The following is a 57,671-nucleotide window of genomic DNA, read 5'->3' as shown; positions in this document are numbered from 1 at the left end:
GCAGTTTGTCGCGCGGTTCGCGGTCGAGGAATTGTTTTTCCAGCGGGTTATCCGCCGGCAATTGAATGCGCGGCACGATGAATTTGGCGTACAGCGGCCCGGCAATGATCGCGGTCGGAATGCCGATGGCAATCGCATACAGCAAGGTTTGCCCGACCGACGCCTGATAAGCCTGCACTGCCAACATCGCCGCCGGGTGCGGCGGCACCAGCGCATGCACCACCGACAGGCCGGCGACCATCGGCAAACCGACCATCAGAATCGACACGCCAACGCGCCGCGCCACGGTGAACGCAATCGGCACCAGCAACACAAAACCGACTTCGAAAAACAGCGGCAGCCCGACCAGAAAGGCGATGCAGACCATCGCCCAATGCGCGTTCTTCTCGCCGAACTTGTCAATCAGCGTACGCGCCATCTGCTCGGCGCCGCCGGACTCGGCCATCATCTTGCCGAGCATCGTCCCCAGCGCGACCACTAGCGCAATATGCCCCAGCGTCTTGCCCACCCCGGCCTCATACGCCCCCACCACACCCGACGGCGGCATCCCCGCGACCAGCGCAAGACCAATGGAAATCAGGGTGATGACGATGAACGGGTTGAGCCGGTAACGGGCAATCAACACGATCAGCGCAATGATGGCGACGGCAGCATAGACCAGCAGCCAATAGCCGAAGGAAGGTGTCATGCGGTACTCCTCGAAAGGGTCACGTTCGAATGGGTTTTGAAACTCATAAATCATTTCGAGATCGAGATTTCAAATTCCATGAAAGTAATTTTCGTGGAGAGGTAAGTCGTGTCGCTAATGAGTATGTTTTGTCGTGATTAATGAAAATCACACCCTGATATTTTCGTCAGCGAAACCTTTTATAAAAAATCAAGCAGACGATTCCAATGCATGTCTGGAAACAAACAACCAGCAAAAACCAGGCAAAGAACAATAAAGCCGAAGCAGAATAATCCTTTCAGAAGTTTACCTACCAACTACTTAGTTCAAATTTTTTCGCCTTACCTGCAATAGAGAAAATTCCTACAATTAGAACTCCCCGCAGTAAGTTATGTTCATTGCCCGAAAGAAACAATATTAACCGGAAAGCCAAACAATGAGCGACATAAAACTTAACAAACTCAAAATACTTACTGCCACTGCAGGCACTGCAAAAACTGCAACCCCTCAGACTTTTGAAATACATGACATAGCTATGGAATCCACTCTCAGCGTGGCTCAACTGTCCAGAGACCAATACAAGCAAATACAAGAAACCCCCGGTAAAAAGCTAAATGCCGAAATAGCTCACGACTACGCCAGCAGTCTTGCCCGGCAAATAACACGGGAGCAAATGGAGCGCCAGCTTCACAAGACAGATAAAAAACGCGATAAGCGCGCTCTAAATGGCGTTGCGCCAACTTATGAAAAACTATTTGAAGAAAATTGGAATAGTTTTTGCGCCCAAAACGATTTAAATGCTATCGACTCGCCAGCAGCTTATCTGCGCGCCCTGTACATTTTTTCGGGCCAGCTTGATTCGGAAGAAAAATACGCGCGCAGAATAAGCGCGATTCGTCCAGATATTGCCACTCAACAGATAGATGCTTCCAGTGTTTTTGAACCACTCCCGGCATTGCAACTCGTCAACAGGGTGCTGGGCGATAAAATAAAAAATCACCCAAAGCACGACAACGACAAGACGTCTCAGGAGATAATGTCCATACAGTCTAAACCTCTTTTCTTCCCCTACCATCACCCTCATCGACAATGTGTAGTAGCGCTCGCTGCGAAGAACCTTGGATTGGGCATTCTTGACTATAAATTGCAATTGCCAAATATGTTTTTTCAGGACTCTGACAAGGTAAACGTGGAACTGCTTTGTAAAGCTCAGATAAAGATGTCGAATCTGAGCGAAAGGCAAATCAAAATCCTGACGGCCAAGCTCGCGGAATATAGCAGTCCAACAGACACGGAGACAGGTGCTATACACAGCGTTGTAGATAGATCGATGATAAACGAAGGTCGCTACGACCTTAACCTGTTTGCCTCCCAAACCCATTGCTCGCCGTCGGAAATCAAACAATTCATTGATCTTCAAATTTCCAGATCATACCCATCAAGCGATAAGCACCTTGTAGTGGACAAAGCACCCGACAGCGAAGAAAAAATCATTTCGCTGACTTACGAAAATCCAGACGCACATATGTTTACTGCCCTTGATCGTGTCCAGCGCATGATACGTTTGCACAGGTGGAGCAACATTTCACCGGGGGAACTCGACACTCTGGTCTACAGTGCAATTTACAGCGATGGCAGTGACACATTTATTCCCAGGTCCACGCTGCGCGCCGTGGGTGTTTATCAATATCTCAATCAACATTATGGGATTGAGGCAGAGGAATTCGCAGCCCTTCTGTACCGCTTACCCACCCAGTCGGTCAACGGCCGGGCTTCTTTGTTTGATCGTGTTTTCCACCGCGATCTCCCGGCAGCCAATTTATTTAAACAAGAAGGAGGACTCCCTGAAATATCTGCCATCCGCCTTGCCGACGGTATGGATCTTCAAATTACGCAAGAGTCGCGCGACTTGTGCATAAAATTGGCCACAACCCACTTGAAAAGCCTGCATCAAAACTTACAGACCGCTTCATCTCTTTATCGTCAGGCACGCATAGCGCGGCTGTTTGGTTTATCCCCCCTTGAATGCACGGAGCTAGTCAATTTACTGGGGGGCAAAGCATTCGAGCGATTGCTGGTATCAGGAGAATTGAGCAGCAAATGCGAACCCGACATCCTCCATCTGTTGATGGCATTGGACGGGGTGATGACTTGGTTACGATCAGCCGGCCTTACAGTCGCACAACTGTTGCGCATGCTCAAACGCCACTTGCCTTCTGCTCGTGAAACACTTCCCGTGCATGTCGCTGCGATAAGTGCCATGCGAGATACCACCGCTGAAAAAGAACAGGCCCTTGCTGTGCACCAGTTGCTGCAGGACGTCGCAGGGCTTTCGGTGCAATACGTTCCGTGCGTCATGAAAATGGCCAATACCACCGAGCAAAAAATATGTGAGGAAATCAAGAAAGGAAAATCCCTGCTATTACGCGAGTCACTGGCCGCCGCTGAAATCTGCCAGGCATTAAACATAAGCAGCGAAATATTGCTCAACTTGCTGAGCGATTACAAACTAATCAAATCGGACTGGGGAAGCGCATTTAAACTGCAAGACCTCTATTGTCTCGAACGCTTCGCCAATTACAGCCGGCACAATCCAGGCGCGAGTCACGAGCTTCTCGGCTTACTAAAACTTTCCCGTACCAATGATTCAAAAACAGCCAACGACGCGTTGGCAAATTTTCTTGTTACCGAGCAATCCCTGACCACTCTGACCAAGGAGTTACCCACGGAGAAAGTTGAAAACATGCAGCAACTGGACTGGATCATCCGCCACCTTGAATTATCCAAAAACACGGGGCTTTCGTTGAAAAAACTGCGTGACATCTTGAAGTTGAACAGCGAAAGCTCAATGAATGAATGGCGTACCGTCGCTGCCGAACTTCTCCACAATGCAAATGTTTAAGGGAATAAACGTGAACAACATAGAAATTCAAAAGCAGTTGGAAGAGGGGCTGCGCGATGCCCAGGTAGCTTATTATCTCCACCTCGAAGTGTCTGCAAACCCCAAAACGGAAGTCAAGACTGCCGAAGCGCTTTACGATCACTGTTTGCTCGATGCACTCATCAGCAACGATGTTTCGGCGACGCCGGTCAGCTTTGCCATCTCCAGCCTTCAACATCACATCGAACTGATTTTTACTCGCGGTTCGTCCGGTTATTCAAAGAGCGAGGAGCAGCGCTCTTACTGGCACAATGTTTTGAGTCATTACCCGACTTGGGCAGCCCACCAGCAACTGATGTATTTCCCTTCGCTTTATCTTGATCCAGCATTGCGGGTCGATAAAAGCGAAAACTTTTGCCAACTGGAAAACGATTTGACACAGGGACGGATCGACTCAGCGACCGCGCAAAAAGCAATACTGGGTTATCTGACCCGGTTTGAAGAAGTGGCGAACCTGAGTATCCTCAATGGTTATATCGATGGTGATGACGTCGACAACGGTGTTCATTATGTGCTGGCCAAATCGCGCTCAGCTGATCGCTATTATTGGCGCTCGCTCGATATGTCGCAGCGGCCAGTGAGGCTCACCACTGAGGGAGCCGAGAAACTCAAGCGCCCTGATCCTCTAGCCTGGAGTCAATGGGAAAAAGCAGATGTTCCGATTTCACAAAATGCCATTCAACACACCATTCGGCCCGTTTGGTTCAACAATCGACTATATGTATTCTGGGCAGAGAGTCACCATCAGCATCCTGACCAGCTTACGGATAAAAACACAAGAGGACAAAGCAACCCACAACTTAAACTTATTTATGCGTGGCGTAAAATCGACGGCACCTGGAGCCTGCCAAAAACATGTCTCGAGGGCTTTTTCCAAGGTTACCCGAACACAAAAACCGAGGATTTTAATAAACGTGTCTCGATCTACGCTTATGAACAAGATAATCAGATCGCAATAGGCCTGTCACTGGGTGACGTTAGCCTGACTGGCCATATCGATAAGAATTTTTTTGTTAAAGCAGCGGATAGAAGTACCTTTACCAAAGCACAAACAGAGAAATTGAAGGCCCTTTTAGAGGCCGTTAACCCTCGACGCGTAATGACGAAAAACAATGAAAACACTTACTGGGATATCGTTGATGAAGACTCATCGCAACTATTAAAACGTACCGTTCAACCGGATGAAACGACTCTATCCCATGAGAACATGATCAGTCTCGACACCGGTTTTGCCGCCGAAATGATTCGCCGCGCGGAAAACAGTCTGGACGAACTGTTCAACCTCGACTCACCGACATCCGAACTGTCCGCGCCAGGTTCAGCCCACACGAGGGATAAGGCGCTGGATTTTCATGGCGCTTACGGACAGTACTTCACAGAACTGTTTTTGTACGTCCCATGGCTGCTCGCGAGTCGCTTGAATGCCGAGCACCGTTACGAAGAAGCGATAAAATGGGTCAGTTACCTCTTCGACCCTTGGGGCCAGGATAACAATGGCCAGCAACAACTCTGGAAATCAGAACCCCTGAATCCTGTCGAAGAGCCTTCCTATGCGCATAAAAACCCCTACGACCCGCATCAGATTGCGCTCAGCCATCGCGTGCATTTTCGCAAGGCGGTGTTTTTTCTCTATATCGACATTCTGCTCAATCGCGCTGACGAGGCTTATCGCCGCCTGACAACCGAGAGTCTTAACCAGGCGAAGTCGCTCTATCTGCAAGCGCGTCATCTGCTTGGCAATCGCCCGGTGATCAACGGGCGGAAAGACCTCTGGGAGCCGATCACACTTGAGACACTGGCAAACGATGACCTGACGGAGATGAAACAGCTTGAACAGGAGCTCATCAAGAAGGATGGCAACGTCCCGCTGCATCTGAACAGGCAAAAAAACCCGGTACAACTGCAGCTCCCGGCGATCAAACATCTGCGTATTCCATTCCATCCGGATTTACTCAAGCGTTGGGATCAGGTGGACAGTCGCCTGTATAACTTGAGGCATGGTCTGGACATCGCCGGTAAACGCCAGTCCGTTCGCTTGTTCGAATCGCCTCAAGACCCACGCACGCTGTTGCTGACAGCCAACTCCGGTGGCCAGAGCGGCACGCCTTCGGCCCTTGCCTCGACGCAAATCCCGCATTACCGCTTCAATGTGATGCATGGACAGGCGTTGAGCGCCGTTGACAGTCTGATTCAGTTCGGCTTTACGCTCCTCTCACTGATCGAGCGTCAGGAACAATCGCAATTTCAGGAAGTGCAGCAACAGCAGGCCTGGGCGCAGGCATCGCTGGCGGTTGACTTACAGACACAGGCATTGCGCGGCGAACAGCAGAATCTCAAAGCGTTGCAGGTGGGCAAAGCGATCGTGCAGCAGCGGTTTGAGCATTTTGAAACGTTGCTCAAACAGGACCTCAGTGCCGAGGAGACCAATGCCAGTCAGTTGTACTTGCGCAGCGGTGTAGCCGAACAACTGGCTTTAGCCTCCCAGGCCGGTGCCGGTGCCCTGATGCTGGCGCCGAACACTTTCGGCCTGGCCAATGGCGGCATGCGTTGGGAGGGCGCATTGCATGCCTTGAGCGCCATCGCCCAAGGGGGAGCGGCCGCTGACCGAACGGCCGCCAGCCACCTGGATCGTACGGCACAATTCACCCGGCGCCGTGAAGAATGGACACTTGCGCGTGATCAAGCCGCACTGGAGCTGACCCAGATCGACGCCCAGTTGAAATCGCTGGAGGAACAGCAGAAAGCCACAGAGCTATTGATGCGTCAGGCGCAAACAGCTTTGTCCCAGGCCAAGAGCAACTACGACTTCCTCAGCACGCGCTTCTCCCAGGCACAGTTGTATCAGTGGCTTGGCACTCAACTCGCCCCTATCTACAGTCAGGCTTACGACATGACCCTGGTACTGTGCAAGGCCGCCGAGGCAGCCTGGCAGTACGAGATTGCCGATTTCAGCACAGTCTTCCTGCCGCATGGCACGTGGCAAAATTCCCGGCGTGGGCTTGGAGCCGGGGGAGCCGCTAAAGCTGGCCTTGATGAAAATGCATGCAGACTACTTGCAGCGCAATTGCAGGGAACTGGAGATTCGCAAAACGGTATCGTTGCGTCAGCTCAAAGCCGCCAGCAATGAGGACTGGAGCAAAGTCCTGAGTGATTTCAAATCCACGGGCAAGTGCAATTTCGCCTTTACAAAAAAACTGTTCGAGCAGGATTACAAAAAGCACTATCTGCGCCGGATCAAAACCATCAGCGTTTCCTTCCCGGCAGTTCTCGCGCCGTATGAAAACGTTCGGGCGACCCTGATGCAGCTCTCCAGCGAAGTCCAGCTGACATCCGCACCGGACTCGCCAGCCCTGAAAAACCAACGGGTCAACGAAATGATCGCGCTGTCGACCGGCGTTGACGATAACGGCCTGTTCACTCTTAATTTCAACGACGAGCGCTACCTGCCATTCGAATTCACCGGCGCCATTTCCAGTTGGAGTCTGTGCCTTTCCAATCAACAAGAGCGAACGACTTTCATCGACTCGCTGACTGACGTGCTTGTTCACATCAGCTACACGGCCAGGTCGACGGGAGGCCAGCAATGAGTCGCCCTGAGTCCGTTTCCATCAATATTCCGGCGCTGCCCAAGGGTGGTGGTGCCATTCAAAGCGTGGGTAAAGGCTGGGGGCCTGTAGGACCGACCGGCGCTTCCAGTTTCCAGTTGGCGTTGCCGATCTCGACGGGGCGCGGGTTTGACCCGGCCATGACCCTGGGTTATTCGAGCTCGGCAGGCAACGGCGTGTTCGGCATCGGATGGAATCTGCCGACACCGGCAGTGACCCGCGTGACCGGCAAAGGGGCGCCCACTTACACCAGCGAAGACGAAGTTGCCGGCCCGGACGGCGTCGAGTGGTATCCGGCGCAGTCGAGCCGACACGACAAGTACAATAATCTTGATCTGAAAAAAAGCTACACGGTAACGCGCTATCTGGCTCGAGTGGAAAGCGCTTTCGACCGGATTGAACACTGGTCTACCGACGATGACCCCGCCGGTTTCTGGCTGGTTCATGCCGCCGATGGCACCCTTCACCTGTTCGGCCGCCAGGCCATTGCACGACGGGCCGACCCTGCGGATCTACAGCGCGTCGGCGAATGGCTGCTGCAAGAAAGCGTCAACGCTTCAGGCGAGCACATCTACTATGAATATCAGGCCGACGTTGCTGCTGGTAAAGCGACGGCACAGCGTTATCTGAGCCGTGTCTGCTACGGCAACGAAAAATCTCAGCAACACCTGTATCTGTGGCATCCGAAGCGCCTGGAGTCCGTGCGCTGGCATTTTGAACTGGTATTGGACTACGGCGGACGCGATACCGGGTACTCGCAAAAACCCGGATATGTCGCTGGCAATGCAGTCCATCGCGAAGATGAAGTTCTCAATTACGCTTACGGGTTTGAGTTGCGCACGAAGCGCTTGTGCCGGCAGATTCTGATGTTCCATTGGTTCCCCACCGAACTGGGAGACGACCCGCAGCTAGTCAGGCGCCTGCTGCTCGACTATCAGCAAACCGAGGCGGGTTACCATTTGCTGTCAGCCGCTCATCAGCAGGCATTCGACGCGGCGCCCGAGCCCGAAAGCCATCCGCCTGTTGAATTCAGCTACAGCGAATTCAATTCGCAACCATCGGCCTCTGCCTGGACATCCTTCAGCCAGATGCCCACGGTCGAGAGCCACCGCATGGAGTGGGTCGACCTGTATGGCGAAGGCTTGCCAGGGTTGCTCTACCGACACCAAGACCACTGGCGTTACCGTGAGCCGTTACGCGGCAAGCCGAACACCGACCACGTCGTGTACGGCGAAGGGCAGCTTCTGCCCGCCCTGCCAACGCTGAACAATGCATCCCGGCAATCGCTGTCCGACCTGACCGGCGACGGGCGTCTGGACTGGGTCATTGCGCAACCGGCCATGAGCGGTTTTTTCTCCATGTCGCCGAATCGGTCGTGGACCGACTTCAACGCTTTCAATGCGTTTCCTCTGGACTTCTTCAACAACAAGGCCCTTCAGGCCGATCTGATGCGGCGAAGGCTTGGCCGATCTGGCAATGATCGGGCCACGCAGCGTCCGGCTGTACGCCAACCAGAGGAGTGACGGGTTCAGCGCTGCACATGAAGTCGCCCGCTCCGATGACGAAGATAACCTTCCGATTTTCAGCGACTCGAAGCAGGAGCTGGTCGCGTTCAGCGATCTGCTTGGCAGCGGCCAGCAGCATCTGGTGCGCATCCGTCACGATGAAATCAAGGTGTGGCCGAACCTTGGTCGCGGGCGTTTTGGCACGGGCCGGGTTTTAACCTGGCCCGGTCTAGCGCGCGAAACTTTCGACGCTTCGCGCATTCGTCTTGCGGATCTGGACGGTTCGGGCGCCGCAGACCTGATTTACCTGACAGCTGAACACGCGATGATTTTCGTCAATCGCGCCGGCCACGGCTTCGATTCAGCAGTGACGTTGACCTGGCCCGAGACTTGGCGCTTCGACGATCTGTGCCGTGTCGATCTGGTCGACACCCGTGGTCTGGGCTGCTCCAGCCTGGTGCTCCATGCGCCCCGAAACTCCCCACATCACTGGCGCTATGACTTCGTCCCGCACAAGCCCTACCTGCTGACCACCTCAAACAACAACATGGGGCAGTCCACGAGCATTGTTTACCGCAGTTCCGCGCAGGAATGGCTGGACGAAAAAACCGAGCGCCTGAAGGGGAAAAAGGTCGACCTGACCTGCCACTTGCCCTTTGCCTTGCATCTGGTCAGGAGTCAGACGCAACGGGATGAAATCACTGAAAATCAGCTGACTCAACGCTTCAACTATCGCCAGGGCTACTACGACAGCAAGGAGCGGCAACTGCGCGGATTTGGGCTGCTGATCGAAAGCAGCAGCGAACGCTTGTCCAGTGCCGACCTCATGCCGCCGAGCAGAACCCGCCAGTGGTTTCATACCGGCCAGCCAAGCGAGCCATCTCGCCGCGGCTACGACATATCCGACAAACACGCGCGCCCCTTGGGCAATGTCTATGTGAGTCGGTATCAGGACGCAAAAGACCTCGCCGTCGAAGCGACCGATGAAGCCACCCGCCGGGCGATTGCCAGGGCCCTGTGCGGGCGCCTGTTGCGGCGCGAGGTCTTTGATCTCGGCGCAGGGTCGAAATTGCGCAAGCTGCTGCAGGTTGAAGAACACCGTTATCACGTGCGCCTGCTGACACCACAACAGGTTGCGCGAAACCACGTCCGTGTACTGCCTCTGGAACTCGAATCGATTAATTACAACTACGACGGCTTCGTTGCAGATCCGCAATGCCTGCACACGATCAATGCCCGCCGGGACCGGTTCGGTGCCGTAGAGCAGAGTTTCCAGATCCATTACGCGCGACGCCTGACCGCCAGTGACACCGCCCCCTTCGATCAAGTCCATGAAAGCGACTGGTGGAAAGACGCCCATGACCCGGCGCAACAGCGCTTCTACATCAGTGAGCACTGTGCCGAATACATTCATCTCAGCGATGATCAGGGCTGGCGTCTCGGCCTGCCATGGCGCCAGCGCAGCCAGGCATACGAAGCAGGTAAGTCAACGGCAGTCGATGGGTTGAACCCAAGTGACATCAATTACGAAAAGTTCGCGAAATGGCTTGTCGACTCTGGCGTTGCGAAGACGGGAGTGTTGACCGGATTGTCTGTACAACGCTATCAAAACGCCCGGAGCGGCCTGGTATTGCCCGACGGCGTGGCTGAATTCGCCGGCATTGGCGCCTACGTCGAAACAGCTGAATTTGATCAATCAGCCCTGCGTGCCTTCGATACCCTGGCGCCCGATCTTCGGCCAGACGACGCGTTGCTGAGCCGTTTTGGCTATGAGCGCATGAGCGACTGGCTCGCGCCCGCCGGGGCGCAAAACACGTTCTGGTCGGTCAAGAGCGGCTTCGTGACCGTGGCCTCAGGAAAAGGCTTCCATAAACCTGAGTCCCTGCAAGCCACCGCACTCCAGAGTCGGGTGACCGTAGAGCATGATGCGTATCACTGCTGTGTGCTCGCCATTCGTCAGGAGGATGGCTGCACCACCCAGGCCAGATACGATTACCGTGTCATGGCACCAACGCAAATCACCGACGCCAATGGCAACATCAATGAAGTGCTGATGAACCCTTTCGGTCAGGTACTGGCCAGCAGTGTGCATGGAACCGAGCAGGGCCGACCGGTCGGATTCGCCAGGCTGAGCAGCTACCGACGACCGGACTCGCTCACACCGTCGAGCGCAATTGCCGATCCGCAGGGCGCACTGCAGAAAGCTGCAAGTGTCGCCGCCTACGATGTGTTCAGCTGGATGGGCCGCATTAAAGAAAACGCACGGCGCGATATCGAATGGCTGAAGCGCTGCGTAGCACAAGGTCTTCTGTTACCCGACGGCCACATCTGCACACGCGCCCGCGAACTTGCCGCCAGTGGCGCTCGGCTGAGCGGTGATGCGCAACAACTTGCAGCACTGATTCAGCAGGCACATCGCGAGCCCGTGCACACAGCCTTGTTGAGTGCGGACCGTTATCCCGACGATCAGCAGCAGATCCATATTTCCCTGAGCTGCCTTGATGGCTTCGGGCGGGAGTTGCAAAGCAAACAAAAGGTCGATCCGGGACTGGCATACCTCGTCGGCGACGACAACAGACTCGTCCTCGTTAACGACGTCGCGCACGAAAGCGCCACCACCACACGCTGGTGCGTCACCGGCAGGCAGGAATACAACAACAAGGGCCTGCCAATCCGCATCTATCGACCGTACTTCGCCGATCGTCACTGCTACGTCAAGGACACGTCGATGCGCACACTGGACCATTACGACCTCCAGCATTACGACGCACTGGGCAGACCGACCGAAACATTTCTGGCAAAACAGGGCGCGATTTCATACCTGCGTCGCCACCGTTATCACCCTTGGTATTCAGTCATGGAAGACGAGAACGACACCCTTGAAGAAGTCATGTCCGCCACCTCGAAAGGAGTGCAAGCATGAGCGCCCGCCTGCACAACAAGACACCTGACGTCAGCGTCATCGACAGCCGTGGACTGATGGTGCGCCACATCGCTTATTACCGCAGCAGTGAATCGGAGGTACCCGCAACCCCCAGGGTCACGCGGCATACCTACGACACTGCCGGACACCTGATCGAGCAGTGGGATGCCAGACAGGACGCACGAAAACTCGTGCCTAATCGCACGATGTCCTACTCGCTGGCCGGCACGCCATTGGGCGTGGTTTGTGTCGATTCCGGATGGAGCCTGTCACTGGCTCAGGCCACCGGCCAGCCTGGCAGGCGTTGGGATCAACGCGGCAACCTCTGGAACATGGAATATGATCGCCAGTTACGCCCGGTGAGGGTCGATGAACAATCGCCCGGTCAAGCCATGCGCGTTGCCGAACGCTTTACCTATGGCGACAGCTCTGTCGACTCGGCACAGCGCAATTGCTGCGCCCGACTGGTGCGTCACGATGACAGTGCGGGCACGTTGTCGAGCAATGCCTATGCGCTGTGCGGAGAACCGTCCGACCAAACACGGCAACTGTTAATCGCTGCACAATTGCCCGACTGGCCAGACACCGTCGAAAAACGTGACGCCCTGCTTGAGGATCGACGCCATACCACACATTGGCAGTACGACAGCAGCGGTACGATGCTCGAACAAACCGATGCGAAAGGCCACACCCAACGCTACAGCTTCAATGTCGCCGGGCAGCTCAAAACGCTGCACCTGAAGATCGCCGACCAGCCCGCCGAACGCGTGATCATCAGCGACATCGAGTACAACGCGTTTGGGCAGATCCAGTCCCAACGGGCCGCAAACGGCGTGATCAACCGCGCGAAGTACGATATGGCCAGCGGTCGTCTCTGTGAGCTGAGTGCCTCGAAGGCTGGCCGGGTCCTGCAGGATTTGCAGTATGTCTTCGACGCAGTGGGCAACGTCTTGTCCATTGCCGACAAGGCCCAGCCCGCCAGCTTCGCGAACAATCAACAGGTACAGGCCGTCAGCCGCTTCACGTATGACAGCCTTTACCAATTGACCAGCGCCACCGGCCGCGAGGCACAGGCAGCAATCACCCAGCCGAAACTGGTGCCCGCTGCCAGCATGACCATTGCGGTCGGAGAGTTGTTCAACTACACCCAGCAATTTTCTTACGACACGGGCGGCAATCTGACGACCTTGCGCCATGTTCGCGATGGCAATCAATACACGAGAAACCTGCACATTGCCGAAGACAGCAATCGTCTTGTTGCCTGGAACCAGAGCGATCCGGCCACCGACACGGCCATGGGCTGGGATGTCCATGGAAATCTGCTGACCTTGCAGCCCGGTCAGCCGCTGCAATGGAATGCCTTGAACCAATTGGCTGGCGTGACACTGGTCAGCCGTGCCAACGGCGCCAATGACGAGGAACGCTACACCTATGATGGCAGCGGTCAGCGGGTGCGCAAATCCCGCACGTTTCACGGCGGGACGCTCACCCATCGCGATGAGGTGGTTTATCTGCCGGGACTGGAATTGCGTTCGCAGAACAAGCAGCGTCTGGAAGTCATTACTCTGCAGGCCGGTCGATGCAACATCCGTTATCTGCACTGGACTGAGGGCAAACCTGCAGCCATGGGCTCCCGCCAGCAACTGCGCTATAGCCTGGACGAACCCTGTGGATCTTGCATGCTGGAACTTGATGACGACGCAAATCTGATCAGCCAGGAAGCGTACTACCCTTTTGGAGGCACGGCCTGGAGCGCCGCGCGGTCAGCAATCGAGGCGCAATACACAACGGTGCGCCACTCGGGCAAGGAACGCGACAGCAGCGGCCTGTATTACTACGGACACCGCTACTACGCCCCTTGGTTGCAACGCTGGATCAGCGCGGACCCAGCCGGAACCGTCGATGGCTTGAACCTGTTTTGCATGGTGGGCAACAACCCGATCAGATATAGCGATCAGGGCGGCTTGCAGAAGTACGAATCGTTGAACCATCTGGACATTCCAGCCAGCGCGATTGCAAGAGCCCCTTTCGCTCATTTGATAGATCAACCGAACACTTCCTACGGCAGGTTCTCGACAAAAACCCGGTGGCTGACCGGCACGCCAGCCGAAAATGCCATGCCCGAGCCCAAGGCTAAAGGCAAACCCAGGAGAAAAGCGCAAAAGCGGTCCGAGTCTGACCCTGGCCCGCCCAGCGGAAAAACTCTGAAACAGTACATCGCACATGCCAGTTACGTCATGCGCAGCGGTTCTTCAGAGATGACCACCTTCCATAACTTTCAAGGCAGCCCAGCGGGAAAAGATGTCTTTCTAGGCATTAACTCGTACCCGACAGAAAGATACCGGGAATTTCAAGTTCCAACTATGGAAGGCGCCAAGAAGAAGAAGGAAGACAGGATAGACAGTGACTTTCTGCCCCCGGGTGATTTGGGTACGTATACCGTGGCGTCGAGAAGACGATTCAAGAAGGGCCTGCGTGAAGAATACAGACGCAACGGGGTATTTCTGCATCCCGAAACAATGAAACTGATCATGAATCATGTTCGGGCACATTCCGAATTTCCGATCCGCGCAGGCGTTGCCGGCTTGCATGCTGACGTGCAGACCATCAACGACATTGCCAATAAATTGCCTCTCGATGATAAAGGTAAGTTCGATTCGATAGGCTTCAGGAATGCGTTGTCGGACACCGTCGTTTTTGTACACAAACTGACTAAACCTGGACTCAATCAGGCCTTCCCTGCCTGTGGCAACTGCACTGGCATCATCCCTGACACGGTCACTGTTGCTACCGGCATCCTGCCGTTAGGGCGCCATGCCGAGGGCTCTCGCCGAAGGCTTATATCTGGTTAATGCCTGAGCGTCCTGTACCGGTTCATACCATGGCGCAGGCGTCTGAGCAGCATCGGGCAGATTACTCTGCCCGATACGACTTACAGCGTCAGAGGAGCCGCTCATACCATCTCTTTACGAATCCATTCCACCACCGACGTACGCTTCGGCACCCAGCCCAGCAGTTCGCGGGCGTGTTTGCCGCGTACGCGGCTGTTGGAGCCGAGGCCATAGTTGGCCATTTCGTAGCCCCATTCGGCTTCAGCGTCTTTCAACGGCCAGTCTTTTGGTTGACCTAGGTTCAGGGCTTCGGCCATGGCGGTGGTCATGTCGATGAACGATGCTTCACCGCTTTCAACGAAGTAGAAAGTACCCGGAACGTTCTTGGTCAGCGCCAGCAGATACAGGGCGACGACGTCTTCGATGTGCACGTTGGACCAGATGTTCTGGCCTGTGCCGACATGGCGCACCACGTCACTTTTGCGTGCTTGCTTGAGTAGTCGCGGCAACTGCACGCTGTCGCGATTGACGCCCAGGCTATGGCCGTAGATCAGCGTGTTGCAGATGACGGCGGAGTTCACGCCGTCCTTCGCTGCTGCAAGGATCAGGTTGTCGATGGCCACACGTGCGGCCTTGTCGACGGTCGGTTCTGGCAGGTTGTCCTCAAAGTAGATGACATCGCTGGACTTGCCGCCCGAGGCATCGCCGACGATGCTCGAACCGCTGGTGTGCAGGAATACTTTATTGGAACCGCGCAAGGCATCGAGCAGCGCTTCGACCGCACCGCGATGGTCGCTGCTGGCGGCGTTGATCACCGCATCCGCAGCGCGGGCCTGTTCGACGAGCAGTGCTTTGTCATCAAGAGTGCCGATGACCGGGGTGATGCCAAGCGCTTTCAACTCAGCAGCCTGCTCGGCGCTGCGCACCAGTCCGGTGACTTGATGCCCGGCCTGAACCAGACCGGTAGCGATCGAACCGCCGATAAATCCGGCAGCGCCGGTGACGAATACGTTCATGAATTAACTCCCTGCGTGAGTAAGTGATGGGACGAGTATCGGCCCGCGAGCCGAAGGGAAAAACCCGCCCCCGCCCAATTCACTCTTGCGCAGAGGTCACGAATCAGCCCTTGAAATCAGCGCTGGCGTAGGCGGCGAGTTTGCTCTGGATAAAATCGAGGAAGCACTGAATGCGCAGCGCCAGTTGCGAGTTACGGTAGTACACGGCGTTGATCGGTTGGCGATAACCGCTGTTGAATTCACCGAGCAGGACTTTCAGGCGCCCGGCCCGAATGTCATCGATGGTCATGAAGTGCGACAGGCAAGCGATGCCCTGCCCTTCCAGCGCCAGATGGCGCACGGTCTCGCCGCTGGAGGCGCTGATTGCCGGGGTGATCGGCCAGCGGTCACCGTGCACGTAGCGCAGCGGCCATTGGTTGAGGCCTTCGTTCTGGGTGAAGCCGAGCAAGGTGTGTTCGCTCAGGTCGGCGACTTGCTGCGGCGCGCCGTGCTTTTCCAGATAGGCCGGGCTGGCGACGATCAGCAGCGGACTGCAACCGAGCGAGCGCGCGTGCAGCGTCGAATCGGCGAGAGTGCCGATGCGGATGGCGACGTCGGTGCTTTGTTCCAGCAGGTCAATGATCAGGTCGTTGCTGTTGAGTTCGAGCTGGATGTCCGGATAGAGCCGGCGGAATTCGTCGATATACGGGACCACCGCGTGGAGCATGAACGGCGATGCGGCATTGATCCGCAAGCGCCCGGACGGCGTTTGCTGGCGCGAGGACAGGCGTTCTTCGAGTTGATCCATCTGATCGAGAATCAGCTTGGCCTGTTCGAAGAAATACTTGCCCTCTTCGGTCAGATCCATGCGCCGCGTGGTGCGGTTGATCAGTGTAGTGTCGAGCTTGGCTTCCAGCTTCGACAACGTGCGACTGACCGCCGACGGCGTCTGCCCGACCTGTTCGGCGGCGGCGGAAATCGAACCGCATTCGATCACGCAGACGAAAATCTGCAACTCATCGGATCTGGCTTTCACGGGTGTCCTCTTTGAAATCGCCAAGATCGCAGATGACTGCAACGCGCTGTAGGAGCTGCCGCAGGCTGCGATCTTTTGCTGTTACCACCGATAGTAGCCCGAAACCATTCAGGCCTTGAGAGCAAACACCTCGGTCAAATGCTGCTCATAACGCGCCACATCAGCCTCAATGTTCGGCCGCTTCATCACGTCCACACACAAAAAGGTCGGCAACCCGGTCATGCCCAAAAATTCATTGGCCTTGTGAAACGGGAAGTACACCGCATCCACGCCTTTGGCTTCAAAGAAGTCAGTCGGGTCATCGAACGCTTGCTGCGGTGCATTCCAGGTCAGCGACAGCATGTATTGCTTGCCCTGAATCAGACCACCGCTGCCGTACTTCTGCGAGGCGTCGGAACGGGTGCGGCCATCGCTGGCGTAGAGGCTGCCGTGGCCTTCGGTGAAGACTTCGTCGAGGTACTTTTTCACCGTCCATGGCGCGCCCATCCACCAGCCCGGCATCTGATAAATGATCACGTCGGCCCAGAGAAATTTCGCCACCTCTTCGGCAGCGTCGTAGCCCTCGTCGATGAAGGTGGTTTTGACGTCGACACCGCCGCGATCGAGCACGCTCAGTGCAGCCTCGTGCAGGGTGGTGTTGTAGCGACCGTCGGAGTGAGCAAATTTTTTACCGCCATTGAGCAACAGCACTTTTTTCATGAGAAAGCCTCGGCGCAGCCATTGGGCTGGGTGGAGAAGAGAAATGGGAATGGCGGCAGATTAACGATCCGCCTCGCGCGGAATAAGCCGGTTTTGCGCAAAATACATTTGATCAAAAAGCACGAATTGAATGCCGATTGTTGCCATAGCATTTGCGGCCATCAGAATTTGAGGAGTTGCTGCGATGATTGAACGCCAGGGTTTTATCCTGCACGCCAAGACCCGCCCGGAAAAAGCCGAGGCGTTTGAAGCGCTGTTTCGCGCTTACATTGAGCCGAGCCGCGCGGAGCCGGGCTGCATCGAGTACCACATGCTGCGCGACAAGGAAGATCCGTCGCTGTTTATCTTCTACGAGATCTGGGCGTCGCAGGCGCACTTGGATGTGCATTCGAATCTGCCGCACATGAGGGCGTTTTTTGAACGGCGCATGGATTATCTGGAGCGTGATTTTGATATCCGCCAGATCGAGATGCTCAGCGAAGCCTCGGCTAACCGCTGATCAACAAATGGGCGCCGAGCGCGCCCAGACCGACAAAGAACACCCGCTTGAACAGCACCGCGCTGATGCGTTCGCGCAACCATTGGCCAAGCAACATGCCGAGAATGGCCGGGATCAGCGCCAGCAGAGAAGCACCCAGTTCGCCGCCACCGAGGGCACCACGCCAGAGCAATCCAGCGACCAGTGCCAACGTCGAAACGGTGAATGACAGGCCCAGCGCCTGCACCAGTTGATCGCGACTCAAGCCCAGCGCTTGCAGGTACGGCACCGCCGGAATCACGAAGACGCCGGTGGCCGAGGTGATGACGCCGGTGATCAACCCGCACACCGGGCCGAGCCAACCTTCATGGCGCGGATTTATGCTCAGCGTTGGCAGAAACAAGCCACTCAACGCATAGAGCACCAGCGCCGCGCCCAACCCGCGCACCAGCCAATGCCCGCCCGCCATACCGATCGATAACGTGCCGATTGCGGTGCCGAAGAAGATCATCAGCAACATCGGCCACAGGCGTTTGATCAATCCTTTCAGATGACCGCCGAATGCCAGTTGCCAGACATTGGTCAGGGTGGCCGGGATGATCAGCAACGCGGCTGCCTGCGACGGCGCCATAGCCAGACCGAGCAGCCCCATGGCAACGGTCGGCAGGCCGAGGCCGATCACGCCTTTGATCAGGCCTGCGAGGATGAAGGTCGCGATGACCAGCATAGACAGGGCCAGGTCGAGGTGTTGGTAGAAATCTGTGAGTGTGTGCATGGCGCTACTCTGCGCCAGTCAGGGTTGGCTGAAAATCTGCCATATACTGAGGCTGCCTCTCTCCTGACAAGAGGCTGATATTTTTTTGAAGCTGTTGGCCTCATCGCTGGCAAGCCAGCTCCCACAGTTTTTTTGTTGTTCACACATTTTGAGATCAACACTGAAACCTGTGGGAGCTGGCTTGCCAGCGATGGGGCCAGCCCAGACACCACAAAAACCAGAGGCTGCCAATCATGCACTTCGACCTCACCGACCTGCGCCTCTACCTGCACATCCTCGACACCGGCAACATCACCGCCGGCGCCGCCCGCAGCCATTTATCCCTGGCCGCCGCCAGCGCCAGGATCCGTGCCATGGAAGCCTCACTTGGCACCGATTTTCTCGAGCGCGGCCGCCGTGGCGTCACGCCGACACCGGCCGGCAAAGCCCTCGCCCAGCATGCGCGCATCCTTCTGCAACAAGCCGAACGCCTGCAGCAGGATCTGGCCGACTATGCCCAAGGCGTCAAAGGTCAGGTGCGCTTGCTGTGCAACACGACCGCGATCACCGAATACCTGCCGGAAGTACTCGCGGACTTCCTGCGCGATCATCCCAATCTCGACATCGACTTGCAGGAACTGCCCAGCGCGCGCATCACCCACGCCTTGCGCCAAGGCGCGGCGGACCTCGGGATCGTCTCCGATGCGGTCGACACCCATGGCCTGCAAACCCGGCCCTTTCGCGACGATCCATTGGTACTGATCCTGCCCCCTGACCATGCTCTGGCGAGTCGGCCGTCGCTGACGTTTGGTGAAACCCTGGCGCACGACTACGTAGCGCTTGGCAGCCACAGCGCGCTGGCGATTCACCTGGAGGAACAAGCGCTGCACATCGGCCAGCGCATGTCGATCCGGATCCGCGCCGATGGCTTCGAGGGCGTCATGCGCATGGTGGCGCGAGGTGCGGGGCTGGCCATCGTGCCCAAGGTGGCCATCGAGCGCTGGGCGGCGGTGCACTCGGTAACGTGCCGGCCGCTGGACGAAGTCTGGGCGCATCGCACCTTGCAACTGTGCGCACGCGACTTCGACCACCTGCCCGGTTACGCCCGGGCCTTGTTTGATGCGCTGGCGCCTTGACTCTACCGCTAGGGGCAGACTCTATCCTGTGCGCTTCATTTCAGGAGTACACACAATGAGCAAACGAATGCTCGTGATACTGGGTCACCCCTCCACCGACAGCTTTTGCGGGGCATTGAGTGAAACCTATGTTCAGGCCGCCAAAGACGCCGGGCATGACGTGCGGTTGCTGCGTCTGGATGCGCTGGAGTTCGACCCGGTCCTGCACGAAGGCTACAACAAGGTGCAGCCACTGGAGCCGGACCTGCTGCAAGCGCAGGCCGATATCACCTGGGCCGAGCACCTGACATTTGTCTATCCGATCTGGTGGGGCGGGATTCCGGCACTGTTGAAAGGCTTCGTCGACCGGATTTTCCTGCCGGGTTTCGCCTTCAAATACCGCGAAGGCAAAGCCTTCCCCGACAAGCTGCTCAAGGGCCGCACCGCGCATTTGCTGGTGACCATGGACACGCCGTACTGGTACTACAAATGGATTTATGGCATGCCCGGGCTGCATCAGATGCGCAAGACCACGCTGGAATTCTGCGGCATCAAGCCACTGAAGACGCTGACCTTCGGGCCGATCCTCGGCTCCAAGCCAAACCAGCGCGATGCCTGGCTGGAACAGGCGCGCGTGACCGCCGCCGTCTAAGGCTTTCCAGCCGCCTCAGCTGACGGCGCACAAGCCGCCGTCAGTGCCTCTTCGGGCTCCCCTTCACGCGCCCGTCCGTCGCCTGTGCACGTCATTTACGCGCAGTTGCAATTTTCAGATGGTATTGGACATATAATCGCCGCCGATCCGGCATGACGCCTGATCGCGCTAGCTATGTTTGACCATCGAGACGGACCTTTATGTATATCGGCAAAGCCGCCCAGCTGTCGGGCACCACAGTCAAAAGCATTCGCCATTACGAAGAAATCGGCCTGTTGCCCGAGCCCAAGCGTGAAGGCAAATACCGCATCTACAGCCAGCAAAGTGTCGAAGTGTTGACGTTCATCAAGTGCGCCCAGCAACTGGGCTTCAAGCTCAAAGAGCTGCAGGTGATCCTCAACAACTACCGCGGCGACGAATTCCCGTGGGACATGGCACAAAGAGCCATCGCCGAAAAAAAAGCCGAACTGGTAACCCAGATCGGCGATTTGCAGCAATTGCATGATGGCCTCGAGGCGTTTGAACACAACCTCAACGACGCCCGCCAGGAATGTCAGTTCGAACGCATCGCCCGTTATGGCGAAAAAAACCCGGTCAATACACTGAACTGAAAACCCTGCTGCGCCGCATGACCAGACTCGCCTGCCGTCTCAGGGCAGGCGCGCCCGCGCGTTGGCGAATCAACCCGGCACCGGCTCCCCCTCTGTGCGCACTGCTGGGGCCGGCGCATGCACCGGCGCAATCGCTGCAAAGAACCACGGCGATACCAGCGTCACCAGGACAATGGTCATGACCCCGCTGGAAAACAGCGCCATCGCCACCAGTGCGCCGAGATCGACAATCGGCTTGAAGTCGGAAAACAGCAGCGCCATGAAACCCACGGAGAAGATCACCACGTTGATCACCGTCGAACGACCAACGCTGTGCATCGCCTGCAAAATGGCCGCGTCGATTTCAATGCCTTGCTGCACCAGCAACTTGATGCGTGACAGCAGGTGCACCGCGTAATCCACCACCCCGACCACCAGGAACGTCACCAGCGTCGTGCCGATGTTCAGCTCGATACCGAACAGGAACATGAAGCCGTAGACCGTCACCGACGTGGTCAGCAAGGTCAGCATGCCGAGCACCCCGAGGCGCACCGATTTGAGCCAGTACATCATCATCAGCGTGACGACCAGCAAGGCCAGGGAAAAACTCAGCACCTGGCCCTGAGTGATTTCCTGCAGAACGCCCGTCCAGATCAACGGCGTGCCCGCGTGGGTCACCTCCAGGTTCGCCGGTTTGTTCACCAGCAACCAGGCATCGAGGCGATCGAGCATGCCCTGATAGTCGCTGGCGACCGACGAGGTCATGGTGTACAGGGTCAAGGCCTTGGAGAAATCGGCGTTGAGCACGTTGTTCAGGTCCGAACCACCACCGTTTTCGAACAGCATCACGTGCTGCTCGATCAGCGAATTGCCCGGCACTTCAAAACGCTCGACCTGCCCGTCGTCATTGACTGATGTCACCTTCTCCACGGCACTCGGTACCCGCAGATATTCCGGGTTCATGTCGTTGAGCACCAGGTTCATGCGCTTGACGTAGGTGGCCAGCGAGTAGCCGTAACTGACGTTCGGTTGCTGCTTGATGAAGTGGTCGAGCTTGTCGATGAACTGCACCACTTCGGTGGTCAGCACGCCGCGTGGTTCTTTGCTGTCGATCGCGATCCAGCCCGGCGCCGTGCCCGCCACTTTGGCGTGGTTGATGAACTGATCGGACACACGAATGTGGCTCTCAGGCTTGAAGTAAGCAATGCCGGAGTCTTCGATATCGACGCGGAAGGTGAACACGGTGGCCAGCGCCAGCAGCGGCAGCATGACCATCAGGATCGGTTTGCGAAAGCGGATCATCCAGGCACAGAACGCGACCAGATACCGCGAGATGATCGATTCCTTGTGCACCTCAGCCTTGGCCTGCTGCGGCTGATCCTTGCCCCAGATGGAGATCCACGCCGGAATCAGCAACAGCGAAATAATCAGCGCCGCCGTCAGGCCGATCGACATGAACACGCCGAAATTGCGGATGCTGACAATGTTGTTGGTGGTGGAAATCATGAACGTGGCGATGGTCGTCACGGTCGTCAACACCACCGGCACCACCATCAAGCGCTGGGTTTCGCGGTTGGCCTCACGATTGCTCTTGCCGGCGTTTTTCTGCTCGTAATATTCGGCCATCACGTGGATGGCGTCCGAGCAGCAAATGGTGAACAGGAACACCGGCAGCACACTGGTCAGCAGGTCGAACGGCACCCGCAACAGCGCCATCAGGCCCAAGGTCCAGATGGTGCAGAACAGAATGTTGAACAGCGGCAGCAGCACGCCCAGCGGTTTGCGGAAGAAGAAAATCAGCAGCAAGGTAATCAGCAGAAACACGATCGGGAACAGCACGGCCAAGTCGTGATCGATGATTTCCTGCTGCGCGGCGATGAAGATCGGCATGCCGGCAATGAAGATTTCGTCCTTGTACTCCGGGTGCTCGGCCTGATACTGCGCGACGATGCCGCGCACGATCTGATAAGCCCGCAGTTGCGCCTGAGCGTCGTCCTGCTTGGTGCCGAGTTCGGCCACCAGCATCGCGACTTTCTTGTCTTTGGACACCACCCCGTCGACCATCAACTCGTTACCCATGATCTGCGACTCGACCAGCGCCGGGTCCATGTCATAGGCATTCAGGGTTTTGTGGATCAACAGTTCGCCGTCGTCGGTCAGGACGATGTTTTCCAGATCGCCCATCGAGGCCATTTCGCGAATCGGATTGATCCGTTCGGCGAGAAAGGTCAGGAACAGCTGATCGTGGGAATCCCAGTTCTGGCTCTGAGCATGATCACGCAATGCCTTGGCGTTGGCGTAATCGTTCTGCGAAAAACCACCCTCGAGAATGTCCCGGGTCAACAACTGCGCACGGCTGTCGTCTGGATGCCGGGCGACGATCTGCGCCAACTGCTCCTTGTCGGCATCGTTGGCCAGGATCATCTTGCGCACCGACTGCGACATCGAAAACAACGCGTTGAGTGTTGATTTGTTGAACACCGTTTGCGGGTTGTTCAGCGCCACCATCACCGAGTCGAACGTGCCGGTGAACTCACCCTGCAAATCGATGATGGTCTTGCGCGCCGGGTGGCTTTCCTTGAGCAGATAAGGGTTGGTGTCGGACACCAGCGCGCCCAGCGTATAAGTGAAATACGCCGTAATCGCCACCAGCAGGAAAACAATCGCCCGCGCATAGCGCTCGACGAAATTCAGATATCTTTCCATGATCATGCGGTTCCAGGTCGTCGGGGTCGGCGCTTAGCGGGCAGACACGGCAAAGTCCGGCAGATCACCGGTTTTCAGCCCGCGTTTGATGGCGGTCTGGGTGAAGAGGCGGTCTTCCAGAGAAACGTTGTATTGCAACTGGTTGAAGCGCATTTCCGAACGCGTGCCGTCGATGAAGTGCTCGGTTTCACTGAGCACAATGCTGTCGATCGAATCGATGGTCGCGACTTTCTGCGTGCGCATCTGCTTGATCAGCACACCTTTGACGTCGAAGAAGTCCTGACGCATGACCAGGAAATTCTGCTTGTCGATCCACACCTTCAGCTTGTTGTAACCGGTCTTGGCCAGCACTTCGGGGGAGGCGGGTTCGCGCTCGATCACGTAGCAGTCGCGGCCCTTGATCTGTTCTTCGCCGACGAGTTTCTGCGAGTAGTCCTTGACGCGAATCTTGTCCAGATCGGCGTACGAATACTCACTGCCCATGAACGAGCCACGCTTGTCGGTGGTGGAGATGCGGCGGGTCTGGCGGCTGACCGGCAGGTACATCCACTGGCTGTCTTCCAGGCCGAGGGTTTCGTGCGGGTTTTCGATGTGGAAGGCAACGTCACGCACGTCAGTCGGTGCGGAAAAGTACATGCTGAACTTGTCGCTGTCCGGGTAATCCTTTTGCAGGTAGGTGAACTCGCGAACGCGGGTATTGCCTTTTTTGTCATGCAGGATCAGCGAAACCTGGGACATGAAGCTGTTCCCGTCATTGCGATCGCGTACCTGACGGATGATCTCATCGGCATTGCCAGCCTCGGCGGCATTGGCGCAGGCGCTACCGAGGATCAATGCGGCGGCGGTCAGACTTTTCAAAAACGGCAACATGACAACTTCCTTTTCGTTGGATGAATGCACCTGCGCGCAAGAGCGGCAGGCGTGATGGGTCAGAACAGATAACCGGCCGACAGCCGCACTTGATCGCGCTTGCTGTACTCGCCGAAAGTCTTCTCGGGCTTGCCGAAGAACACGTCCACCTCCAGCCCGAGCTTGATGTAGTCGACCGGCTTGTAGGTGAAGATGCCTTGCAACAAGGCGTCGTCCTGAAACGGCGGTGAGCCAGCGACCACCAGACGACTCTTGAGGCGGTCCTGCCAATGAGTGCCTTCGGCTGACAGGGTGAACAGCGGTTCGTGTTTGTCCTGCAACATGCCGTCCTGCCAGTCGAGCAACACCTGCTCCTGCCACTGCGCGGAGATCAGCCAGTCGCGCAACAGGTAGTCGACACCCAGCAGCGACTTGACCATCGGCGTGCTGTCGGCACCGTAGGCGCGGGTCGGATTGGTCACTCGCCAGTTGTCGAAATACGCCACCTCGCTGCGCACCACGATGCTGTGCCCGGCGTCGATCGCCAGCCCGGCACCGCCCATGGTGTATCGGGGAAACTGCCGTTCCAGCCGCGTTCGACCGTCGTCGGCGAGGCCTTCGACCGCGTACACCGGGTCCTGCTGACGCGCGCTCAAGGCAACAAAACTGGTGTCCACCGCGCCGATCCGGCCATTGGCGCTCAAGCCATAGGAATAGCCCTTGTCGCCGTCATAGCCGGGTTTGGAATCGAGCAGGAAATACTGCGGGTCCGGCGTAGCAAACAGTGGCGCGGCAAATTCACTGCCCTCTACCGGCGCCCGGTTTTTCACGAAGTCAGTGATCCACAGCGCCTCCAGTTCCCACTCGCCCACCGGTTGCGCAAAACGCACCATGGGCACGGCGATGCGGCTGTCTTCGAGCAGCGGCGTCAGGCCATCGCGATAGTCCAGCGGGTTGATCTGATCGAGCACGCGCAATTCATCCGCGCGGCCCCAGACTACTTGCTGCCAGCCCACCGTCACCTCTCCGTCACCCAGCGAATGGCCGACGTAGAGGTGCCGCCAATCGGCGTCGAAACGGTACTTGTCCCGCGCCCGCTCGCTGTACGGATTGTTGCCGTCATAGCGCGCGTCATAACGCACGCGGCCCTTGGCCTTGTAGTAACCACCCTCCCAGTTGTCTTCCAGATTGGCCTTGAAATACACGGCTTTCTGCGTGACCTGATCGTCACCGTGCAGACGCACGGCCGTGGCCACGCCGACTTCACCGTCGGCGTAATCGGGCTTGAGATCAGCGACGGTCAATTCGGCCATCGCGCCGGGCGCAGCCATGCACGCCCACACCGCACCCACGATGTGACTGTTGTGAAATCGAGGCATCGCTACATTCCCAACCCGACACCGCCATCGATCACCAGACTCTGCGCGGTGACCCCGCCAGCCTCGGGGCTGGCCAGGTAACGCACCATCGCCGCCACTTCTTCGCTCTGGATGAAACGGCGCATCGGCAGTTTCTTCTTCGCGTTGCGCACGATCTGCTCCTGGGTCAACCCGGCAATCGCCGCTTGCGTCGCCAACTCACCCTGCAACATCGGCGTATCGATCCACGCCGGCAGAATCGCGTTGACGGTGATCTGCCGCGAAGCGAGATCCAGCGCCAGCGCCTTGGTCATGCCGACGATGCCGTGCTTGGAGGCGCAATACGCGGTGTTGCGCACCTTGCCGGCACGGCCGAGGATCGACGACATGTTGATGATTCGCCCACGGTCCGGCATCAGCGCCAGACACAGCGAGGTCACGTAGAACGTGCCGTTGAGGTTGACCGAAATCACCTTGTGCCAGTTGTGCAGGTCTTCCGGCTCGTTCTCGTTGCAGATGCCGGCGCTGTTGACCAGCACATCGACGTATTCGACTTGCGATCCGAGGGTTTTAAAGAACGCTTGCATGGCCGGCAGGTCGGCAATGTTCGCCGCATGGGTTTCGACCCGCGCCTTGATCTGCTCCTGTCGCTCGTCGACCCAGCGCTGCAATTCGGCCAGATCGAGATCCAGCAGGATCAAGCGATTGTCGGCGTCGGCGGCAAAGTTCTCGGCAACCGCGCGGCCGATGCCTTTGGCCGCACCGGTGATCAGAATGGTCCGGCTCATGGCATTTTCAACCCGCCGTTGACCGACAGGACCTCCCCGGTCAGGTACAAACCGCGATCAGCGAGGTACAGCACCGCTTCGGCAATTTCCTCCGGTTCGGCGTAGCGTTTGATCAGTAGACGCGACTGGATTTCTTCTTCCTGACTGCCGATCAGCGCCGTACTCATCTCGGTCTTGACGATGCCCGGGGCGACCGCGTTGACGCGAATGTTGCGCGGCGCCAGCTCCACCGCCAAGGCACGGGTCAAGGATTCGACCCCGCCCTTGGCAGCGGCATAGTTGCTTTGGCCTTTGCCGGGCTTCTGTGCCGCCACCGAACTGATGTTGACGATGCAACCGCTACGCTGGCGCAACATGCCCGGCACCACCTGCTGACAGCAGAGCATCGTGCCGATCAGGTTGGTCTGGATCACCTCGACCAGGTCGCGCGCTGACATCGTCGCCAGCAAACCATCGCGGGTGATGCCGGCGTTATTGACCAATAGATCGATACGTTGAAAATGCTGATCGACCCGCTCGAAAAACGCCTTGATGCTGTCGCCGCTGCTGACATCGCACTGCAACGCCAGGCAATCGATCCCCGACGCCTGAACCTCATCGCGCAAGGCCATCGCCGCGACTTCATCGCGTACGTAACTGAACGCGATCTGATAACCCGCCCCGGCCAGGGTCTGGACAATCGCCCGACCGATGCCACGACTGCCACCGGTCACCACTGCTACTTTATTCGGCATGACCGTTCCTTAAAGCGAGTTATCGGTTTTGAATTGCGCGAGGCTGAAGCCGTGGGTCGCGGCCAGTGCTCGAATCTGCTGCACTTGCTCGCGGCTGATGTCGCCGTAGGAGTAGTGCTGTTTCATACCGGACAGGCCCATCAGCACCGACTCGGCCATGCACGCGTACAACTGACCTTGCTTGAGATAGGCCCGAACGTTTTTCACCAGGCCATCGCCCAGCGGCGTCTGCACGATGCCGCCGTGCATGTAGAGCACGTCGGAGCGTTGGCTGGCGAGGTTCTGGTCAACGTTCAGCGGCACGGCGATGTCGCAGATCACGCTGTTTTCGGCGAAGTGCTCGGCGAAAAGAAACGGCTGCGGTGCGTTAGCCGCGCAGAGCACGATGCGCGCCTGTTTCAGCACATCAAGATCGTTGCTGACGGTGATAAAGGCGTTCGCGCCCAGGCGTTCCTCGACCAGTTTTGCCACGCGCTGCCCCAGATCGGCACTGCTGCCGTGGGACTGCAAGATCCCATCGATTCCATCAATTTGCTGCAGGCGACGGGCGAGGCGATCGTGTTCGGCGACACCCTTGAGGATCGCGCGGGCGGCTTCGGCGTAAATCTGGTGAGCGGTTTTTTCCAGACGACGCAGGGAACCGTCGCGGCCGCTGCCGATGAGGATCAGGTGCTCGACGCTGGTCGACAGCAGTGAGGCGTAGGTCGAGGCAATATTGCCCGCCGCACCGACCACCGCAGCGGTCTGCTCGCTCAGTTCCAGGCCTTGCTGCTTGCAGCCCTGCTCGATGGCTTCCAGGCCCATGCCGATGGTCAGTGCGTTACCGGAGGTCAGCGCCATGTCAGGAATCTGCAGCGCCTGGCAGTTGTTGGTGACGATCGAGGTGTACATGCCCAGGCCGGCGACGGTGTAGCCATCGGCGCGGGCATCCTTGATGCGATTGCCGACTTCTTCGCGGATGGTCTGCAGATCGCCGCTGGCGATGTACGCCGCCATGGCATCGGAATCCATGCACAGCGGGTACAGGGTGAACTCCACGGCAGTGCCGAGTTTCGAGCGAATCTGCACCGGGCCGATCGGCGCGGCTCGGCGCTCGGGCGCCATGCGCTTGATGAACTCGCGTTTCTGTTCAGCGCTCAGGGTCGACAGTGAAGGATCGACGTCGCTGAGCATGTCCGAATCAATCAAATGGTTGATGAACGCCACGCGAGCCACCACACGCACGTTCTCGTCAGACTTTGGGCGGGTTTCGCTCTCCTTGAAGCTGACCTCGCGCGCGGGCACGTCAGCGATGCTGTCGGCGCACACACCGGCGGCCAGCGGGAAGGCGTCGCGGCGGCGCAGCATGTCGCAGACTTTCTGCAAGGAAGCGATCAGTCCATCGATCTCTTCGAAGGTGATGCACACCGGCGGTTCCAGTCGGATCACATTGGCGTTGCTGCCCGACGGCGCCACGCGCAGGGATTCGAATTGCAGCAGGTAGCCGGCGATGATGTAGCCCAGCGCATCGTTGTACTGCGCCGAGGCCTGAACCAACGAACTGGTGCCGGTCAGGTCGTGCAGTTCGAAACCGAGCAGCAAGCCACGGCCACGCACGTCGGCGATGACGTCCGGATAGGCCGCCTTGAGTTCCAGCAGCGAAGCCTTGAGGTATTCGCCTTTCTTGTTCACGTCCCTGAGCATCGCGCTGTCGTTCTCGAACAGACGGCGCAGGGCCGACAGGGCGATATGGCAGGACGCATCATCTTCGGCAAAGGTCGAACTGTGGATGTAGCTGAAATCGTTTTCGTAGTGGCTGGCGCGAATCACCGTCGCGGCAATCTTCATCAGGCCACCGCCCAGCGCTTTCGACAGGCAGTAGTAGTCACCCTGCAAGTTGAAATGGCTGGCACCCAGCAAAGTGCCGGTGCGGCCGAAACCCGATTGCACTTCGTCGATGATCAGCGGGCATTGCTGCTCGTTGCACAGGCGCCGCAGGCCCAGATAGAACTCATTGGCGAACTCGTTGATGCCGCCCTCGCCCTGAATCGGCTCCAGCAATACCGCGGTGATCGCGCTGAATGCTTCGCGGCGCACTTGCAGGGTTTCGCCGTTCCATTCCAGGCTCAGCCAGTGACGTACGTGACGGGCCGGCAGTTCTTGCAATTGCTGGGGTTGCTGCGGGTCGATGAACTCGACGTTGAGGCCGAAACGGGCGAACGGCTTGCGGTACTGCTTGCCGTACGTCAGTTGCACGGTGTTGACCAGTTTGCCGTGGAAGCTGCCGCGCACAGCGAGGAACACCGGCTCAACATGCAGTTGCGCCAGGTTGTGCTGACGCACCGCTTCGGCCACTTGGCGCACGGTGACGCAGGACAGATTCTGCGGCAACAGACCGGCGGGTAAATCGAGATCGTCAATGTCCAGTTCGACGTAAGCCTTGTCGCTGGCGACCAGATTGGCGAGAGCGAAATCGCGCTCGTCGAATTGCTTCTGCAGGTTTTTCTGACGGCGGTATTCGGCGTGCTTGACGGCGATTTCCACCGACTCGGCGCCACTGTTGGAGAAGGTCGAAATGTAGCGTTCGCTGTTGTTCAGCTCACGGTTGAACGCTTCACTGAGTTCACGCCCCAACTGCCCCGCCGCACCGCGCACCGACATCTGCGCGTTGAACGGTACATCGGCACGCAACAGGTCGACGAGTTGATCGACAAATTGCGGATCGTTGTGACCATACAGCGCGGCGCCGTAACCGCCGAGGAAGTCAGTGACCGTCACCTCTTCGCCCTGCCGGTCGCGGTAAAACAGTTTGCTGCCCAGCGCTCTGTGGAACTGGCATTCGAGGCCCAGGGCCTGCATCAATTCAACGAATTTCGGCCGTACGTAATCGCGGTAATCCATGACAGTTCTATCCCTTGAGTAAAAAATCAGCTGCGTTTCGTTGCGTGCCGACGGTCAGTCGGCCGCGTGAAATTCGAGGTGGTAACCGGCACTGAAGCCGTTGTCGTCACGGTTGATCACCAGGCAATCGTGCAGCACGGCATCGCGCGGCTCAGCCATGACAAATGGCAGATGCGCATCCAGCGGTTGCTCCAGGCCACTGACCGGCGGGATGCTTTGCGCCTGCAAGGCCTGCCGGGCGAAGATCAGATCAACCAGACTCGGTGCACCACTCAGAATGCCGGTCAGCGATGTGCTGCTGGTGATGTGCGCGGCACCGGTTCGTGCCAGCGTGCGGGCCAGATCGGCATCTTTTTGCGGCTCGCCAGTGGCGCTGCTGATCAGCAGATCGACCTGTTTGTCCGGCAGGTTCAGCGAATCCAGACGCGGGTGTGCGAACAGTGCGGTCAGGCAGGTTTGCGGGCCTGCCGGCAGGTCATCGGCGCGACGCAACACCAGCGCCGCCGCACCTTCGCCGGCAATGCCGCCACTGCCCTGGCGATCAAAGGCACGCAGGCTTGGCGATCCTTCGGTGCTGATGACCCCCGCCTCGGCCAGTGCGGCGAGCGCCAGCGGATCCAGTTCACTGCCCGCGCCCACCACAATGGCCGCGTCGATCCGACCGCTCTGCAACGCCGCGCAGGCTTCGCGCAGCGCCGCCAGATTGCCGGCCACGCCCTGCATGTAGGCGTTGCATTCGCACTCAAGCTTCAAGGCCAGACTGACGACGCCGAGCAGACCGTTGCTCAGGCTCTTGAGCACCAGGAATGGATCGAGTGCGCGCTCCTGCAACACGCGTTTGGCCAGACGCTGCATGTCGGCACCGGTCTCGGTCTGACATTCGTGCAGCAGTTCGCCGTAAGACGCGAGCGAGGGATGGGTGTAACCGCCCTGGCAGCAATACAGACCAAAACGCACGTTGTCGCGACCCGGTTCAAGCCCGGCTTCTGCCAACGCCTGGCGCACCGCACTGACGCCCCAGATCACCGCCGGCGGACAGTAACGCTGGAGGTTTTGTGCAACGTCCTGACGACTACGTTGATGATCTCGATCAGCGACGTGTCCGAACGCAATGACACGCTCGCTGTGGAACAGCGAAGAGCTCAGAGGCGAGATCGCGCTACGTCCTTCGCGGGCCGCCGACCAGAAACCCTCCACGCCCCAACCGGTGGGCAATACACAACCGCTGCCGGCGATCGCGACACGTCCAGTGGCGTCAGTCATTGTCCATGCTCCCGATATTTGCCAAGGGCCAGCGAGGTATTGAGGCCACCGAAACCAAAGGAATTGCTCAGCGCGTAATCCACTCGGCGGCTGACCGCCTGACCGGCGCAGTAATCCAGATCGCACTGTTCGTCGGCGTCATGCAGGTTCACCGTTGGCGTCACCAGATCGTTGAGGCAGGCCAACGCGGTGACGATGCATTCCGGTGCGCCAGCGGCCGCGATCAGGTGACCGAACTGTGATTTGTTGGCGCTGACGGCCAGGGTTCGATAATGCTTGTGCTCGGCGAACACACTTTTGATCGCGAGGGTTTCGGCAACGTCGTTGAGCGGCGTCGAGGTGCCGTGGGCATTGATCAGATCGATCTGCTGCGGGCGCAGCCCGGCGTCGTCGAGCGCGGCCTGCATCGCCAGTGCCGCGCCACGTCCTTCGGGTTGCGGTGCGGTGACCTTGTAGGCGTCCAGACTGCTGCCGAAACCCAATACCTCGGCATACGGCGTGGCGCCACGAGCCAAGGCATGTTCGAGGCTTTCCAGCACGACGAAACCACCGCCCTCGCCGGCAATCAGACCGCTGCGGTCACGATCGAACGGACGGCACAGATCAGCGCCCCAGCGTTGCTCGCCCGACGCGGCACCCAACAGATACAACGCGGCCATGGTGTCGAGGTTGAGCACCGAGTCGGCGCCACCCGCCAGCGCAACGCTGACTTCTCCGCGACGAATCATCTGAAAGGCGTTGCCAATGGCTTGTGAAGCGCCGGCACAGGCACTGCTGATGTTGATCACCGGCCCTTCACAGCCCAGGTCGTCGGCGATTACCCGCGCCAGACGGTCGTTGCTCTGACGCAGCGAGCCATCGGCATTCACTTGCCCAGCCCGTGACATCAGGTATGACCAGCTCGGGGTGCCGCCATTCGGGGCTTCGGTCAGCAGCATGTCAGCGAGCATGTGCTGCGGTGCTCCCGAGGCACACAGCACCGCCGCGCCCCGCAACTGTTCTGGCTGCAAGCCGCTGTCACCGACTGCCTGCGTGGCAGCCACCCAGCCAAACCGACTGCGCTTTTCCAGCGGCATCGTCCAGGCCGGATGGCTTTGCAGTTTTTCCGGCAACAGGCGCATGTCGACCGGTGCCGCGTAGCGCACCGCGAACGACGCCTCTTGCACGTCGTCCGGCTGCCATGGCCGCACGCAATGTTCGGCGCCGAGCATTTTTTCCCAGAGGGTCTGCCATTCGAAACCGAAACCGGTGACGGCGCCCATGCCGGTGATCACAATCCGTGTCGCACTCATGCGTGCTTCTCCATGGTTTCACTGGCCAACAGCAATGCGCCCCAGTGACCGGCGCGAGTGTGGCTGACAAGCAACGTGTAGCCCGGCGTCGCCGCTACTTCACAGCTCAGGTGCAGTGTCAGTGCGACTTCTGTCAGCAAACCGCTGGCGCCCAGTTCACCGGTCATGGTGCGGGTGCTGCGAATCTCGCGCGGGAAAGCTTCGAGCAACTTCATCACTTGCCCGTCAGCGCAATTGCCGACGATATGCTCGACGTCGCCGACTCGCAGTTTCTCGACACTCAGGACCTGGTCGATCACGCGCCGCCCCACCGCCACAGACCGTTGCGGATCGGTGCTGTAACCACGGGCAAACCCGGCAATGCGCACGGCGTGTGCCGCACCCGGCGCAGGTGTCGACGCCAGCAACAGCGCCGCGGCGCCCTCACCGAAAATCGGTTCGCTCGCCTGATCGGGCTCGCGCAGGTACAGGGCCGGCGTCAGGTTCGGACTGCTGCTGACCACCAACGCGGCGTCGGCATGCCGCTCGCCAATCTGCTGGCAGGCTTCGATCAGCGCATCCAGTCCGGCGTTGTCCTGAGAACAAAATCCGCCCATTGGCCCGTGGCAACTCAATGCTTCGGCGACATAAGCCATGACGCTGCTGTTGAGCAGGGTCAACGCATGCAGGGGCGGTGTGTTGGCCAACAATTGGCTGAGTTGTTTGTGTGGCTGTTCGATGATCGCCTGCACCGCATCCCAGCAAGGGCTCGGCGCATCGACTTCAGGAATGGCCGCTGTCAGGGCAATGCGTGAGGCAGGCAATTGCAGCGCCGCCAGTGCTGGCGCCAGCCGTGCGGCGCAATGCAACAGGCGCAAGCCCTGCGGTTCGACACTGCGCTGGATCTTGCGATCAAACAGGTCACTGGCCAGTCGCGGCGTCGGCAAGGCAAACGCCTGACGCTGTGCATCAAATGCCAGCGGTTGCGCCGCGCAGGGCGTGCCGAGCAATTCAGCACATTCACCGCCCGCCACGTTCAGCACCGCAGCGGCATTGAGATAGATGGCTCGGTTCATGTCATGCCCTCCCCAGAATCAGCGAGCTATTGATGCCGCCGAAGCCGAACGAGTTGGACATCACCACGCTGATCGGCTGTCGTACCGGCTCGCTCAAGAACTTCAGCGAAGGGTATTCGGCACGCTCGGGGGCGTAATTCAGAGTGGGCAACAGCACACCGTCACGCAGGCTCATCAGTGACAGCACTGCTTCGATCGCACCACTGCCTGCCAGTGAATGGCCGATGGCGGACTTGTTGGCGGTGAAAGTCATGAAGTCCTGGCATCCGCCGAACAGACGCTGTAGCGCCAACGCTTCACAACTGTCATTGGCCTGCGTGGAGGTGCCGTGGGTGTTGACGTGTTGCACGGCGCTGCGCAGCAGCCCGGCGTCCTCGATTGCTGCTTCCATGCATTCCTCGTATTTACTGCCATCGCGGCTGCTGGAGGTCATTTTCTGCGCCTCGCAGACATTCGCGTAACCCAACACCCGGCCCAGTGGCGCGGCCTTGCGCCGCTGCGCGTGTTCAGCGGATTCGAGAATGAGCATCGCCGAGCCTTCGCTGAGGACAAAACCGCTACGGTCAGGCATGAACGGGCGGCTCTGTTCGCTCGCCGGCAAGTCGGCCTGACAGAGCGCGCCGAGGCTGTTGAACATGTAATAAGGCAATTCATTGGCCATCAGTTCGACGGCGCCGCAGATAGCCAGATCGATCTCGCCGCGCTCAATGGCCCGGTAAGCACTGCCGATGGCCATGGTGCCGGCGGCACAGGCATCGGAATGGGTCGAGATGTGATCGCGGATGCCGAGCCGATCGGCCAGGTGTTGCGTCTGTTGATCGACGCGCCGGATGAAGGGCACGCTGGACGCTGCCGGACTGTCCAGCAGACGGTCGAGGTCGACGCGGCCGGCCTCGTCCATGCAACGGCTGAGCCGCTGCAGGTCGTGGCTGTCGGCACAGTATTTGTTGGCGCCCAGAAACAGACCGCTGCGACTGTGGGCAAAGTCTGCCGGCGTCAGGCCGGCATGCTCCAGCGCCTGCCGGGCAACGTATTCGGCCAGCACACTTTGCCGTGGGTGCAGCGCCGCGTTGCCGCCGAAACCGGCGCCGATCCGCTGCCACTGCGTATCGTCGATAAACCCGGCTGCGCTGTTGTTGAATCCCAGTGCCTTGAACCGGGGATGTTCGCGGACACAGGATTGCTTCCGGCAAATCCGCTCGAACAACGTGGCAGCGTCCAGCGCCATGGGCGCCACCAGACCGAACCCGCTCACATAGACTTCTCGTGCCCGCATGAGAACTCCTACACCGCTTCTTTGGTGTGAGTGGTAACAAACTGCTCAACCAATTGACGCGACACTTCATCGCCATCCGCCGGCACCAGACGCGCACTGCACGCGCCGCAGACCACTTGTTGGCGCTCGTTCAGAATCGCTTGGTGGGCGTTGCAATCCGGGCAGGTCGCCGGCAGGTAGTTGAAAAGATTGCGGCACTGGTTGGCCCAGTTACGCACGGTGGTCGCGGCGAACACCTGAGCCGGCTGCATGCCCGCCTTCAGTTGATCCGGGGTGTAGGCGCTGAGGCTTTGCTCAAGCAGGTGCTTGCCGCTTTCGGTAATGCGACCGTTGGCGAGAAACTCGCTGGCATCACCGCAAACCGCCACTGCATGGTCGAGCACGCTGGTTTTCGGCAGTGTGCAGCCATATTGGCGGCCCAGTTGGAAGCTCAGGTCGACGATGTCCAGCGAGTCGGCACCGAGGTCTTCGACAATGCTGCTGTTTTCTTCGATGTCATTCGCATCCATCACCAACAGCTGTGCGAGGATTTCGCGAGTGCTGGCAACGACATGTTCCAAGTCCAATGGATTGTTCATTTCTATCTCCCTATATGTCGTGACTACTTCATGAATTCGACTTATGAAAAGTAACTTTTCCCACAGCAACTTCTCACGCGGCGGGAATCTAAACTCTGCCCTTAAGGGGAGAGTCAACGAACTATTCAAGGTTTTTTTACAACTCGAAAAAAGTCTGCAAAACCCCACAGACACCGCACCTCCTTGGTGCGGCGAACGACTTATTTACTTAACAAAGACGGGGTATGGTGGGGCGCCCGCGCTATCGGGCAGGCTGACTATCGAAAGCAACTAAGGACACAACGGAACCGACGTACTAAAAGCAAAAACCAGACAAGTAAAATAGTTATAACTTCATAACCTTTGTTTTAGATCAGTACTGCCGTTAATTGATTTTGCTGGAAGGTTTACGCTTCCATCCGTAAAACGCTGGCAGCGTTTATGGATATCTGAATGTCGAGCACAGACATCTGGGCAGAGGCACGGCGCTATAGGGTGCAGCTTCCGTTTGATCGCCTTGTCTGGAGCCGACACATGACTGCCCCTATCACCGTTCTGCGCGACACCCACCCGCTGCCGATACTCGACGCCTGCAAATGGGAAAAACTCGAAGGCGACCCGCACACCGTCAACCTCAATGCCTACACCAGCGAAGACGGCAGCAAGATCATGGGCACGTGGATCTGCACACCAGGCAAGTGGCGCGTTGATTATGTGAAGTGGGAGTACTGCCATTTCCAGGAAGGCTACTGCGTGATCACCCCGGACGGCATGGCGCCGATTCACCTGCGTGCTGGCGATATCTTTGTGGTTGAACCGGGCATGAAAGGCACGTGGGAAGTGGTCGAGACCGTGCGCAAATATTTCGTGTTTGCCTGATGCAAAAAAGCCGGGAGATCACCCGACGTGATTTCCCGGCAAATGTCCCAGATTCACTCAAATCCCTGTGGGAGCTAGCCTGCTAGCGATTGCGATCAATCTGGCAAAAATGAGTTGCCTGACACTCAGCCATCGCTAGCAGGCTAGCTCCCACAGTTCGTTCAGCGCTGTCCTTCTATTGCAGGCTTGCGATAGCTGTTGATTATCGCCGAGAAATCCTTCCCGCCGTCCCCGCGCTGACTCATCGCCTGATACAACTGCTGCGCCACCGCGCCGAGCACCACCGGTTGGTGCGCCTGACGCGCCGCTTCGGTCGCCAGACCCAGATCCTTGAGCATCAGTTCCGCACCGAATCCACCGGTATAACCGCGCGAGGCCGGCGCCGTTTCGACGATGCCCGGCCACGGGTTGTACATTTCCGAACTCCAGCAGCGCCCGGTTGAACTGTTGATAATCCCGGCCAGCACAGTCGTGTCGATGCCCAGTGCATCGCCCAGCGCCATCGCCTCGCTGACGCCAACCATCGAGATGGCCAGCAGCAGGTTGTTGCAGATCTTGGCGATCTGCCCGGTGCCGACTTCACCGCAATGCACAATGTTGCGGCCCATTTGCGCCAGCACCGGTTGCAGGGTGGCGAACAGTTCCGGAGTGGCGCCGACCATGAAGGTCAGCGTCCCCGCCGTTGCACCGCCAGTGCCACCGGACACCGGCGCATCGGCCATGGCTACGCCTTGTTTCGCCGCAGCCGCTGCCACATCGCGGGCCGTCTGCGGATCAATGGTGCTGCAATCCACTGCCGGCACACCTTGGCGAATACCAGCCAACACACCGTCCTCACCGAGCCAGACGCTGCGCACATGCACAGCGGCCGGCAGCATGGTGATCACCAGTTCGGCATCCTCGGCAGCCTCACGCGCCGAAGCACGAATGCTGCCGCCCAGTTGCTCCAGCTCCGCCAGCACGGTTTTGTTCAGGTCGACCAGACTCAGCGAATGGCCGGCCTTGATCAGGTTGCGCGCCATCGGCGCGCCCATGTTACCCAGACCGATAAATGCGATTTTCATGGCAGTTCCTCAGCGCAGGTTGATAGTGGTGTTCACGCCGTCGTTGACGCTGTCGTCATCGAACCAGCGCGCCGTGACCGTTTTGGTCTGCGTGTAGAACTGCACCACTTGCTTGCCGTACGGGCCGAGGTCGCCGAGTTTCGAACCGCGCGAACCGGTGAAGCTGAAGAACGGCACCGGCACTGGAATCGGGATGTTGATACCGACCTGACCGACGTCGATTTCCGTCTGGAATTTACGCGCCGCCGCACCGCTCTGGGTGAACAGACCCGTGCCATTGCCGAACGGGTTGGCGTTGACCAGCGCAATCGCCTGATCGAGGGTGTCGACTTCCAGCACCACCAGCACCGGGCCGAAGATTTCCTGGGTGTAGATCTGCATGTCGGTGGTCACGCCCGAGAACAGGGTCGGGCCGACAAAGTTGCCTTGCTCGTAACCCGGCACCTTGATGTCGCGACCGTCCAGTTCGAGCTTGGCGCCTTCTTTGATGCCGCTTTCGATCAGGTCGAGAATCCGCGCTTTGGCTTTTTTCGAGATCACCGGACCGACATCGGTGCCCGGCTCGCTGCCGGCGTTGACGGTGAGTTTCTGCGCCAGCGCTTTCAGATCCGGCAACCATTGTTTCGCCGCGCCGACCAGCACCACCACCGAGGTGGCCATGCAACGTTGCCCGGCCGCACCGAAACCGGCGCCAACCAGCGCATTCAGCGCTTGCTCGCGATTGGCGTCGGCCAGCACCACGGCGTGGTTCTTCGCGCCCATCATCGATTGCACGCGTTTGCCGTGCTTGCCGGCCAAGTCGTAAACGTGGGTACCGACAGCGGTCGAACCGACGAAGGACACGGCTTTGATGTCCTTGTGCGTGCACAGGCCATCGACCACATCTTTACCGCCATGAACCACGTTCAACACGCCCGCCGGAACGCCGGCCTCAATCGCCAGCTCGACCAACAACATGGTCGACAGCGGATCCTGTTCGGACGGCTTCAAGACGAAGGTGTTGCCGCAAGCGATGGCCATCGGGAACATCCACAGCGGAATCATCGCCGGGAAGTTGAACGGCGTGATGCCGGCGCACACGCCGATTGGCTGGCGCAGGGTGTAGGTATCGACACCGCCGGCGACGTTCTCGGCGAACTCGCCCATTTGCAGGCTGCCGATCGAGCAAGCGTGCTCGACCACTTCCAGACCACGGAAAATATCGCCCTCGGCGTCGGCAATGGTTTTGCCCTGCTCGGCGCTGAGCACCACGGCAATGCGTTTGGAGTGTTCGCGAATCAGCGCTTGCAGCTTGAGCATGATGCGCATCCGCGCGCCGATCGGGGTCAGTTTCCAGGTCTGGAAGGCGCGCTGTGCAGCGCTGACGGCGGCATCCACTTCTGCGGCAGTGGCAAACGGCACTTTGGCCAGCACTTGCTGGGTCGCCGGGTTGACGATGTCGTGCCACTCGGTGGTCTGCGACTCGACCCATTCGCCATTGATCAGCAGCTTGACCTTCTGGACCGTGGTTTCGTTGGGCGTAAGCGATGCGTTCATGCTGGTCTCCGAAACTTGTTTTTATCGTAGGAGCCAAGGCGAAAGGTTCGCCTTGAGATGAGGCGTGTGTCACGAATTGGTTGTCGGACTGTTTTTGGAGTATAGATGTGCAAACTTCTAATAAGAACGCACATATAAGCCCGTCCATCATGCAAAAAAACATCACCTCGCTAGGCTCGCTGAACTGGGACGACCTCAAGTTTTTCCTCGAAGTCGCCCGCACCCGCAAGGCCAGTACCGCCGCCAAACGGCTGGCTGTCGACTACACCACCGTGTCGCGGCGGATCAGTTCGCTGGAAGCGGCATTGGGCACTTTGCTGTTCGAGAAGTCGCGAACCAGCGGCTTCGTCCTGACCACCGAAGGCCAGCGTTTGCTCGGTTATGCCGAGTCGATCGAAAGCACATTGCACATGGCCTGCGAGCAGGTGTCAGGCTCCGGTGTAGCGTTGTCTGGGCATGTGCGCATGGGTTGCACCGAAGGCTTCGGCAGTTTTTTCATCACCCCGCAGCTGAGCCATTTCGTCGACGCCTACCCGGCGATCTCGGTGGACATCCTGCCGCTGCCGCACTTCATCAGCCTGTCCAAGCGCGAGGCCGATATCGTCATTGCTCTGGAACGCCCGGAGCATGGACCGTACGTCTGCTGCAAATTATGCGACTACCGTTTGCAGCTCTACGCAACCCAGGACTATCTGGACCAACACCCACCGATCCGCCGCCCGGCAGACTTGGGCAAGCATCAATTCATCAGTTATGTGGATGACCTGGCGTTCAGCTCGGAGCTGCTCTACCTGGCGAATGTGCTGCCCGGTGCCAGCGCCAACTTGCGCAGCACCAGCGTGATCGCACAGTTTGTCGCCGCGCAGCAAGGGCGTTCTCTAGCGATTCTGCCGTGCTTCCTCGCCGCTCAGGATCCGCGCCTGCTGCCGGTACTGCCGGAGGAAATCGACATCACCCGGCAGTTCTGGATGTACTGCCGGGAGGATCTGCGCAAGCTGAAACGGATCACCCTGTTGTGGGACTACATCCGTGAGGTGACTGAGCGAAATCAGGATCTGTTGATGGGCAAGACGCGCGAAATGCAGTTCGCCGACTAGTCGGCGCTGACCACAATCGAGACCCGGCGATTTTCCGTGCGACCGGCCGCCGTATCATTGGACGCTACCGGCTCTTTGCTGCCCAAGCCCTGCAACTGGATGTTCTCTTGTTTCATGCCGACCGTGCCCAGCACGCTGGCGACACTCTTGGCACGGCGCAGCGACAGTTGCTGGTTGTAGGTTTCCTTGCCTGATGCGTCGGTATGACCATCGACGCGCACGCGCTCGATGCCGACACTCAGCAGGGCCTTACCGATGCGCTCGACGATCTCGGTGCTTTGCTGGTTCAGGCTTTCGACGTCGCTGCCAAACAGCACTTTGCCGGACAGGCCAAACTCCCAGCCCTCGTCAGTCAGTTCAAAGCCCTGTTGTTTGAGGACCGCGACTTGCGCCGGGCTCAGGCCTTTTTGTGGCGCAGTCTGGCAACCGGTCAGGGCCAGAACGGCCATCAACAGCACAGCGTAAAAAGATCGAATCGACAGTGTGAACACGAGAGTCAGCTCCTGGTTTGAACGGAATCGACCGGGTGCTCCGCCCCGGCCGTGAATTGGGCGCCGCGCGACAGGCGCTTGGCTTGATACATCGCCGCATCGGCAGCATCGAGCAAGGCCCCGGGCGTAGCGCCATGATCGGGAAAAACCGCAATGCCGATACTGAGCGAGGTCACCACACTGGTGTCGCCCGGCAGCGCGATGGGCATGTCCATGCTGGCGAGGATCTTGTCGGCAATACGCTCGGCATCTTCGACCTTGTGCAGCGGCGTGAGCAGCACGGCGAACTCGTCGCCACCCAGCCGCGCCACCAGATCCTCTTCGCGCAACTGCGCACGAACGCGATTGGCCACCGCCACCAGCACCGCATCACCGGCGGCGTGGCCGAAGTTGTCATTGATGCCTTTGAAGCGGTCGCTGTCGAGAAACAACACGGCAACGCGCTCATCGTGTTTGCTGGCATTGCGCAACGCGCGGATCAAGCGTCCTTCGAAAAACGCTCGGTTTGGCAGACCGGTCAGGCTGTCGTGACTGGCCTGGTGAGCGAGGGTTTCGTTTTCGTTTTGCAGATGGGTTTGCCACGACTCCAGTTCGTCGAGCAAGGCGTTGAAGTCATTGCCGAGGTTGTCCAGCTCAGCGATCTGCGCCGGTGGTACACGGCGGTCCAGCGCTCGTTCGCTGCGTGCGGCGTGGGCCACGGCGGCCAAGCTGCGCAGGGGGCCGGTGATTCCGCGTAACTGGCGCCGCGCCAGGTAGAGCGCGACCCAGGCGCTGATCGCGGTACAGAGGATGATTCCTGCCAGACCGCTGAGCAGAAAACGCATCAGGCTGCCGCCATGACCGGTGAGCAGTACACGACCGATTTCACGGTCCTGATGCTCGATCGGCAGGCTGATGGGTTTTTCCAGGACGGCGCGGGTGATCTGCATTTCCAGCTCAGAGAACAAACCGTTTTCCGGGCGTTGCCAATGCGCGAGCAGTTGTCCCTGGCTGTCCAGTACCTGGGCATCAGCGACCTCTTCGGCAGAAGCAATCAGCGCCAGCGATTCGTTGGCGGCCGTCTTGTCGTTGAACACTACTGCGGCTTCCACGGTGTAGCTGATCGAACGGGCGATCAAATGCAGGTTGTGATCGGCATAAACCCGTAACGCCAGTACGCCGAGCAACGTCAGCGAAACACTGGCCATCGCCACGCCCACCAGCGCGACCGTCAAATGCCCTCGGCCAATGACCGAGCCCAGCGTTGGGCGGCTATTCGATCTGAACAGGTTCATGGTGCCGCCGGTTTGCGACGCGACAATTGCAGCACGCTGGGGTGAATGCGCACGCCGCTGCGGGCAACGGAGTCGAGATTGACCTCGAAGGACACTTGCTCATCGCCAACGCGCAGGCAGAACAGGCTACCGACCGTGCATTGATCGCCACCTTCGCTGATACTCAGTACTGGATGACCAATCAGCGAAGCGAACAAGCGAGTGCGTTCATCCGCCGTAAGTTTGCCGATGTAAACCGCATCGCATTCGCTGACGATGGCCGGGTTGTCGGCCAGCAGGCGACGTACGGTGACCGGCCGGCCAGTGGCTTGCGTGGTGCCTTTGACCAAGTCGTCGGTGTATTCGGTCGGGCCAACGATGCACAGGCGCAATTGCGCCGGCTCCACCGGCCAGCGCGCGTAGCTGAGAATGCCAAGAACGACCTGAGTGACAGATTTGGCCCGTTGTTCGGCCATGCCCGTCGGCGCTTGCGACTGTGCGACAGCCGCCCCCGTCAACAACCAGAGCAGACCGACAAGCAACGCGTGCTTGCAGACAACTACGCGCCCTGTCGCCCAGACAGACACCTTCATGCAGGGATTCTCTTGGATCGTAGCGAAATGATGCCGCAACGATAGCACAGCAGTGAAACACCAGCGAGACAGTGACCACTGACCGGTTGGTCAGTAATCGCCACCCATCGTCGGGATTCTCACCTCGCGGGCACGCCCCCTTCCTCCAGTTCCAGCATCAGCCCGCTCAGGCGTTTGACCTTTCGCTGCACCGCTTCCTCAAATACCCCCGGCCGGGATTCAATCAGGGTGAACCAATGCTTGGCCCGGGTGATGCCGGTGTAGATCAATTCTTTGGTCAATACCGGGTTCAAGGCGTCGGGCAGGATCAGCGCGGTGTGGGCAAACTCCGAGCCCTGGGACTTGTGCACCGTCATGGCGTAGACGGTTTCGACGTCATTGAGCCGGCTGGGCAATACGAAACGCACGCCGCCCTGGCCATCGTTGCGCGGGAACGCCACGCGTAACACCGGTTTGCCCGCGTCGGGTCCTTCGCGCTCGGGCAGCTTGAGGGCGATCCCGATGTCGCCGTTCATCAAGCCCAGACCGTAATCGTTGCGAGTCATCAGGACTGGCCGACCTTCGTACCATTGCTGATCGCTTTCGATCAGACGGGCCCTCAGCAGCGCGGCGGTGATCCGTTGATTCAGACCTTCAACGCCCCATGGCCCTTTGCGCACTGCACACAACAGCTGAAATGTATCGAACGCCTGCAAGACTTCGCGGGCCCAAATAATCCAGTCCGGATGTTCGAGGGGTCTGCCCGACGGTGGACGCTGATCACGCAGAACACTCAGATAATGGCGGTAACCCTGCGGGCCGTCGCCGTGCCCCTCCAGCAACAGGCGCTCCAGTTTATGATCCTGTTCGCCCTTGAGCGGCAACGAATACACATCGTCATAGTGCCCGGCCGCGAGCAACTGACGCGCTTCATCCGGCAGCTGCTGATTGACCCGACGCGCGAGCTGACCGATCCCGCTGCCCTCGCCGAAACGCCGGGAGTGACGCAGCATGACCACTTGCTGGGCCAGCGGGTGAGCACCCTCGACGTCTTCATGCAAGCCACTGTCCTGCAGCGACTCACCGCTGACCGATTCCAGCCACTGTCGGGTCTGCGGGTTGTACCAGCCACCCTCGGCATCCCGGCACAAATCGCCTAGCACTGCGCCGGCCTCAACAGAAGCCAATTGATCCTTGTCACCGAGCAACACCAGTCGTGCATGGGCTGGCAAGGCATCGAGCAGATTGGCCATCATTTCCAGGTCGATCATCGAAGCTTCGTCGACCACCAGCACATCCAATGGCAGGCGATTGCCTGCATGATGCCGAAAGTGCCGGGTGCCGGGACGACTGCCCAGCAGACGGTGCACGGTGGTGACGTCGCAAGGGATCTTCGCCCGCACCTCTTCGCTGACTTTCAGCGACTGCACTTGTTGGCTGATGGACTCGGTCAGCCGCGCCGCAGCCTTTCCCGTCGGTGCCGCCAGACGAATCCGCAGCGGATGACCGGTGGCGACTGCCGGCGCTTGCAGCAGAGCCAGCAACCGCACCACTGTGGTGGTCTTGCCAGTGCCCGGGCCGCCGGTGACGATGCTGAAGGCGCCACGGGTCGCGATGGCACAGGCGAGTTTCTGCCAGTCGATCACCTCACCGGTTCTCGCTGATCCGAACAACTCATTCAACCGCTGCGGCAGATCGTCCGGAGTCGGCTCGACTTGTTGCAGACGCTCGCGCAACGCCGTGTCGATGCGCCGTTCGTAGGTCCAGTAGCGTCGCAGATACAGGCGTTTGCCCGACAGCACCAGCGGGCGTTGCTCTGCGCTATCACGGGTGTCCGCCGCCAGTGCGACCAGGGAGCTGCTCGCCAGAACCTTGCACCAGTGAGCGCCATCGAGCGCCTCGAGCAATTGCGAAGGCAGCAGCAACACACCACCTTGCACGTCTCCTTCGGGGGGCAGCGACAGCGCGAAGTCAGGAGCTTTCAGGGTTTCATACAGATCGAGACAGACATGACCGTGGCCAAGTTGATGACTGGTCAGGGCGGCAGCGAGCAGCACCAGCGGATCCGTATCGCGCTCGAGTTCGTGAAGGAACGCGACGAATGCTTTGTCCAGCGCACGCAGCCAGCCACGCTCGACCCAACGAGTGAGCAAGATCAACAGATCATCGGCGCTGGTCAGCGGCGAAAGCCTCGACAGGCTGTCGGCTGCCAGCGGCGTGGGGAGCAGATCGGCAAAGGTGCGGCTCATAGCAGGACTCCCTGTTCCCAGGCGGGCTCGGTCTTGGGTTCAGGTTTTCCTTGAAACATTCGGTCGAGACGTTCGATCAGCTCACGTGGCGGCCGGGCGAAATACACCCCGCGACTGTCAGCACGTGTGCCACGCAGGAACAGATACAACGCGCCGCCGACATGCCGGTCGTAATCGTAATCAGGCAGTCGTGCCTTGAGCTGGCGATGCAACGCCAACAGGTACAGCACGTATTGCAGGTCATAACGATTGTCGAGGATCGACTGTTCCATGGCCTGCTCGGTGTAGGCCAGGTCGTCCACGCCGAGCCAGTTGGATTTGTAGTCGGCCACGTAGTAACGGCCATTGTGTTCGAAGGTCAGGTCGATAAAACCTTTGAACATGCCGTTGAGTTGCACCGGTTCTGCCGCCACACGGGCCACGCCCCTGTGCGTGTGCTGACGCACCAGTTCGTCGAGTTTGACTACATCGACTTTATGACTGGCGAACCAGAATTCCATCTCGACCCGATACTGCTTCAGTTGCTCCAGAACAACTGGCGGCTGCCCACCTGCAATCGGCAATGGCGACTGCAGTAAATGTTGCAGCCAGTCACTCAGAGTATTGATCCAGCCCTCCCAGCCGCGCAAATTGCAGCGCCGGGCAATCGCATCTTCCAGCGCTTCGCGGGAAACGGCGAAGCCGTCGTCACCGGCCCATTCCAGCAAACCGTGAAGAAACGTTCCCGGATTGGGACCGCGCGGGAAGCGGTGGATATCGGCACCGCCGGCAATGATGTCGCGCGGCGCGTCGGGATCAAGGCGTTCGTCATCAAACAGCTTTTGCGCTTGCGGGCTGTCCGGTGCTTCATCGCTGCCGATACTCAACACATCGCTGATGCGCAGAGCGCTGTAGGAGGCGATCCACCAGTTTTCGCTGGCTTTGCGCTTGGGCAACAGTGTCGCACTCAGCACGGCATCGTTGCGCGGGGGCTGGTAATGCTCGTCGGTGGGTTGGGGCATTTCATCGATATGGATAGCCGGGCAATCCTGTTGCAGGTCTTGCAGCCAGCGTTTCAGTTCGCTGGACTCGCCAAGCGATGCGCCACCACCAAGCAGATAACCCAGCGCCGATAGGTGCAGCACCGAGCTGTTGTTATTGCCTCGTTTGAGATCCGTCACGCCTAACCAGCAGGCATGTTGTGCGCGAGTCAACGCAACGTAGAGCAAGCGCAAGTCTTCGGCCAGACGCTCATCGTCCGCTTGCGCTACCAACTCGGCAGTTGGTTTCAGGCTCACCTGAGCCCTGCCCTCGGCGTCGTGATAATGCAGTGGCAAGCGACTGCCATCCACGGGTTTTGCCGAGCAAATGAACGGCAAGAACACCAATGGATACTCCAGGCCTTTGGACTTGTGGATGGTCACGACCTTGACCAGTTGCTCATCACTTTCCAGACGCAGAATCTGCTCTTCGCCGGCCTGGCCGGACACTGCCAACAATTCGGCCAGATGGCGAATCAGCGCTTGTTCACCGTCCAGTTCCGCAGCCGCTTGCTGCATCAACTCCGACAAGTGCAAAAGGTTGGTCAGTACACGCTCGCCATCGGTGCGTTTCATCAAGGTTTGCGGCAGGTGGAAGTCGTGCAGCAGGCGGCGCAACATCGGCAGCACACCTTGCTTGCGCCATAGCTCGCGATAGCCACGGAACTGCATGACCCGGGTTTCCCAGACCAGTTCGTCCTGGTTCAGACGTTCCAGCTCGGCCAATGGCAGGTTCAGGGTGATACAGGCCAATGCGGCTTTCAGGGAGCGCTCGACATCCGGCTCGGCACAGGCCTTGAGCCAGGACAGCAGATCGTGAGCTTCTTGAGCCGCGAATACCGAATCCTTGTCCGACAGATAAACGCTGCGCACACCTCGGGCGGCGAGTTCAGCGCGAACGGCCTGGGCTTCTTTGCCGTCGCGCACGAGAATCGCAATGTCGGACGGCCTCAGACCTCTGAAGTCTTTGCCGTCCTGAACAAACCCCGCGTCAGCGCTTTGTCCGCCATTGAGCAGCGCGGTGATTTCGCTGGCGCACGCCGCTGCCAATTGCTGGCGATAGACCACGCCGGACAGTGGCTGGTCGCTGGACAAGTGCCAGACATTCAACGCTGCGACTTCCTGCCCGGCAACCTGCAGGCGTTCCTTGCGGCCCTGAGATTCCACGGGCAGGAACGGCACCGGGTTGTCGCCGTTTTTCTCGCGGAACAAAAACGCGCCGCGTCCCTGCTCTCGGGACTCGGCGCGCTCGAATACATGATTGACCGCGTTGACCATGCCATGGCTGGAGCGGAAGTTGGTGCCCAGTGTATGCAGTCGGCCAGTGGTGGCCTGACGCGCGCGCAGGTAGGTGTAGATGTCTGCACCGCGGAAAGCGTAGATCGCCTGCTTCGGGTCACCGATCAGGAACAGGCCGGTCTCGGGACTGTTCACTTCGATGCGATAGATGCTTTCGAAGATTCGATACTGCACCGGATCGGTATCCTGGAATTCGTCGATCAGTGCGACCGGGAACTGCTCGCGAATCAACGTCGCAAGACGTTCGCCTCCATCGGATTGCAGAGCGGCATCAAGGCGCAACAACATGTCGTCGAAGCCCATCTCGGCGCGACGCCGCTTCTCTTCTTCAAAGCGTGCGCCTACCCATTTGGCAGCATGTTGCAGCACAGCGGCATCGGGGGTCGGCAATGCATCGAGGCTCGACTTGAGCTTTGACATGGCATCCAGACCCGGGTGACCTGGAGCCTGGCCTTTCCACGCTTCCGCCATCCCGTCGGGGGTCAGTCGAGTGAAACCAGTACCGATATCCAGTTGCTCCAAGGTCTCGTCTTCGGCCCATGCCTTGAGCTTTTCGAACCACGGCTCAAAGTAACGCGCCTGCATCTTGCGCCCGTCGACGGTTTTGCTCGCGACGCCTTGCTGGCAAATGGCGAGCAATTCGTCTGCCCACTGGCGCCAGGGCATTTTCAGTTCGATCAACGCCACGCGGCGTTCTTGCAGACACTCATCTATAAGCTCCGCAGGCGCCTTGCCCTCGTCGCTGTCACGCTCACTGGCGAACAGCCCGCGCACGCGAGGCAATAACGCCGCCGGCCCCCCCAATTACTGCGAACCCAATTCAAGGCATCGCCCTGCATCGGGTAACAGAACAGTCGCCAGTAATCGCGCAGCACTTCGCCGAGCAAGTCGCTGTGATCGGTTTCCAGGGATTGGGTGAACAAGCTGCCGCTGTCGAACGCATGCTCACGCAACATGCGCTGACACCAACTGTGGATGGTTGAGACGGCGGCCTCGTCCATCCACTGCGCGGCGACATCGAGGCGGTTGGCACAACCGGGCCATTGTTGGGTGTCGAATTGGTCACGCAATTCGGCGATCAATGCATCGGGCGCAGCCGTTTCGTCACGAAAGAATCGAGCTGCCTCGGCCAAACGCGTACGTATGCGCTCACGCAACTCCTTGGTCGCGGCATCGGTGAAGGTCACCACGAGAATCTGTGGTGGCAGCAATTCGCGGCCGAATCCACTCGCCTCATCACCATGCCCGAGGATAAGCCGCAGATACAAAGCCGAGATGGTAAAGGTTTTACCGGTACCGGCACTGGCTTCGATCAACTGGCTGCCCTGTAGGGGAAAGGCCAGTGCGAGGGGAGTCTTTGTACTCATGCGCGAGTCCCTTCGGTGGACAGCGAACGCCAAGGCGCTTCAAACAGTGGGCGATACAACGCGTCGCACCAACCGGAGAATGTTTCGTCCTCCAGCAATGCATCGAAGTCGGCGTATTGCCGGGACAACGCCGGGCTCTCGCGGCGCTCACCTTCGCTGGTCTGCCCGTCACCTTCATACGCTTTACGTGCCACGGCTTCGGCCTTCAGAGGGTCGGTCTGGGAAAGCCACGCAAAAGCGGTTTTTACCGCGATTGGCAGTGGCTGTCGCATGCCTGCCTGCCAGGCGAGGAGCAAGTCGCCAAGAAAACGTATCGCCCGCGCTGGCTCCATGGGTTCAAGCAGCAAGGTATCGTCGCTGGCGACCAACGCTGTCGTCAGCGAAAGTCCACTGGCGCAGGCCACCAGATGATTGATCCAAGGCTTGGTCAGGCGATGCCATTTGCGGCTTTTGATCGAGCCAATGTTGTTGGGAATGGTCGTGACCGACAATAGGCCACCGTCGGTGCGCTGGTGCAAACCGGCAAGCCAGCCTTCAAGACGCAAACCCTGCAACTCTAGATTGATCGGCATCGCACTGTTCAGAGGGGTCGGCCAGAGTGTCAGCAATTGTTGATAACGCTGCAGCAAATCCGGCAAAGGTTCGATCAGCTCTCGTTGCAGGCACTCGCCGAACCCGGCCATTGGCAGCAGACCGCTGTTCTGCAGACGGCGGGCCTGGGCAGTCAAAGCCTGATCGACATTGTCCGGCTGCCTGAGAGCGGCTTCGAGCAGGCTGTCGCTGAGCGTATAGCGCTGCAATGCGTCCAATACGAAGGGTTCTTCGTCAGCCAGCGGTGCTTCGGCAGCCTCGAAATACACCTTGAGGCGCTGGGTGAAAAAATGCCGAACCGGATTGCGTAAAAAATCCTGCAACAAAGCCAGGCTCAACGGCTCCTCCTGCACATAAGGGGTAAGTAGCTGAGTTTCGTTTTGAGGCTCATGCTGTTGATGCAGAACCTGCCATTCGCTGGCATAGCTGAAGAGTTGATCGCCGTCATGAAAATAGCGCGCACTGAACGGTTGCAGCGGATGCTCTTGCGTCATGGCACTTAACAGATCACCGCTTTCGTCGAGCAATCGCCAACCGCTGGCGAGGTGATCGCGCAACTGGCCGATCAACACGGAAGCCGGTCGTTCACTGTTGTCGCGAATGCTGCGGCCGACCCAACTGATGTACAGCTGATTGCGCGCTGACAAAAGTGCTTCGAGCAAAAGATAGCGGTCATCTTCACGCCGCGAACGATCTCCCGGACGGTAGTCGCTGCCCATGAGGTCGAAGTCCAGCGGCGGCTGCGCCCGTGGATAGTCGCCGTCGTTCATTCCCAGCAGGCAGACCAGTTTGAACGGAATGGCACGCATGGGCATCAGCGTACAGAAGTTCACGGCGCCAGCCAGAAACCGCTGAGACAATCGCCCTTGGTCCAGCCCCGCGAGCCAGGCTTCACGAACCACGGTCAGTGGTAGCTCATCCGTCAGACCGACGGCCTCACACGTTTCCAGCCAGGTTTCGCGCAGTTCCTCGAGTTGGGTCAACAAATAATCGTCATGCTCGTTACTAGCCTTGAAGAACAGTTGCATCAGCGCCTGCAAACGGTATCCCCACTCCTTGGGTTGAGCGGGTTGGGTGAGCTGTTGGTGGGCAAGTTCCAGGGCATCGAGCAGAGCCACCAACGGCCCGATGAGTGCGGCGTCGAGTCCGCCGATCTCATCGTAGGGTTCAATTCCTTCACACGCATTGGCACTGCCGACGGCGTAACCGAGAAGCATGCGGCGCAGACCAAAATGCCAGCTGTTTTGCTCTAGTTCGTCGGGTAACCCCAGGCCCGCGCGTTGCTCGGCGTTCATGCCCCAGCGCACGCCCGCACCTTCGATCCAGCGGTGCAGTGTTGGCAGGTCGCGCTCTTCCACACCAAAACGCGCGCGAAGTGCGGGAACGTCGAGCAGGTCGAGGATTTCACTGACCGGGAAACGACTGTCGGGAAGCTTGAGCAGGTGTTCGACTGCGATCAGCAGTGGATCGCGGCCGCGCTGCCCCTGATCGGCCAATGTGAAGGGTATAAATCGCGGATCATGGCGATCAAGCTGACCAAATACTGCGCGGATATGCGGTGCGTAGCTATCGACGTCAGGCACCATCACGATCACATCGCGCGGACGCAGATGCGGGTTGGCACTAAAGCGCGCGAGAAGCTGGTCGTGCAGTATTTCAACTTCACGTTGAGCGCTGTGGGCAATGTGAAAACGGATCGACTCGTCCTTTGCCAGATCGACAGCAGGCCAATGTTCACGTGTTTCGTTGAGTGGGCGCAACTCCAGGATATCGTCCTGTAGTTGATTGAGCAGATTGTGTGGTTGAGTTTCGCTGAACAGGTCTATGCGGCCATCGCGAAAAGCCGCCCGATAGCTATTGGGATCGTCATAGCTGTCGAGCAGGTTTATGTAGTCCCGGCCTTGTTTGCCCCACGCAGCCAACAGTGGATGGGCGTGTTGATGCAGCGTTTCAGGGTCCAGCACTGCGGGCATTCCAGTCTTGCGCGATTGCCGTTTGTATTGATGCCGCAGCAGATCTTTGTCGGCGACAATATCGGCCCAGTGGTGCCGGCAGGGGTTGTGTACACACAGCAGGACCTGACTGAAACGCGCAAGCCCGGCCAGCGCCTCAAGCACTTGGGCTGGCAGTGAAGAAATCCCGAAAACGATCACTCGCGATGGCAATCCCGCAGGCGCTTCGGTGAGGTTGTTGATGCGTTCGATAAACCGTTGATGAACGCCGGCACGACTCTGCGCCATACCTTGCTCGCCCACGTCATCCAGCAGCGCACGCCACAGTTCTGCCTGCCAACAACTGGTCGGGGGCAGTGGCTTTACTTCTCCCCTGACGTTGCGCAGTTGATGCCGACCTTCGGCCCAGTCTTCAAGCCAGTCGGCCCGGTACACCTGATATTGGTCGAACAGATCCGCCAGGCGTTCGGACAATTGATAGCGTTTGCGCAGGTCGGCGTCGTGGGTAAGGAAGCGTTGCAATGGCTCGAAATGCGGGCGATCAATGACCTGTGGGAGGAGGCGCATGAGACGCCAGGTCAGCGGGGCCTTATCGAGCAGGGATTTGGGAGGAATTTCATCTCGGCCTAATACCATGCGATAAAGCTGCCACATGAAACTGCCCGGCAGTTGCACATCAATCGCCGCCGCAATGCCGCAACCTCCGAGGTCGTCGTCCTCTGGATCTTCAGCCAAAGCGAATTTGAGCCACTGGGCAATACCGTTGCTCTGCACCAGAGCGATTTCGTTTTCCAGCGGGGCCAGTGGATAGCGCCGCATTATGCTGATCACAAGGCTGCGCAGCTCGTCCAGGCTATTGCTCTGGACCACCATGAATGCAGCGTTGAGGGACTGGGCGTCCGGCATAAGGGTTTCCTTGGAGAAGTACAAAAGCCAGGGCAGAACCTTAGCATTGTCGGCAGGGTATGACAGCCGGACGGCGTCCGTGAATGCTGTAAGAACTTTCCTGCGGGCAAAACAAAACCCCAACTGCTTTCGCAATTGGGGTTTCGGAATTTAATCTTGACGATGACCTACTCTCACATGGGGAAACCCCACACTACCATCGGCGATGCATCGTTTCACTGCTGAGTTCGGGATGGGATCAGGTGGTTCCAACGCTCTATGGTCGTCAAGAAATTCGGGTACTGAGTCGTGGCCTGTGGCCTCGCTTCAGCAAATTGGGTATGTGACAGCTGGTGTTTTGTGAGTCTTTCGAACTTTCGGTTCGTTTCGTCTTCACACACCGCAATCTGGTCTCTTCGACGCAAATTGCTTGGGTGTTATATGGTCAAGCCTCACGGGCAATTAGTATTGGTTAGCTCAACGCCTCACAGCGCTTACACACCCAACCTATCAACGTCGTAGTCTTCGACGGCCCTTCAGGGAACTCAAGGTTCCAGTGAGATCTCATCTTGAGGCAAGTTTCCCGCTTAGATGCTTTCAGCGGTTATCTTTCCCGAACATAGCTACCCGGCAATGCCACTGGCGTGACAACCGGAACACCAGAGGTTCGTCCACTCCGGTCCTCTCGTACTAGGAGCAGCCCCTCTCAAATCTCAAACGTCCACGGCAGATAGGGACCGAACTGTCTCACGACGTTCTAAACCCAGCTCGCGTACCACTTTAAATGGCGAACAGCCATACCCTTGGGACCGGCTTCAGCCCCAGGATGTGATGAGCCGACATCGAGGTGCCAAACACCGCCGTCGATATGAACTCTTGGGCGGTATCAGCCTGTTATCCCCGGAGTACCTTTTATCCGTTGAGCGATGGCCCTTCCATACAGAACCACCGGATCACTAAGACCTACTTTCGTACCTGCTCGACGTGTCTGTCTCGCAGTCAAGCGCGCTTTTGCCTTTATACTCTACGACCGATTTCCGACCGGTCTGAGCGCACCTTCGTACTCCTCCGTTACTCTTTAGGAGGAGACCGCCCCAGTCAAACTACCCACCATACACTGTCCTCGATCCGGATAACGGACCTGAGTTAGAACCTCAAAGTTGCCAGGGTGGTATTTCAAGGATGGCTCCACGCGAACTGGCGTCCACGCTTCAAAGCCTCCCACCTATCCTACACAAGCAAATTCAAAGTCCAGTGCAAAGCTATAGTAAAGGTTCACGGGGTCTTTCCGTCTAGCCGCGGATACACTGCATCTTCACAGCGATTTCAATTTCACTGAGTCTCGGGTGGAGACAGCGCCGCCATCGTTACGCCATTCGTGCAGGTCGGAACTTACCCGACAAGGAATTTCGCTACCTTAGGACCGTTATAGTTACGGCCGCCGTTTACCGGGGCTTCGATCAAGAGCTTCGCGTTAGCTAACCCCATCAATTAACCTTCCGGCACCGGGCAGGCGTCACACCCTATACGTCCACTTTCGTGTTTGCAGAGTGCTGTGTTTTTAATAAACAGTCGCAGCGGCCTGGTATCTTCGACCGGCATGAGCTTACGGAGCAAGTCCTTCACCCTCACCGGCGCACCTTCTCCCGAAGTTACGGTGCCATTTTGCCTAGTTCCTTCACCCGAGTTCTCTCAAGCGCCTTGGTATTCTCTACCCAACCACCTGTGTCGGTTTGGGGTACGGTTCCTGGTTACCTGAAGCTTAGAAGCTTTTCTTGGAAGCATGGCATCAACCACTTCGTGTTCTAAAAGAACACTCGTCATCAGCTCTCGGCCTTAAGATCCCGGATTTACCTAAGATCTCAGCCTACCACCTTAAACTTGGACAACCAACGCCAAGCTGGCCTAGCCTTCTCCGTCCCTCCATCGCAATAACCAGAAGTACAGGAATATTAACCTGTTTTCCATCGACTACGCTTTTCAGCCTCGCCTTAGGGACCGACTAACCCTGCGTCGATTAACGTTGCGCAGGAAACCTTGGTCTTTCGGCGTGGGTGTTTTTCACACCCATTGTCGTTACTCATGTCAGCATTCGCACTTCTGATACCTCCAGCAAGCTTCTCAACTCACCTTCACAGGCTTACAGAACGCTCCTCTACCGCATCACCCGAAGGTGATACCCGTAGCTTCGGTGTATGGTTTGAGCCCCGTTACATCTTCCGCGCAGGCCGACTCGACTAGTGAGCTATTACGCTTTCTTTAAAGGGTGGCTGCTTCTAAGCCAACCTCCTAGCTGTCTAAGCCTTCCCACATCGTTTCCCACTTAACCATAACTTTGGGACCTTAGCTGACGGTCTGGGTTGTTTCCCTTTTCACGACGGACGTTAGCACCCGCCGTGTGTCTCCCATGCTCGGCACTTGTAGGTATTCGGAGTTTGCATCGGTTTGGTAAGTCGGGATGACCCCCTAGCCGAAACAGTGCTCTACCCCCTACAGTGATACATGAGGCGCTACCTAAATAGCTTTCGAGGAGAACCAGCTATCTCCGAGCTTGATTAGCCTTTCACTCCGATCCACAGGTCATCCGCTAACTTTTCAACGGTAGTCGGTTCGGTCCTCCAGTTAGTGTTACCCAACCTTCAACCTGCCCATGGATAGATCGCCCGGTTTCGGGTCTATTCCCAGCGACTAGACGCCCTATTAAGACTCGCTTTCGCTACGCCTCCCCTATTCGGTTAAGCTCGCCACTGAAAATAAGTCGCTGACCCATTATACAAAAGGTACGCAGTCACCCAACAAAGTGGGCTCCCACTGCTTGTACGCATACGGTTTCAGGATCTATTTCACTCCCCTCTCCGGGGTTCTTTTCGCCTTTCCCTCACGGTACTAGTTCACTATCGGTCAGTCAGTAGTATTTAGCCTTGGAGGATGGTCCCCCCATATTCAGACAAAGTTTCTCGTGCTCCGTCCTACTCGATTTCATGACTAAGAGATTTTCGCGTACAGGGCTATCACCCACTATGGCCGCACTTTCCAGAGCGTTCCGCTAATCTCAAAGCCACTTAAGGGCTAGTCCCCGTTCGCTCGCCACTACTAAGGGAATCTCGGTTGATTTCTTTTCCTCAGGGTACTTAGATGTTTCAGTTCCCCTGGTTCGCCTCTTGCACCTATGTATTCAGTACAAGATAACCATCTTATGATGGCTGGGTTCCCCCATTCAGACATCTCCGGATCAAAGTCTGTTTGCCGACTCCCCGAAGCTTTTCGCAGGCTACCACGTCTTTCATCGCCTCTGACTGCCAAGGCATCCACCGTATGCGCTTCTTCACTTGACCATATAACCCCAAGCAATCTGGTTATACTGTGAAGACGACATTCGCCGAAAATTCGAATTTCTCAACTAAGAGAACTCACAAATTTTACCTTAGCCTGATCCGTTACCAGTGAAAGTAACGTTCAGTCTATCTTTCTATCACATACCCAAATTTTTAAAGAACGATCTAATCAAAAGACTAGAAATCAATATTCTCAAGGAATACTCATTTCTAAGCTTTCAGAAGCAGTTATATGGTGGAGCCAAGCGGGATCGAACCGCTGACCTCCTGCGTGCAAGGCAGGCGCTCTCCCAGCTGAGCTATGGCCCCATAACAAAATTGGTGGGTCTGGGCAGATTCGAACTGCCGACCTCACCCTTATCAGGGGTGCGCTCTAACCAACTGAGCTACAGACCCAATTTCGAGCGCGTAACTGTTAGCTTGGAGCTATCAGCTTGGAGCTTAAAGCTGCTTCTATCGTCTTCTTCAATGAATCAAGCAATTCGTGTGGGAACTTATGGAGCAGCTGATGTCGTCGATTAAGGAGGTGATCCAGCCGCAGGTTCCCCTACGGCTACCTTGTTACGACTTCACCCCAGTCATGAATCACACCGTGGTAACCGTCCTCCCGAAGGTTAGACTAGCTACTTCTGGTGCAACCCACTCCCATGGTGTGACGGGCGGTGTGTACAAGGCCCGGGAACGTATTCACCGTGACATTCTGATTCACGATTACTAGCGATTCCGACTTCACGCAGTCGAGTTGCAGACTGCGATCCGGACTACGATCGGTTTTATGGGATTAGCTCCACCTCGCGGCTTGGCAACCCTTTGTACCGACCATTGTAGCACGTGTGTAGCCCAGGCCGTAAGGGCCATGATGACTTGACGTCATCCCCACCTTCCTCCGGTTTGTCACCGGCAGTCTCCTTAGAGTGCCCACCATGACGTGCTGGTAACTAAGGACAAGGGTTGCGCTCGTTACGGGACTTAACCCAACATCTCACGACACGAGCTGACGACAGCCATGCAGCACCTGTCTCAATGTTCCCGAAGGCACCAATCCATCTCTGGAAAGTTCATTGGATGTCAAGGCCTGGTAAGGTTCTTCGCGTTGCTTCGAATTAAACCACATGCTCCACCGCTTGTGCGGGCCCCCGTCAATTCATTTGAGTTTTAAGCCTTGCGGCCGTACTCCCCAGGCGGTCAACTTAATGCGTTAGCTGCGCCAGCTAAGAGCTCAAGGCTCCCAACGGCTAGTTGACATCGTTTACGGCGTGGACTACCAGGGTATCTAATCCTGTTTGCTCCCCACGCTTTCGCACCTCAGTGTCAGTATCAGTCCAGGTGGTCGCCTTCGCCACTGGTGTTCCTTCCTATATCTACGCATTTCACCGCTACACAGGAAATTCCACCACCCTCTACCATACTCTAGCTCGACAGTTTTGAATGCAGTTCCCAGGTTGAGCCCGGGGATTTCACATCCAACTTAACGAACCACCTACGCGCGCTTTACGCCCAGTAATTCCGATTAACGCTTGCACCCTCTGTATTACCGCGGCTGCTGGCACAGAGTTAGCCGGTGCTTATTCTGTCGGTAACGTCAAAACAGCAAAGTATTAATTTACTGCCCTTCCTCCCAACTTAAAGTGCTTTACAATCCGAAGACCTTCTTCACACACGCGGCATGGCTGGATCAGGCTTTCGCCCATTGTCCAATATTCCCCACTGCTGCCTCCCGTAGGAGTCTGGACCGTGTCTCAGTTCCAGTGTGACTGATCATCCTCTCAGACCAGTTACGGATACGTCGCCTTGGTGAGCCATTACCTCACCAACTAGCTAATCCGACCTAGGCTCATCTGATAGCGCAAGGCCCGAAGGTCCCCTGCTTTCTCCCGTAGGACGTATGCGGTATTAGCGTTCCTTTCGAAACGTTGTCCCCCACTACCAGGCAGATTCCTAGGCATTACTCACCCGTCCGCCGCTGAATCCAGGAGCAAGCTTCCTCTCATCCGCTCGACTTGCATGTGTTAGGCCTGCCGCCAGCGTTCAATCTGAGCCATGATCAAACTCTTCAGTTCAAACATCTTTGGGTTTCTAAGAAACCCTAAACTTGGCTCAGCAATCGTTGGTTACATCTTTGATTTCTCGCGGAGTAACTTGTGATGCTGATAATCTTGTTGACTATCAGTCTGACTCCACAAGCACCCACACGAATTGCTTGATTCAGTTGTTAAAGAGCGGTTGGTTAAGATCTTTCGTCTCAACCGAGGCGCGCATTCTACAGCAGCCTCATTTGCTGTCAAGTGATTATTTTCAGAAGTTTTCGAAGAATTCTTCAACAACTTCAACCACTTGCGCTTCAGATCTCTCGTCAGCGGGAGGCGAATCTACAGCGTTACACGCTGCTGTCAACACCTCTTTTTCAACTTCCTTTCGGCTTCGATAAACTGAAGCAGCTCACTGCCGAAACCTACATAACTCATTGAATCTCAAGGAGTTTTCCGTTTCGACTGCGCCGGAAGTGGGGCGAATTATAGACATCTGAAATCTG

Annotated in this window: 35 protein-coding genes, 2 tRNA genes, 3 rRNA genes and 1 pseudogene (1 of these 41 running past the window's edge); 12 read left to right on the top strand and 29 right to left on the bottom strand. The window is 57.9% G+C overall.

All coding sequences use genetic code 11. The features are described from left to right. On the bottom strand, positions 1-688 hold the 5' portion of the coding sequence (locus ACZZ0A_RS00205; protein WP_401394546.1) for a GntP family permease. Its footprint begins 662 nt before the window's first position; 688 of the gene's 1,350 nt are visible here — the first part of the coding sequence; the start codon lies at positions 686-688; the stop codon falls past the left edge of the window. 415 nt (positions 689-1,103) lie between these two features. On the opposite strand from ACZZ0A_RS00205, the gene ACZZ0A_RS00200 reads away from it, so the two are divergent. The 6 genes from ACZZ0A_RS00200 to ACZZ0A_RS00175 are packed head-to-tail and all read left to right on the top strand — an operon-like array spanning position 1,104 to position 14,493. Continuing rightward, entirely contained in the window at positions 1,104-3,569 is a 2,466-nt protein-coding gene (locus ACZZ0A_RS00200; protein ID WP_463542362.1) for a Tc toxin subunit A, read from the top strand. Positions 3,570-3,579: 10 nt separating this feature from the next. Then, positions 3,580-6,735: a neuraminidase-like domain-containing protein gene (locus tag ACZZ0A_RS00195; RefSeq protein WP_463542361.1), complete on the top strand. Its 3,156-nt coding sequence runs from the start codon at positions 3,580-3,582 to the stop codon at positions 6,733-6,735. Continuing rightward, on the top strand, positions 6,641-7,195 hold the full coding sequence (locus tag ACZZ0A_RS00190; protein WP_463542360.1) for a Tc toxin subunit A-related protein: 555 nt from the start codon (positions 6,641-6,643) through the stop codon (positions 7,193-7,195). Before ACZZ0A_RS00195 ends, ACZZ0A_RS00190 begins: the two co-directional genes overlap by 95 nt. Continuing rightward, entirely contained in the window at positions 7,192-8,736 is a 1,545-nt protein-coding gene (locus tag ACZZ0A_RS00185; RefSeq protein WP_463542359.1) for a SpvB/TcaC N-terminal domain-containing protein, read from the top strand. The genes ACZZ0A_RS00190 and ACZZ0A_RS00185 overlap by 4 nt, the downstream gene beginning before the upstream one ends. Beyond that, positions 8,675-11,641 carry a toxin TcdB middle/C-terminal domain-containing protein gene (locus ACZZ0A_RS00180; RefSeq protein WP_463542358.1) on the top strand — a complete coding sequence of 989 codons (2,967 nt, stop codon included), beginning with the start codon at positions 8,675-8,677 and terminating at the stop codon, positions 11,639-11,641. Before ACZZ0A_RS00185 ends, ACZZ0A_RS00180 begins: the two co-directional genes overlap by 62 nt. Then, complete coding sequence (locus tag ACZZ0A_RS00175; protein ID WP_463542357.1) at positions 11,638-14,493, top strand: RHS repeat-associated core domain-containing protein; 2,856 nt, start codon at positions 11,638-11,640, stop codon at positions 14,491-14,493. The genes ACZZ0A_RS00180 and ACZZ0A_RS00175 overlap by 4 nt, the downstream gene beginning before the upstream one ends. 101 nt (positions 14,494-14,594) lie before the next feature. On the opposite strand, the gene ACZZ0A_RS00170 is transcribed toward ACZZ0A_RS00175, so the two are convergent. The 3 genes from ACZZ0A_RS00170 to mdaB all read right to left on the bottom strand — a co-directional run bounded on the left by ACZZ0A_RS00170 (position 14,595) and on the right by mdaB (position 17,202). Continuing rightward, complete coding sequence (locus ACZZ0A_RS00170; RefSeq protein ID WP_007911564.1) at positions 14,595-15,488, bottom strand: NAD-dependent epimerase/dehydratase family protein; 894 nt, start codon at positions 15,486-15,488, stop codon at positions 14,595-14,597. 103 nt (positions 15,489-15,591) lie between these two features. Beyond that, on the bottom strand, positions 15,592-16,503 hold the full coding sequence (locus tag ACZZ0A_RS00165) for a LysR family transcriptional regulator (protein ID WP_095114184.1): 912 nt from the start codon (positions 16,501-16,503) through the stop codon (positions 15,592-15,594). A 108-nt stretch (positions 16,504-16,611) separates the two neighbouring features. Then, a complete protein-coding gene (gene mdaB, locus ACZZ0A_RS00160; RefSeq protein ID WP_007911569.1) occupies positions 16,612-17,202 on the bottom strand; it encodes an NADPH:quinone oxidoreductase MdaB in 591 nt (196 codons plus the stop codon). Positions 17,203-17,386: 184 nt separating this feature from the next. On the opposite strand from mdaB, the gene ACZZ0A_RS00155 reads away from it, so the two are divergent. Next, the gene (locus ACZZ0A_RS00155) at positions 17,387-17,701 is read left to right on the top strand and encodes a putative quinol monooxygenase (RefSeq protein ID WP_463542356.1); all 315 of its coding nucleotides are present in this window, start codon (positions 17,387-17,389) and stop codon (positions 17,699-17,701) included. Here the strand turns inward: ACZZ0A_RS00155 and ACZZ0A_RS00150 are convergent. Next, a complete protein-coding gene (locus ACZZ0A_RS00150; RefSeq protein ID WP_463542355.1) occupies positions 17,691-18,455 on the bottom strand; it encodes a sulfite exporter TauE/SafE family protein in 765 nt (254 codons plus the stop codon). The genes ACZZ0A_RS00155 and ACZZ0A_RS00150 overlap by 11 nt on opposite strands. A gap of 233 nt (positions 18,456-18,688) precedes the next feature. Between ACZZ0A_RS00150 and ACZZ0A_RS00145 the strand changes: the two genes are divergently transcribed. The 3 genes from ACZZ0A_RS00145 to ACZZ0A_RS00135 all read left to right on the top strand — a co-directional run bounded on the left by ACZZ0A_RS00145 (position 18,689) and on the right by ACZZ0A_RS00135 (position 20,812). Next, positions 18,689-19,570, top strand: coding sequence for a LysR substrate-binding domain-containing protein (locus ACZZ0A_RS00145; RefSeq protein WP_463542354.1), 882 nt, complete (start codon positions 18,689-18,691; stop codon positions 19,568-19,570). A gap of 55 nt (positions 19,571-19,625) precedes the next feature. Continuing rightward, positions 19,626-20,201 carry an NAD(P)H-dependent oxidoreductase gene (locus tag ACZZ0A_RS00140; protein WP_007911589.1) on the top strand — a complete coding sequence of 192 codons (576 nt, stop codon included), beginning with the start codon at positions 19,626-19,628 and terminating at the stop codon, positions 20,199-20,201. Positions 20,202-20,401: 200 nt separating this feature from the next. Continuing rightward, positions 20,402-20,812, top strand: coding sequence for a MerR family transcriptional regulator (locus tag ACZZ0A_RS00135; RefSeq protein WP_034154373.1), 411 nt, complete (start codon positions 20,402-20,404; stop codon positions 20,810-20,812). A gap of 69 nt (positions 20,813-20,881) precedes the next feature. Here the strand turns inward: ACZZ0A_RS00135 and ACZZ0A_RS00130 are convergent, their stop codons facing one another. Genes ACZZ0A_RS00130 through ACZZ0A_RS00080 form a run of 11 tightly spaced genes read right to left on the bottom strand, consistent with a single transcriptional unit; the run spans position 20,882 to position 35,570 of the window. Further along, positions 20,882-23,497 carry an efflux RND transporter permease subunit gene (locus ACZZ0A_RS00130; RefSeq protein WP_463542353.1) on the bottom strand — a complete coding sequence of 872 codons (2,616 nt, stop codon included), beginning with the start codon at positions 23,495-23,497 and terminating at the stop codon, positions 20,882-20,884. 33 nt (positions 23,498-23,530) lie between these two features. Continuing rightward, entirely contained in the window at positions 23,531-24,367 is an 837-nt protein-coding gene (locus tag ACZZ0A_RS00125; protein ID WP_123375816.1) for an outer membrane lipoprotein-sorting protein, read from the bottom strand. Between the two features lie 59 nt (positions 24,368-24,426). Further along, on the bottom strand, positions 24,427-25,725 hold the full coding sequence (locus tag ACZZ0A_RS00120) for a DUF1302 family protein (protein ID WP_463542352.1): 1,299 nt from the start codon (positions 25,723-25,725) through the stop codon (positions 24,427-24,429). Positions 25,726-25,727: 2 nt separating this feature from the next. Then, positions 25,728-26,492, bottom strand: a complete 765-nt coding sequence (locus tag ACZZ0A_RS00115; protein ID WP_077570926.1) for an SDR family NAD(P)-dependent oxidoreductase — start codon at positions 26,490-26,492, stop codon at positions 25,728-25,730. Continuing rightward, positions 26,489-27,226, bottom strand: a complete 738-nt coding sequence (locus tag ACZZ0A_RS00110; protein WP_007911596.1) for a 3-oxoacyl-ACP reductase family protein — start codon at positions 27,224-27,226, stop codon at positions 26,489-26,491. The genes ACZZ0A_RS00115 and ACZZ0A_RS00110 overlap by 4 nt, the downstream gene beginning before the upstream one ends. Before the next feature lie 9 nt (positions 27,227-27,235). Next, complete coding sequence (locus ACZZ0A_RS00105; RefSeq protein WP_463542351.1) at positions 27,236-30,106, bottom strand: aminotransferase class III-fold pyridoxal phosphate-dependent enzyme; 2,871 nt, start codon at positions 30,104-30,106, stop codon at positions 27,236-27,238. A 54-nt stretch (positions 30,107-30,160) separates the two neighbouring features. Then, the gene (locus tag ACZZ0A_RS00100; protein ID WP_463542350.1) at positions 30,161-31,369 is read right to left on the bottom strand and encodes a beta-ketoacyl synthase N-terminal-like domain-containing protein; all 1,209 of its coding nucleotides are present in this window, start codon (positions 31,367-31,369) and stop codon (positions 30,161-30,163) included. Then, complete coding sequence (locus tag ACZZ0A_RS00095) at positions 31,366-32,661, bottom strand: beta-ketoacyl-[acyl-carrier-protein] synthase family protein (protein WP_007911603.1); 1,296 nt, start codon at positions 32,659-32,661, stop codon at positions 31,366-31,368. Before ACZZ0A_RS00095 ends, ACZZ0A_RS00100 begins: the two co-directional genes overlap by 4 nt. Then, positions 32,658-33,716, bottom strand: coding sequence for a beta-ketoacyl synthase (locus ACZZ0A_RS00090; protein ID WP_463542349.1), 1,059 nt, complete (start codon positions 33,714-33,716; stop codon positions 32,658-32,660). Before ACZZ0A_RS00090 ends, ACZZ0A_RS00095 begins: the two co-directional genes overlap by 4 nt. A gap of 1 nt (position 33,717) precedes the next feature. Beyond that, positions 33,718-34,992 (bottom strand): beta-ketoacyl-[acyl-carrier-protein] synthase family protein, encoded by a 1,275-nt coding sequence (locus ACZZ0A_RS00085; RefSeq protein WP_123375820.1) that lies wholly within the window; start codon positions 34,990-34,992, stop codon positions 33,718-33,720. Positions 34,993-35,000: 8 nt separating this feature from the next. Continuing rightward, positions 35,001-35,570 carry an acyl carrier protein gene (locus ACZZ0A_RS00080; protein WP_007911613.1) on the bottom strand — a complete coding sequence of 190 codons (570 nt, stop codon included), beginning with the start codon at positions 35,568-35,570 and terminating at the stop codon, positions 35,001-35,003. A gap of 513 nt (positions 35,571-36,083) precedes the next feature. Here ACZZ0A_RS00080 and ACZZ0A_RS00075 point away from each other — a divergent pair. Continuing rightward, entirely contained in the window at positions 36,084-36,428 is a 345-nt protein-coding gene (locus ACZZ0A_RS00075; RefSeq protein ID WP_007911615.1) for a cupin domain-containing protein, read from the top strand. 161 nt (positions 36,429-36,589) lie between these two features. Here ACZZ0A_RS00075 and mmsB read toward each other — a convergent pair whose 3' ends face one another. Beyond that, the gene (mmsB, locus tag ACZZ0A_RS00070) at positions 36,590-37,492 is read right to left on the bottom strand and encodes a 3-hydroxyisobutyrate dehydrogenase (protein WP_007911617.1); all 903 of its coding nucleotides are present in this window, start codon (positions 37,490-37,492) and stop codon (positions 36,590-36,592) included. 9 nt (positions 37,493-37,501) lie between these two features. Beyond that, positions 37,502-39,028, bottom strand: a complete 1,527-nt coding sequence (locus ACZZ0A_RS00065) for a CoA-acylating methylmalonate-semialdehyde dehydrogenase (protein ID WP_095114177.1) — start codon at positions 39,026-39,028, stop codon at positions 37,502-37,504. Between the two features lie 149 nt (positions 39,029-39,177). Here ACZZ0A_RS00065 and ACZZ0A_RS00060 point away from each other — a divergent pair, with 149 nt between their 5' ends. Continuing rightward, positions 39,178-40,125, top strand: coding sequence for a LysR family transcriptional regulator (locus tag ACZZ0A_RS00060; protein WP_095114176.1), 948 nt, complete (start codon positions 39,178-39,180; stop codon positions 40,123-40,125). Here the strand turns inward: ACZZ0A_RS00060 and ACZZ0A_RS00055 are convergent. The 11 genes and pseudogenes from ACZZ0A_RS00055 to ACZZ0A_RS00005 all read right to left on the bottom strand — a co-directional run bounded on the left by ACZZ0A_RS00055 (position 40,122) and on the right by ACZZ0A_RS00005 (position 57,198). After that, positions 40,122-40,574 (bottom strand): OmpA family protein, encoded by a 453-nt coding sequence (locus tag ACZZ0A_RS00055; protein WP_463544070.1) that lies wholly within the window; start codon positions 40,572-40,574, stop codon positions 40,122-40,124. The two genes, ACZZ0A_RS00060 and ACZZ0A_RS00055, sit on opposite strands and share 4 nt — an antisense overlap. A gap of 47 nt (positions 40,575-40,621) precedes the next feature. Next, the gene (locus ACZZ0A_RS00050) at positions 40,622-41,890 is read right to left on the bottom strand and encodes a diguanylate cyclase DgcN/YfiN (RefSeq protein WP_123375823.1); all 1,269 of its coding nucleotides are present in this window, start codon (positions 41,888-41,890) and stop codon (positions 40,622-40,624) included. Beyond that, positions 41,887-42,462, bottom strand: a complete 576-nt coding sequence (locus ACZZ0A_RS00045; protein WP_007911622.1) for a regulatory sequestration protein YfiR — start codon at positions 42,460-42,462, stop codon at positions 41,887-41,889. Before ACZZ0A_RS00045 ends, ACZZ0A_RS00050 begins: the two co-directional genes overlap by 4 nt. A 119-nt stretch (positions 42,463-42,581) precedes the next feature. Further along, the gene (recD, locus tag ACZZ0A_RS00040) at positions 42,582-44,690 is read right to left on the bottom strand and encodes an exodeoxyribonuclease V subunit alpha (protein WP_095114173.1); all 2,109 of its coding nucleotides are present in this window, start codon (positions 44,688-44,690) and stop codon (positions 42,582-42,584) included. Then, positions 44,687-48,375: pseudogene (gene recB, locus ACZZ0A_RS00035) on the bottom strand (exodeoxyribonuclease V subunit beta). The gene recD and the pseudogene recB overlap by 4 nt, the downstream one beginning before the upstream one ends. Continuing rightward, positions 48,372-51,824: an exodeoxyribonuclease V subunit gamma gene (gene recC, locus ACZZ0A_RS00030; RefSeq protein WP_463542348.1), complete on the bottom strand. Its 3,453-nt coding sequence runs from the start codon at positions 51,822-51,824 to the stop codon at positions 48,372-48,374. Before recC ends, recB begins: the two are co-directional and overlap by 4 nt. Before the next feature lie 154 nt (positions 51,825-51,978). Then, positions 51,979-52,094, bottom strand: a 5S ribosomal RNA gene (gene rrf / locus ACZZ0A_RS00025). A 150-nt stretch (positions 52,095-52,244) separates the two neighbouring features. Next, a 23S ribosomal RNA gene (locus ACZZ0A_RS00020) occupies positions 52,245-55,138 on the bottom strand. Positions 55,139-55,371: 233 nt separating this feature from the next. Beyond that, positions 55,372-55,447, bottom strand: a tRNA-Ala gene (locus tag ACZZ0A_RS00015). A 10-nt stretch (positions 55,448-55,457) separates the two neighbouring features. Next, a tRNA-Ile gene (locus tag ACZZ0A_RS00010) sits at positions 55,458-55,534 on the bottom strand. 123 nt (positions 55,535-55,657) lie between these two features. Further along, positions 55,658-57,198, bottom strand: a 16S ribosomal RNA gene (locus ACZZ0A_RS00005). Together the 16S, 23S and 5S rRNA genes with 2 tRNA genes alongside form the textbook arrangement of a ribosomal RNA operon. Between the last annotated feature and the right edge of the window lie 473 nt (positions 57,199-57,671).

The sequence above is a fragment of the Pseudomonas sp. AC242 genome, from assembly GCF_979258655.1.
Note: the sequence above shows the minus strand (reverse complement) of the source record. Positions and strands in the feature narration are given on the sequence as shown.

Coding starts and splice junctions, on each gene's coding strand:
- ACZZ0A_RS00200 (WP_463542362.1), top strand. CDS start 1,104: ATGAGCGACATAAAACTTAACAAACTCAAAATACTTACTGCCACTGCA.
- ACZZ0A_RS00190 (WP_463542360.1), top strand. CDS start 6,641: ATGAAAATGCATGCAGACTACTTGCAGCGCAATTGCAGGGAACTGGAG.
- ACZZ0A_RS00185 (WP_463542359.1), top strand. CDS start 7,192: ATGAGTCGCCCTGAGTCCGTTTCCATCAATATTCCGGCGCTGCCCAAG.
- ACZZ0A_RS00175 (WP_463542357.1), top strand. CDS start 11,638: ATGAGCGCCCGCCTGCACAACAAGACACCTGACGTCAGCGTCATCGAC.
- ACZZ0A_RS00170 (WP_007911564.1), bottom strand. CDS start 15,488: ATGAACGTATTCGTCACCGGCGCTGCCGGATTTATCGGCGGTTCGATC.
- mdaB (WP_007911569.1), bottom strand. CDS start 17,202: ATGAAAAAAGTGCTGTTGCTCAATGGCGGTAAAAAATTTGCTCACTCC.
- ACZZ0A_RS00155 (WP_463542356.1), top strand. CDS start 17,387: ATGATTGAACGCCAGGGTTTTATCCTGCACGCCAAGACCCGCCCGGAA.
- ACZZ0A_RS00150 (WP_463542355.1), bottom strand. CDS start 18,455: ATGCACACACTCACAGATTTCTACCAACACCTCGACCTGGCCCTGTCT.
- ACZZ0A_RS00145 (WP_463542354.1), top strand. CDS start 18,689: ATGCACTTCGACCTCACCGACCTGCGCCTCTACCTGCACATCCTCGAC.
- ACZZ0A_RS00140 (WP_007911589.1), top strand. CDS start 19,626: ATGAGCAAACGAATGCTCGTGATACTGGGTCACCCCTCCACCGACAGC.
- ACZZ0A_RS00135 (WP_034154373.1), top strand. CDS start 20,402: ATGTATATCGGCAAAGCCGCCCAGCTGTCGGGCACCACAGTCAAAAGC.
- ACZZ0A_RS00130 (WP_463542353.1), bottom strand. CDS start 23,497: ATGGAAAGATATCTGAATTTCGTCGAGCGCTATGCGCGGGCGATTGTT.
- ACZZ0A_RS00125 (WP_123375816.1), bottom strand. CDS start 24,367: ATGTTGCCGTTTTTGAAAAGTCTGACCGCCGCCGCATTGATCCTCGGT.
- ACZZ0A_RS00120 (WP_463542352.1), bottom strand. CDS start 25,725: ATGCCTCGATTTCACAACAGTCACATCGTGGGTGCGGTGTGGGCGTGC.
- ACZZ0A_RS00115 (WP_077570926.1), bottom strand. CDS start 26,492: ATGAGCCGGACCATTCTGATCACCGGTGCGGCCAAAGGCATCGGCCGC.
- ACZZ0A_RS00110 (WP_007911596.1), bottom strand. CDS start 27,226: ATGCCGAATAAAGTAGCAGTGGTGACCGGTGGCAGTCGTGGCATCGGT.
- ACZZ0A_RS00105 (WP_463542351.1), bottom strand. CDS start 30,106: ATGGATTACCGCGATTACGTACGGCCGAAATTCGTTGAATTGATGCAG.
- ACZZ0A_RS00100 (WP_463542350.1), bottom strand. CDS start 31,369: ATGACTGACGCCACTGGACGTGTCGCGATCGCCGGCAGCGGTTGTGTA.
- ACZZ0A_RS00095 (WP_007911603.1), bottom strand. CDS start 32,661: ATGAGTGCGACACGGATTGTGATCACCGGCATGGGCGCCGTCACCGGT.
- ACZZ0A_RS00090 (WP_463542349.1), bottom strand. CDS start 33,716: ATGAACCGAGCCATCTATCTCAATGCCGCTGCGGTGCTGAACGTGGCG.
- ACZZ0A_RS00085 (WP_123375820.1), bottom strand. CDS start 34,992: ATGCGGGCACGAGAAGTCTATGTGAGCGGGTTCGGTCTGGTGGCGCCC.
- ACZZ0A_RS00080 (WP_007911613.1), bottom strand. CDS start 35,570: ATGAACAATCCATTGGACTTGGAACATGTCGTTGCCAGCACTCGCGAA.
- ACZZ0A_RS00075 (WP_007911615.1), top strand. CDS start 36,084: ATGACTGCCCCTATCACCGTTCTGCGCGACACCCACCCGCTGCCGATA.
- mmsB (WP_007911617.1), bottom strand. CDS start 37,492: ATGAAAATCGCATTTATCGGTCTGGGTAACATGGGCGCGCCGATGGCG.
- ACZZ0A_RS00065 (WP_095114177.1), bottom strand. CDS start 39,028: ATGAACGCATCGCTTACGCCCAACGAAACCACGGTCCAGAAGGTCAAG.
- ACZZ0A_RS00060 (WP_095114176.1), top strand. CDS start 39,178: ATGCAAAAAAACATCACCTCGCTAGGCTCGCTGAACTGGGACGACCTC.
- ACZZ0A_RS00055 (WP_463544070.1), bottom strand. CDS start 40,574: ATGGCCGTTCTGGCCCTGACCGGTTGCCAGACTGCGCCACAAAAAGGC.
- ACZZ0A_RS00050 (WP_123375823.1), bottom strand. CDS start 41,890: ATGAACCTGTTCAGATCGAATAGCCGCCCAACGCTGGGCTCGGTCATT.
- ACZZ0A_RS00045 (WP_007911622.1), bottom strand. CDS start 42,462: ATGAAGGTGTCTGTCTGGGCGACAGGGCGCGTAGTTGTCTGCAAGCAC.
- recD (WP_095114173.1), bottom strand. CDS start 44,690: ATGAGCCGCACCTTTGCCGATCTGCTCCCCACGCCGCTGGCAGCCGAC.
- recC (WP_463542348.1), bottom strand. CDS start 51,824: ATGCCGGACGCCCAGTCCCTCAACGCTGCATTCATGGTGGTCCAGAGC.